We start from the raw sequence: 57,671 nt of genomic DNA, 5'->3' as shown, positions 1-57,671 counted from the left end.
CTTCTCTCCTGCGGCAATAAACAAAACTCCCAATGTTCCCGGTCCGCAGTGGCTGGATATTACACCTCCTGCATTAGTAACATATATATTTTTGAAATGATGAAGGTCTTTTAAATACTTCTTTACAATGTTTACAACTTCATCATCACATCCTGAATGGGTAATAAATACCCTGTCCTTTTTGGCATGAAGTAAGGCATTTTCCAAATCCTTTACATACTGAACAATTACCTTATCAATTTTTCCACGGTATTTTTTGTCAGCTAACATTTTTCCGTTTTCAACTACAATTCTTGGCTTTAACTTAAGAACTCCTCCAACTAACGTTGCTGTAGAAGAACAACGTCCTCCTCTGTGAAGATATTTAAGCGTATCTACCACAAAGCTTGCCCTTACATAAGGCTTATAGGCTTCAATCGTTTCCACAATATCCTGAGGACTTTTGTCTTTTTGTGCCATAACTGCTGCCTCAATAACTAAAAGACCAATTCCCGTGGAAAGGCTTTCTGAATTAATAACATACACATGATCACTGTAATCTAAATTATCTGCCGCCATTCTCATAACATTAGCTGATGTTGACATATCTTCCGATATGGCAAACATAATAATGTCATCACCCTGCTTCTGATATTTTTCAATTATATTCATGGCATCCTCAATAGAAGGTGCCGCTGTCTTTGGTGTAGTGTGGTTTTCATCAGACCATCTGTATATCTCCTCAGGAGTTATTTCAAGCTTGTCCTTATATTCCTTATCTCCCATGTGAATATACAATGGAAGAATATCTATATCATATTTTTTTATTAATTCATCTGATAAATCGCAGGTGCTGTCTGCTATAATTTTAATCATAATATTTCTCCCTATTCGTTTTCAACATCATTAATATCATACGGCGTAGTCTGGTATACGTAGTAGTTAATCCAGTTAGTCCACAACAACTGACCTGCTGAGCGCCAGTTTACCACCGGTTCCTTTGTGGGATCATCATCCGGAAAGTAATTTACCGGAAGCTGAGGGTTCATGCCTTTTTGAGTATCTCTCTCATATTCAAGCTTAAGAGTGTCTGCATCATATTCCGTATGACATAAAACATAAAACTGTCTGCTATCTTTCGATTTGACTATTGCTACCCCTGCCTCATCTGACTCTGCCATTAATTCCAGTGCCGGCTCCGCCAAAATCTGCTCTCTTGTAACTTCTGTTGCCCTGGAATGAGGTGCATAAAACTCATCATCAAAGCCTCTGAACAAAGGGGATTTCTTCTTTAAAATTTTATGCTTATAAATTCCTGAAAGCTTTGGAACACGGTCTCTTTTTCTTATGCCATAGTGATAATAAAGTCCTGCAAAAGCACCCCAGCATAAATAGAAAGTACAATGTACATGCTTTTTGGACCACTCCATAATTTCACATATTTCATCCCAGTATTCCACATCCTCATAATCCACAAAATCAAGAGGCGCTCCTGTTATTATTAATCCGTCAAAATACTTGTTTGAAACCTCGTCAAAAGTCTTATAAAATTCATCTAAGTGGCTTTTGTCTGTATGTTTTGAACGGTATGTTGCCGTCTGTAGAAATTCTACCTCTATCTGAAGAGGTGTATTAGATAATTTTCTTAAAATCTGTGTCTCAGTAACGATTTTGGTAGGCATCAGATTTAAAACAAGAACTTTAAGAGGTCTGATATCCTGAGTCATGGCTCTTGTTTCTGTCATTACAAATATATTCTCTTTCTCTAAAATATCCCTTGCCGGGAGACTCTGTTTTACTTTAATTGGCATATCTTAATCCCACCTTCCATTAATCATCGTAAAGAAGATTTTAACACATAACCCTTATTTCTTCAATTCATTTATCAGCACATCCATTACATGTTCCACACTCATATCCCTAACTATATTCCGTCCCCTGTCAGGAAATACCACAGTTTCCGTCCAAAGTCTTCCCTCCATAAAATATCCAAAGCATACCGTACCTACAGGCTTATCCTTTGTCCCCCCTGTAGGACCTGCTATTCCTGATATTCCTACGGCAATCTGTGCTCCATTTGCCTTAGCTGTGCCCTTAGCCATTTCTCCGGCGGTTTCTTCACTTACTGCACCGTATTTTTCAAGGGTTTCCGAAGAAACTCCGGCATATTTTATTTTTGCCTCATTTGCATAGGTTACAAAACTTGCATTTAAAACCTTTGATGCATCCGCTACATCCACAATTGCTGCTGCCATTTTTCCACCTGTACAGCTTTCCGCAAAAGATATTGTATATTTTTTATCTATTAACAACTTTACCAGTTCTTCTTTTTTGTCCATAATTCCTCCTTAATTGTAGCGCCCCCTCCCTCCGGTCAGCGGCATTTCGTCGGAAACATCTTTAGAAAATGAACTTCGTTCATTTTGTTTCCTCCTCTAATTATAACGCACTTTTTATGATTAAAACATCTTTTTCTACACAATATATATAACGTATATTTTGCAAAGTAGGGAGCTTATATGTTTTACGATATAAACAACAATTTAGAAAATTCTGAAATACTAACAGACAATTTTATGGCAGTTATTCCATTAGATTTGGCAACTCATTATGATATTATTAATAATTATGTTCCAAGAATACCCATGATTTTTTCCGATTTTCATTTTTCAAAAATTGAAATATTCTCAGATTTTTTATACGGATATATCAACATTCCTGATATTTTAATGGCTCCTCCCTGCCTTATACGGTTTATTTATACCCCAAGCTATATTATTTTCATTGACAAAAATAATTATCTTAAGGATATGGTTGATGATATTATAGCTGCAAACTGTGAAAAAATGATATCTCCGGGGGCCTGTCTTTTTTTTGTTCTTGATTTTGTTATGTCAAAGGATTTAGAAAAAATCAATTCCCTGCAACAAAATCTTATTCAGTTAGAGCTTAGCATTTTTAATGATAAAATGAACACCTTAATAAGAGATATTACAACCTATCGTAGTAAAACCCTGCGGTTACACCACTATTACATTCAAATTGAAGGTATATGCGGGTGCTTGGCTGATGATACAAAGGGACTGATTGATGAAGATTCCAAACAGCTTTTTTCTGTGTTAGAAAAAAAAGTGTCCCTGTTTAGTCACGAATCCGAACAAATCTGGGAATACACTTCCCAAATCCGGGATGTTTACCAGCAACAGCTTGATGTTCACCAGAATCTTATTATGAAGTTTCTCACTGTTGTAACTACTATCTTTATGCCTCTTACCCTTATTACAGGATGGTATGGCATGAATTTTGAGGCAATGCCTGAGCTTAAGTGGGCATACGGATACCCGGGTCTTTTTGCCTTTAGTACCTTGCTTGTTATAGTTCTCTGTGTTGTTTTTAAGAAAAAGAAATGGTGGTAGATTATGCTCTGCCACCAATTTTGCTTCCATATTTAACTATTACTTCCCTGTCATTTTCAGTTTCCTCAAAATACTTTTCAGGTATGGATACCGTATCCTTTTCAAATAAAAGCACTATAGTGGAACCGCCGTACAGAAACATTCCCTTTTCCGTTCCCTTAATTACACTGCCTGACTTTGAGTGATTTTTGATTTTGCCTATCATAAGGGCTCCAACTTCAATTTGAGCTACCCTTCCAAAATTTTTAGTTTTTATTATGGTATACTCCCTGCTGTTTTGCACAAAAACCGGATATCTGTTTACCGCTATAGGTCTTACGGTGTGAAGCTTTCCCCTGATATATTTGTTTTCAAGAATAACTCCGTCATCTATATTTCCATATCTGTGGTAATCATCCACACATAATCTTAGTATAAGACATATTCCGCCATTATAATCCGCTGCTGCCTTGCTACCCTGCAATAAGTCCTGAATACTGTATCTGCTTTTCTTAATATAAAACCGGGAATCACTGTCTATGTGATATGCCGAAAGTCTTCCGTCACATGGTGAAATAAGGGCATCCTCATCCTTACACACCGGTCTCTTCTCCGGCAATATTTTTCTTGTGAAAAATTCATTAAAGGATTTATACTTCGCCTTCTCATACTGGCTCATATCTATATTATTATTCTTTATAAATCCCTTAATGTGTATGGTGGATAATTTTGAATCCATATAAGCCCCGCCAATTTTTGAAATGGTGGGGCTTGTAATTACTTTAAGCACTGCTCTTCCCGGAACAGTATTATATAAAAATTTTAAAATTCCTGAACTTTCTTTTATATTATCCATAACTATCTATTTGCAAAAAACTTTAATAAAATAACTGCAATAAATTCAACAGCACCAATACCTACTAAAAAGTATATCATCATTGTTCCCGGTTTCTTTAATTTAAACTTAAGAACAAAAAGCACTGCAACTATAAGCAACAATATATAATAAACAAATGAAATGTTTACATGATTAAGATAAAGAATATGTCTTGCCAGTAAAAATGTAGGGAAAATAAGTGCTGTGGATGTAACAGGCAAGCCATAGTAATGCTTCTTGTCTCCTAATCCCTCTCCCTGGGTTTCCTCAACTGTTATGTTAAAATATGCCAGTCTTACCAGTGCTGCTAAAACAAATATGGCACTTACTGCAATAATAACCGCAAGGGGAACACATGCAAGTACACTTTTGTGATGGCTTAAAGCTTCTATATCAAACATATCTCTTTTATAGAGTGCCATTCCCACACAAACAGGCAACACACCAAATGCTACCAAATCTGATAATGAATCAATCTGTATTCCAAATTCCTTTTCCTTAGCTGTTCTGTTCTTCTTTGATCTTGCAACCCTGCCGTCAAATGTATCGCAAAGTCCGCAAAGTAATAAAAACATAACTCCTATATACGGATGTCCTGCCCCTGACAAAGATACAAGAATACCTGTAGTGGCAGATAATAGTGAACAATATGTAAGAACAACTGTATAATCCCAATAACCTAACATTTTTTCTTTTGCTTCATTCCTTTCAAACTATGTAGCACTGATGCCGCAAATGTAATTAATCCGCAGACAACTAAGCAGCAGTAAAATGAAATTCCCCTGCTAAGTAATTCAATGCTGACACTATCATTTATTATTTTACCAAATCCATCAATAAAAAGATAGTCCGCAGCTCCAACTGCTCCCGGAATAGGAACGCTGTTTGAGCCTAAAACTACAAATCCCTGAGCGATAAATGCATTGTAGATATTATGAGCACTTCCCCCTACAGCGATAAACACACACACAGATACCATTATAAGTGACAGTCTCTGCATGAAATTATATATAAGTGCAATCAAAATATTTTTTAATTTACCTTTTATGGCTGCTGCACATTCTTTGTACTGCATTTCCACCTCTATGAGATGCTCCTGCTTTTTCTCAATGTTGTGCATAAGATGTAATTTACTTAAAAGTCTCATAAAGAAATTTGCAGTTTTCATTATTATTTTCTCTTTGTAAACAAGTAAAATAAACACTGCAATAAGTACAAACTGAAACACAAATCCAAATACAATCATACACTTAGACACAAAGCTAAAATGCATAAACATATAAGGTCTTGTGATGAAGCACACCATACCTATAAGAATAATTGATGTTGTATATAAAGTCAAGTTTACAAGCAATACTATGGTAGTTACCGCACCGGGAATTTTATCATTCATCATAAAATAGGCTGATGCAGGCTGACCTCCTGTAGCAGAAGGTGTTATAGCCGAAAAATAAATATCTGATGTGGAATACACAAGAGCCTTTCTAAACTTTCTTTTGTAACCAAAAGCCTTACTTAACTCCCTAACTGCCAATGCTTCAAATACAATAAATCCCAGCATACACCCAAATGCAGCCACTATCCACTGTTTTTTAGCCTTAGACACATATTGAATAAATCCCTCAAGAGTAAGGGAATCGTTGCTTTTTACAATAACATATAGCGTAATACCTATTAATGCCAGTAAAACTACCGACCAGAGAATTTTTTTCTTTGTCTCCTTCATGCCACTCCTTTATTCACTATAGCTTTTATCAAGCTTCTTATATATATTTAACCTCTTTGCTAATGCCAATCCTATCTCTACAACTAAAATGGCACCTATTATGTCTACAAACACATGCTGTTTTACCATCACTGTTGATGCAAAAACAAGAAGTGCCAAAATAAGCATAATTACCTTGTAGACTTTTCCCACCTTTTTACATCTCATTGCCCCTCTAAAGCACACCCAGCTTTCAAGACAATGTATTGACGGAAAAAGATTATCGGGACTGTCTAAAGTATATATTAAGTTAGTCATCCATTCACTTAAGGTATTTACGTCAAATTCCGGTCTGATAAGTGTTGTAGGGAAAGCCACAAAAATCACTAAGCACATAAGCTTTGCAATCTGCTCTCCAAAAAGCACTTCATAACATACTTTTTTGTTTTCTCTTCCTATTGCAATAAATCCCACTACCCATATAACATAGCTTAACACGTATATCCATATCATAAATGTTGTAAAGGGGATCATGTCGTCAATAAAGCAGTTAATATTATAATGATGTAATTTAGTAGTAAAAATTCTTGTACCAAAGTACGTAATCATATTCACTACAAGAGACATTATAATGGGTATTACTGCATATGATGGTATTATTTTTTTTAATGTTTTCAAATCTTCACCTTTTAATTTCTTTTATATTTTTTGTTGCCGAAGGCAATTATAATTCATAAATCTTAAGAAACTATTAACATTCTTAATTTTTTTTCACTCTATGATATACTAATATAAAAAATAAATTTCTTCAATATATATTTTTTTGTTGAAAATCCCTAAGAAATCGTTTATTCTATTTATATCTTCCATGTGACTGGCGGATTAGTGGATTTACCACAGGGAGCATGGATTTAGTTTCGTCGACCGCCTGGGCAGCCTTCTGGTTTCCCAGACGGTTTTTATTTTATTTTTTATTTATGGAGGAAGAAAATAAATGGAAATGTTATCACTTGAAAAAGAATTAAAGGAAAATTCTTATCCGGGACGTGGAATCGTTATTGGAAAAACTCCTAATGGAAAGTTCGCAGTTACTGCATATTTCATTATGGGAAGAAGCGAAAACAGCAGAAACAGAGTTTTTGTAACAGATGGAGAAGGTATCAGAACTGAAGCTTTTGACCCTTCAAAATTAGTTGACCCAAGTCTTATTATCTACGCTCCTGTTCGTGTTCTTGGAAACAAGACTATTGTTACTAACGGAGACCAGACTGATACTATCTACGAACTTATGGACAAGCAGCAGACTTTTGAGCAGTCTCTTAGAACCCGTGAGTTTGAACCGGACGGTCCTAACTATACACCTAGAATTTCAGGTATTATGCATGTTGAAAACGGAACATATAACTACGCAATGTCTATATTAAAAAGCAACAACGGAAATCCTGATGCCTGTAACAGATATACATTTGCATACTCTAATCCTGTAAACGGCGAAGGTCATTTTATTCACACATATAAATGTGACGGAAATCCTCTTCCTTCTTTTGAGGGAGAACCTAAGTTAGTTCCTATGATGGATGATATGGATCAGTTTACTGAAATGTTATGGAACAGCTTAAATGAGGATAACAAGGTTTCATTGTTTGTAAGATATATCAATATTGAAGATGGAACTTATGAAACAAAGATTATTAACAAAAACAAATAAATTTATGTAACTCATTAACATTTTTTACTTTTTAAATAACAATTACAAAGAACAGAAAGGATTATTATGAAAGAATTAGAATTAAAATATGGATGTAACCCGAATCAGAAGCCTTCTAGAATTTTTATGGAAGAAGGCGAACTTCCTATTAAGGTTTTAAACGGGAAACCGGGATATATTAATTTCCTTGATGCCTTTAACGGATGGCAGTTAGTTAAGGAGCTTAAAAAGGCTACAGGTCTTCCTGCTGCTACTTCTTTTAAGCATGTTTCTCCTGCCGGTGCCGCAGTTGGTCTTCCTCTTAGTGATGTTGAAGCTAAGATTTACTGGGTAGACGACCTGGGTGACTTATCTCCTCTTGCTGCTGCATATGCAAGAGCAAGAGGTGCTGACAGAATGTCTTCATACGGCGATTTTATTGCCCTTTCAGATGTATGTGATGTTTCTACTGCCGCTCTTATAAAAAGAGAATTTTCAGACGGAATTATTGCTCCGGGATATGAACCTGAAGCTTTAGAATTATTAAAAGGCAAAAAACGTGGTGCCTATGCCATTATTGAAATTGACCCTGATTATGTTCCTAACCCAATTGAAAGAAAACAGGTATTTGGAATTACTTTTGAGCAGGGACGTAATGAATTAAACATTGATGATGATTTCTTTAGCAATGTTGTAACTGAAAATAAGGATATTCCTGAAAGTGCTAAAATTGACATGGCTATTTCAATGATTACTCTTAAATATACCCAGTCAAATTCAGTATGTTTCGTTAAAAACGGACAGGCTATTGGTGTAGGTGCAGGACAGCAGTCAAGAATCCACTGTGTAAGACTTGCAGGACAGAAGGCAGATAACTGGCTTCTCCGTCAGTGTCCAAAGGTTCTTAATCTTCCTTTTAAAGAGGATATGAAGCGTGCCGACAGAGATAATGCCATCGACCTTTACATTGGGGATGAATACATGGATATTTTAGCTGATGGTGAATGGCAGAGAGTGTTTACTGAAAAGCCCGATGTATTTACAAAAGAAGAGAAACAGGAATGGTTATCACAGGCTGAAGGAATTACATTAGGTTCCGATGCTTTCTTCCCATTTAGTGATAACATTGAAAGAGCTGCTAAAAGTGGTGTTAAATATGTAGCACAGCCTGGCGGTTCTATCCGTGACCAGGATGTTATTGATGCCTGCAATAAACATGGAATGGCTATGGCATTTACAGGAATTAGATTATTCCATCACTAAAATAAACATGTTAACTTTTTGTGTCCTCTATGGCTTTACTCATATTTTTCTGATAGAATGTTTGAGTATGAGTTTTTAATACGGAGGATATAATATATGAATATTTTATTTTTCCTTACTCCAAAGGAGAATGTTTCACATGTTGAAGAAGATGATACATTCAGACAGGCTCTTGAAAAAATGGAGCATCACGGATACACAGCCATTCCCCTTTTAGGTAAGGACGGAAAATACATAGGAACTATTACAGAAGGCGATTTGCTTTGGTGTTTAAAAAGCAATGACTTTCCTTCCCTTAAGCAAATGGAGGGAATCCCCATTACATCCATAAACCGACGAAGGGATAACAAAGCCATCCACATTTCAGTTTCTATGGAAGAATTATTTGATAAAATAACCAATCAGAACTTTGTGCCTGTGGTAGATGATAATAATGTGTTTATTGGAATTATAACCCGAAAAGATGTTATCCTCTATCTGGCAAATAAGTTAGATGAAAAAATTAATTAACCTAAAAAAACGTATATTCCTTTTCCAGGGATATACGTTTTTTATAAGTATTTAATTTTGATTTTAGCCTAATGCCACATCTAATGTCATCATAATTGTAAATCCCAAAGAAAACATTAAAGTTCCAATATTAGAATGTTTTCCTTCTGACATTTCAGGAATCAATTCTTCTACTACCACATATAACATGGCTCCTGCTGCAAAGCTTAGTAAGTATGGTAGCACCGGAACAATTATCCCCGCAGCCAAAATAGTTAAAACTGCTGCTACCGGTTCCACTGCCCCTGAAAGAACTCCATATATAAATGCCTTTGTCTTACTTTCGCCTTCTGCCTTTAACGGCATGGATATAATGGCACCTTCCGGGAAATTCTGTATTGCAATTCCAATTGCTAAAGCTAATGCCCCCATAGAAGATATTTCACTATTAGGCATAAGCATTGCCGCAAAAACTACTCCTACAGCCATCCCCTCCGGAATATTATGAAGTGTAACAGCAAGGACAAGCATTGTAGTTTTTTTTAGTTTCACATGAGGTCCTTCTGCTTCGTTACTGTTCATATGCAAGTGGGGAATCGTTTTATCTAATAAGAGTAAAAACAATATCCCTACCCAAAATCCAATTACAGCAGGGACAAAGGAAAGCTTTCCCATACTTTGCGACTGTTCTATAGCCGGGATAAGCAAACTCCATATTGATGCTGCCACCATTACTCCTGCCGCAAATCCTGTAAGTGCCTTCTGCACCTTTATATTTAAATTCCTTTTCATAAACAGTACACATGCTGCTCCAAGAGATGTTCCTGCAAAGGGAATTAAAACTCCTCTAATTACCTCTAATTCCATTACGTCTCCTTTTTCATTTTAATTTTTCAAAATTATTCCATACATTTTTCTATCTTATTTTAACATACTATTAAAGTCAATAATTTATGTTAAAAAAGGAGGAAACATGGATATTTCAGAAAAAGAACTGTCAGTTGTTCAGGATTTATTAAATGAAGAGGAACTTTTAGTTAAAAAGTTTCAGATGCTTGCAAATCACAGTAAGGATGAGACTATAAAACAGCAAATGTTAAGTATCGCCGACAAGCATCAGGGACATTTTAATGAAATTTATTCTTATTTGAAATAATTGGGGGATTTAAAAATGAACGAAATTTATACAGAAAAGGAAATTTTAGGGGATGCCCTTAATACTGAAAAAAATGCCACTAACCTTTATAATTTAGGTGCTAACGAATGCGTCCATGACAATCTTCGTGAAACTATGCTTAACCTTTTAAGCAAGGAACACGAAATTCAGGTAGATGTATTTAATCAGATGCACACTATGGGATTTTATCCTACACCTGCCGCAGAAAGCAAGAAAGTTCAGGAAGCAAAAACCAAATTTGAATGTGGATATAAAGCCATCTAATTTTTATTAAAAAAAACTATTGTCCTAGGGTACGTTTCCAAAGTCATACTTTGGCAAGTCCCCTTAGGATGCAATAGCCTTTTTCTAATTAAGCTTAAAACTCATATTTTCTAATTTCACAGTTTTTAATGCCAAATGCTGCAAACTCTTCATTTGTCATATCGTAAAAATACGAATTTACCACTCTTGATATTCCATTATGAGCAACCAACAGATATACCTTATCCGGCTGTTGCTTGATTTCATCTAACAAATTATATATTCTTTGTGCCAGGTGTAACATTGTTTCACCGCCATCAAAACTACATATAAAATTTGTCTTTGCCACTTTAAATTCTTCACCATTTCTGGCTGTTGATTCATATTTTCCAAAATTCTGTTCCGTCAGTCTCTTTTCTTCCCTCATAGGTATTCCCGTAATCCGGGAAATATGCTTTGCCGTATCTGCGGCACGGGATAATGGGGAATATAATATTTCATCAATATGTATTCCCTGTTGTAATATTTTTTCGCCCAGCTCCTTAGCCTGACTGTGTCCTAACTCTGTCAGACCTATATCCGTTGCTCCACAAATTTTGTTTTCAACATTCCAAAAGGTCTGTCCATGTCTTGTAAAATATAAATGTGCCATACTTTCACCCAAAAGATATTAAATCTTCTTCCCTTCATTTTAATTTTACGGACTTTATCCTATGAACTTTATTTGCTAATTTTAATTCTGTAGACTCTACTTAGTCACTTTAACCTTTTTAGCTTTTGTCCAATTGCTTACATAAGTCTTTTTACTAACTACTTTATACGCTCTTGCTCTAAGATACAAGGTCTTTTTGTTTTTAATTTTAGATGATTTAAGTACAAATTTGTATTTCTTTACTTTTTTAGATACTAAAACCTTCTTAAATTTCTTGTTTGTAGCAATCTGTATCTGATATCCCGTTACGGATTTTGCTTTCTTAAGACTTATTTTTATTTTGTAAGAAGCACGCTTTTTAGATGCACTTTTAACCTTAGTTACATTAACCTTTACAATTGGTTTAACCGTTGGCTTTACCGTAGGTTTTGTTGTTGGATTTTCACTTCCGCCATTTGAAGGTTTACCTGTGCTAAATGTTCCTGCCTTAGGGTATGAAGGAATTGTATATTCCTTACTGCTTACATTAACATAATTTTTAATATTGTTGGTATTAACCGTACCATAGATATGTGAATATATTGGCCATCCGGCTGCATTACTATAGGCACTCTTTGCAATTTCTATATTGTTAAATATAACATTTTGTGCTGTATCTAAATACAATGCAGCTCCTTTTCTGGAAGTGTTTCCATCAGCACCTGACTTGTATATCTTAGTATTGTTGAAAATAATATTGCTACAGTCCTGCCCTACACGTATGCCATCATGCTGTGCTTCATAAATTTTTGTATTGCTAAATGTAACGTTCTTAACACCACCTGTTATATCAATGGCTGCCATAGTTCCATTCCATGAGTCCTTTGAGCAACCGGATTTGATTATTATGTTATTGTCAAATTTTATTCCGTCTTTATTATTATTAAACTTATGACCTGGAAAAACAGTATTTAAATGTATACCACAGGACATAGTTGTATCACAAATATAGTTGTTATAAATCTTATGTCCGTTTCCACCATACACAGCAATTCCACCGGCTCTCCAGTTAAATTCTACGGTATTGTATGCGAATACATTTTTTTCTTCATCCTTTGAACAATAATCATTGTTCCACATTGCAAGACCGTCATCACCATTATTTCTTACTGAACAATTGTATACTGCAGCGTTGCTTGTTCCCTGACAGAAGTTAACACCATCAGCTAAATTGTTTCTTATTCTGCTATTTACGATTTTTAAACCATCTGAATAGTTTGTGTCTCTGTCATAATCACCAAGCCAGAAACCACACTCAAAATGTTCTTCCCAAATGTCATGAATAACTGAACCGCCTTCAAAAACATCTGCAAAACATTTGTAGTTAGCGCTTTCACTGTAACGTGAACGTAAATTTGAATTTAAGTACATATTACTTATTTCAACATTTTTGCATTTTCCCGTTACACCACCGCCACCTTGCTGGTCACTTGTAAACTGTATATTTGTATACCACATTCCAGCACCGGTTACTTTAATATTTTCCCCTAAAATCTTCATTTTTTTACTCATTTTGTATGTTCCCGCTGGAAAATATACATCTTTTTTCATATTTTTAGCAGCATATAAGCAATTATTTATGGCTGTTGCATCATCTGTATCATCATTTGGCTTTGCTCCATAATCCACTACGCTTAAGGAATTTGCCGGTTGTTTAATTTCACCTTGTACCTGTTCTACCTCAATGAAATCAACACCATATTCCATATTTCCTGCACCACTGTTTTGTATTTTTATCTTATCACCTTTTTTCAGTGATTTGTTTAATTTAAAATGAACTTCGTCGAAGGCAAATAATGGATACCCACCGTTATTAGTATCACTTGGATGTCCTTTTCCCGCAGCAAAATACTGCCACATATAATAAGATGTTAAGTTTACTTTCTCTGCCAATTTTCCATTTACGTATACATCAAGAGAACCTGTTTTTCCCTTTCCGTCACTTGAATCCGGCATTGTGAATCTCATTGTAACGCCATCTCCTGACGTTTCCATTGTCCATTCTACTGACGAACCACTTTTTGGAAGTCTTGCATAGGACTGATTTGATGCTTGTGTTGCAATGCTTGAATTAGAATAACTATCTGATTTTGCAATTACAGCACCTCCTGCCAGGCTGGCTTTTTCAGTATCATATCTTGTATATGGCATAGTTGCCCCTATTACACCATTTGCATTGGCAGACGGTAAATAAAAACTATCAGCCTTAGTGCTTTCTGCACCATATACCTTTTTATTATCATTTCCCATATATCCCGGTTGGATAGTCAACATAACTGCCATTCCCATAACGATTATTTGTTTTACTATCTTTCTCAAATTCATATCTCCTTCTTGCTTAGTAAAAACTTTTTTACGATAGAAAAATAACCTATAGCGTTTTCCCCACTATAGGTTATTTTCTTTTCATAGTCTAAATTAATATTTTAAAATTATTTTGTAATTTTTACTTTCTTAACTTTTGACCACTTCTTAGAAAGAACTTTCTTCTTTCCGTTAAGCTTGTAAGCTTTTGCTCTAACGTAAAGTTTCTTTTTATTCTTAATCTTTTTGCTCTTAAGTGTAAATGATACTTTCTTTACATATTTCTTTACAAGAACTTTCTTGAACTTCTTAGAAGTTGAAATCTGTACATAATATCCTTTTGCTTTCTTAACTTTCTTAAGGCTAATCTTAACCTTTGCTGAAGCTTTCTTCTTTGTAGCTTTCTTAACTGAAGCAGTACCAGGTCTTGATACCTTAACTGTAGGTTTCTTTGTAGGTGCAACTGTTGTTGGCTGTGGTGTAGGTACTCCACCATATAATACTGCATCTTTAATTGTTACATCAAATGCAGCATCTGTTGTTGAGTTACCATGCATATGAATACCATTATTGTACTTGCTCATATCTACACCTGAAGCTACAAGGTCAATAACAACTGTTGTATTGTTTCCAACTAACTGGATTGGGCTTCCGTCAGCTGTTACAAAGTGAACATCCTGTTCTGCATCGAACCAGAAAGGTCCCTGATTTGCGTTTGTTGCCTTTTCATTAAATTCAAATCTTAAGCTTGTAATATCACCTGTATATGTTAATTTAAGATATCTGAAATCCTTTGTAGCTAAATCTTTAAATGTAACAAATCCTAAGTATGCGTACTTGATACCATCTGTAGCGCCACTTGCAGCTTTGTCAATGTGTAATGTCTTGTTCATTCCACTTGCAACATCATCAAGCTTAATTCCTGTTGAAGGATCTGCTGCTGTTGTTGGCTGTGGTGTTGTTGGTGCTTCTGTAGGTCCTTCTGTTGGTGCCTCTGTTGGTGCAGGTGTTGTAACTTCTTCAGGAACCTTTGTGATGAATCTTGCATCTGTTATTGTTAATGCACCGTTTCCTTTTGTGTTATGGAAATGGAATGCATTAATTCCTGATGCTGATAAATCAACGCCTGTCTTTTCTAAGTCGATTACTACTGTCTGTGCTGTTTCTGTTGGTGCAGGAACTAATGTATCATCAGTTGTCTTAAATGTTCCCTGATCATTCTGTGAGAACCAATATGTTCCTAATGCCTTATCATCTTTCCCTAAAAGTTCCCAACGAGCTTCTTTCAATGCTGTTGCAGCTCCTGAATATGTAATCTGAAGATATTTGTAATCTGAGCTAACGTCTCCACAGTATACATATCCTTCATATGCATATCCTTCACCATCTGCTGAACCCCATGTTTTAATAAGTGGTGAACCTGTATCATTTAATACAATGTCAGCCTTTGTATCTTCTGCTGGTAATGATGTCATAAATCTTGCATCTGTTATTGATAATGTTCCGTTTCCTTTTGTGTTATGGAAATGGAATGCATTAACTCCTGATGCTGATAAATCAACACCTGTCTTTTCTAAGTCGATTACTACTGTCTGTGCTGTTTCTGTTGGTGCAGGAACTAATGTATCATCAGTTGTCTTAAATGTTCCCTGATCATTCTGTGAGAACCAATATGTTCCTAATGCCTTATCATCTTTTCCTAAAAGTTCCCAACGAGCTTCTTTCAATGCTGTTGCGTCTCCTGAATATGTAATCTGAAGATATTTGTAATCTGAGCTAACGTCTCCACAGTATACATATCCTTCATATGCATATCCTTCACCATCTGCTGAACCCCATGTCTTAATAAGTGGTGAACCTGTATCATTTAATACAATGTCAGCCTTTGTTTCGTCTGCAATTACATTTGTGTTATTTACAACACTGACACCTGCAAAACTGCTAAATACCATAGTTGCTGCACAAACATATGCTACGATTTTCTTGGTAAATAAACCTTTTCTCATATAATTACCCCTGTCCTTTCATAAATTTGTAAATTAATTGTTATTATATTTTATATCAGGTGTCAAAGGACCGTCCCTGACACCTGAATAAATTCATAAATATTAAATTAGTTTTCTTTAAATTTCTTTGATCTTGAAACTACGAAAGCTGCTGCTGCAACTACGATTCCACCTACACCTGCTGCGATTGGCCACATAGGTGAACCTGTTGAAGGTGCATTTGTTGAGTTCTGTGTTGGTGTAACATTTCCGTTTGCATCTGTTACCTGTTCATCTGTCTTACTCTTGCTGTCTCCAGGTTTGGTTGCTGTCTTTGAACCAGTTGTAGCTGGTGCAACTGATGACAATACACAATCCTTAAGTGTTACATCAAATGCTGCATCTGTTGTTGAGTTAGCATGCATATGAATACCATTGTTATACTTGCTCATATCAACACCTGATTTTTCAAGGTCAATAACGATTGTTGTGTTTTTACCAACCAAAGGAATATCACTTCCGTCTGCTGTTACAAAGTGTGTATCCTGCTCAGCATCAAACCAGAACGGTCCCTGATTTGTATTTGAAGTTTTTTCATTAAATTCAAATCTTAAAGTTGTAATATCACCTGTGTATGTAATCTTAAGATACTTAAAACTCTTATCAGCAAGATCCTTAAATGTTACAAATCCCTGATATGCATACATCAAATCATCTTTTGAACCCTTTGCTGCTTTGTCAATGTGTAATGTCTTATTCATTCCACTTGCTGCATCGTCAAGCTGGATCTCTGTTTCTGCTGCTGCTACAGGTGTAGCCTTAGTAATGCCTGCGAATCCACAGAACATCATAGTTGCTGCACAAACATATGCTACGATTTTCTTACTAATTAATCCTTTTCTCATATTGTTATCCCTATCCTTTCTTATATAATTGTTAACATTGTTTTATCTTATAACAGATGATTTTCTTTCATCTGAATAAAATCATTTAATTATTTCTTTTTTGATTTTGTAATACCAAATGCTACAGCTGCTACTACGACACCACCAACACCTGCTGCAATTGGCCATACAGGAACACCGGATGCACCCGGTTTAACTGAACCAACTGTACCTGTTGATGTATTTTTAGCATTGTCTGTTACAATTTCAACATTCTTGTTTTCATCTTCTTTTTTTGTTTCTTCACCATTGCTATCACCTGAGCCTGCCTCACCTTCAGGGCTTGTCATAAGACGGGCATCAATAATCTTAAATGAGCCTTTGCCCGGTGTATCATGAATATGGAAAGCTCTGATACCGGTCTTTAAATCAACTCCTGACTTTTCAAGGTCGATAACCGCTGTCTGTTCCTTGTCTGATGGAGCCGGAACTTCTTTGCCATCTGTTGTAACAAGAGTTCCTTCATCATTTTCTCTAAACCACTTTGGAGTAAGCTTGATTTCTTCTGCAGGGTCTGAATTAATTACAAACTCTAAACGAAGTTCATCAAATGCTGTCTTTTCACCGGTATATGTAATCTTTAAATACTTATATTCCGGACCAACTTCAAAACAATACGCATAACCCAGATAAATATAATCTCCTTTATCTCCCGGGTCAAATGTCTTAATGAATGGACTTCCTGAGTCCTCCAAAACAATATCCTCTGCCGCACTTACAAATGAACTCATGCTCAATGTCATTGCAACGGCACTAGCTAATGCTATAACTTTTTTCAATATTTTCTTCATTGTTAATGCCTCCACATTATTACATCATTTTATTTCGTTTAACGTTAAACTAATCTTATCATTATAGGTATTGTTTGTCAATGAATTTGAAAGGTTGAAATTGACCAAAAAACAGCTATATTTTTGTTACTTTTTTACAAAAAAACCTTTCAAGTGTTTCATTTTTTAGTATTATATGCTAGGTTTTTGTGTATTTTTTTTGCATTTTCACGTTGCAAAACACCTTTCATATGTCTATAATCATTTTAGGAGGAAAACATGACTAATAAGAAGAAAAGAATAATACGACGTTCGCTTGTTATTTTTTCCATTCTTTTGTTTGTGGGATGCGCTGCATTTCTTATATATTATCTTATTTTACAGCCTGCATACTCACGAAAGGTTACCGACAAATACCGAAGGATGTATTATGCTGCGGCTAATGATTCAAACAATTATGAGCAGACAACTGATAAGAAAGGTAAAAAGAAAGAAAAGTTAGATATTTCTCTGGACAAATCTCAAAAAGGCCTGAAAGATTCAAATGGTATATTATTGAAATTTTCAAAACTTTTAGAGTACAATAGTGATATTAAAGGATGGCTTACCATTCCCGGAACCAACATTGACTATCCTGTTATGCAGGCTTTCAGTGGTTCTGACTTTTATTTGACACGTGACTTTGAAGGTCATAAGGATAAAAACGGTTCCCTTTATGTTGACGGTCATTGTAATGTAAAGAAACCATCCAAGTCCATTCTTATTCACGGACATAATATGGATTCCACCGGGATGATGTTTCACCAGCTACTTAAGTATAAAGATATTAATTTTTATAAGGAACATCCGGTTATCACTTTTGACAGTATATATAAAGAAGCCAAATGGAAAATTATCGCATATGTAAGATTGTCCGGTGACATGAAGGTTAATCAGGGATTTACATATTTAAAGGGTAATTTCAAGAATAAACATGAATTTATGGATTTTGTCTATCAGTTAGAAATGCGCTCTTTATATCAGTGTCCTGTTAAGGTTAATGAAAATGACCACCTGCTACTTCTTTCTACCTGTTCCTATGAAATAGGAGATTACCGAACGGTAGTTGTTGCAAGGCGTGTCCGTAAAGGAGAATCAGCCAAAGTAGATACATCAACTGCGGTTATGCGTTCTGATGTTTTGTATCCGTCTGACTGGTATAACAAATATGAAGGGGAAGAACCTACGGTTATTTCTTTTGAAGATGAAATGTCTTTTGAAAAGCCGTCATGGTACGATGGCGAATATACCACTCCTTCAGCTATTGGAACCACATTTACCGAAAAAGGTAACATATATAAAGTATTGTCCAGAGATGAAGTTGAATTTGTCGGATGCGAGAACGGAAATGTAGAGGAATTAATTGTTCCTTCAGAAATTACAAATGAAAAGCGAACATACAAGGTTGTATCAATGGCAAAAAACTGCCTTGCTAATGCTTACAAATTAAAGACTGTACGAATTGGTGATAACATTACGGAAATTCCAGCCAGAACATTTACCAATTGTTCAAAACTTGAATGGATTGTATTTGGAAAATCACTGAAAAAGATAGGTACAAAAGCATTTTACAAGTGCGAAAAACTCCAAATTGTAAGATTTAAAGGCACACATTTGAAAGAAGTTGGAGAGAAAGCCTTTAAGGGCATTCACAGAAGAGCGGTCTTTAGAATACCTAAACAGATTTATAACAGATATATGCGCTTTATTAAGCAATCAATTCTTTCGGATGACAACAAAATCAAATTTAAAGATTATGAAGTTAAGGAAGAAGAAACTTCCAATTAATATTGATGCTACATTGGCGGTTGGTTTATTACCAGCCGCTTTTTGTATGTTTGAAATGCTTATTTTTATCCATAAAAAAACGCCCATACCACCTAAACGAATGAGAGAAATTCAAATGGTATGAGCATTTTTATGTGGCAAGTATTAACTTTAATACCAGTTAATCATTAGAATAGATTTCGAACTCTGCGAGCTGTCCACCCTTTGCACCTGTGTTCTTTGTAATTGTTACACGAACATACTGTGCCTTAACTTCATCAAACGGAATTGTTACTTCGTTTCCTGCCTTAGGATCAAATTCATATTCCTTTGATGCAACTATTTCTTTATAGTCTTTTCCATCTTCACTTACGCTAATTGAAAGCGTCTGCTTTCTTGCACCCCAGATTGTAGCCGGGTTAACTGCAAGTCTTACTGTATGAACATTGTAGACTTTCTTTAAATCAATTGTGATTTCGTCATCACCTTTTCCTGCACCTTCCCAATATGATGTTGTATCTCTATCACCATCATTTGCGTAAACAGGTGTGTAAACATCTGTGTATCCGTTTGCACTTGCTTTACCCTTTAAAGCAACGTTTTCACCTTTTACTTCTGCTGATTTATATTCAGGAACTGTGAACTGTTCATTTTCCTGTGCTTCCTTCTGATCCGGTGCTGTAACTACAGTTAGATTCTTTTTGTCCATTTTTGTAGAAGAATCAGCTGATTTAACTGCTATAGCCAATCCGACAAATACTACTAAAAGCACTGCCATTAATATTATTCCTTTTTTCTTCATGTGGCACCTCCTACTTTTCTATCTTGATATTTGATGTTGTATTAGCATCAATGCTTACACATTTTGAATCATTTGTAATGCTTTCACCCTTAATGTTCAATCCCTTAATTGTTACATCTGAAATGTTGTGTTCAGCATCATAACCTTTGAACTTAACCATTAAAGTCTTAGCACCATCTAATACCTTAAATCCATCAATAGTTACGTTAGAAATTGTTCCTCTTTCCTGTGTTGAAGACCAGTTATCATTCTTAACAATTGAGAAATCGATAAGATCTGTTGTTCCGTCTCCTCTTCCCATTTCTGCATCTTCTACTACAATGTTCTTATATTTAATATCTGATACAGCTGCATCATCGGCGTTATGAATTGATAATGCCGGCTTATGGAAGTTATGTAAAATTGTTATATCTTCAAATGAAACATTTGTAATTGTTGATTTTTCGTTCTGACCTTTGTTTGTTTCGTATCCAATTTCCATTGACTGTGCAAGGTCTGTCCAAACCTGAATGTTCTTGAAGCTGATGTTTGCTGAGTTTTCATCATAATTCTTTACAACTAAAGCATCATCCCATGCACGAACAAATGAGTTTGTGATTTTTGCACTCTTTGTTGACTGGATTGACATTCCGTCGCCATTTGGTCTTGCTGTAAGTATCTTAACATTGTTAATGTCAGCACCGATTGTGTTGTAAACCTGAAGGCACCATGCATTTGAGTTTAATGAAATGATACCATCAATTGTTACATCCTGGCAGTTATCAAACTTAAGTGGAACGCTGGCTGATCTGCCTTTCCATCCTTCAAGGTTTGAATTATCAATAATACCACGTCCGCAAACTGTAACATTCTTTGCAAAGTTTGCATTTGCAATACCATGAACTACGGCACCACCTGAAATGTATAATGTCTGGTTATCTGATAATACCATGTTTTCAATATTCCATTCACCAGGTCCGATGTAGAATACATCATCATCCTTTGCATCAGGAATATCTTCAGGATTTTCTAACTCATTAGCAAAAATATGTACTGCTCTCTGAGTGCTGTTGTTAAATTCTACAGTATATGTATCCGGTGTGTTTACACGGAATGTTACTGTATGATCCTTAGTATTGATTTCAGGCTTAATATCATATTTAAGTGGTCTTACTGTTACTGACTTAATATCAATATTTTCAGCCTTTACGGTAATTTCAACTGTACCTTCAAAATCAAAATATGTTATTGGAGTTCTTGATAATTTCGGCATATATGATCCAACCCATGCATGTGTGTTGTTTACGTTTGTATCATATACATAACAGTCATTTCCGTTTACAGTTACCTTAGTATCTGTACAATGCTTTAAAGACATATCTCTTTCTGCTTCTGATACAACCGACAAATCTTCTGCTGTTGCATCTTTTAATGACTTAGGTCCATCATAAAGAACTACTTTGCTGTTCTTTATTTCACTTTTTTGTGACATTTTATCAATTGCACCCGGAAGGCTTACACAGCCCCACACAATGCCAAGTGCTAACCAGTAAATTATCACGCAGCCTATTATAAATCCGGCTTTTCCACCAATAGGCTTGTCTGTTTTTGTTTCCGTGCTATTGTTTTCTTTTAGCATAATATTTCCTCCCAATTATCTACTGTTGCCAGTGTTCTTGAATGAAAGTCTGCTCCAAGTTCATCATGGAAAGGTCCTACACCAAGAGATTTCATGCCTCCTGCTTTTGCAGCATCAATTCCTGCTTTTGCATCTTCAACTACAAGGCAATTTTCCGGTGTAAGTTCCAACTTAGATGCAGCTACTAAAAATACTTCAGGATCAGGTTTTGACTTCGTTACATCAAGTCCGCAGCTTATTTTGTCAATAAGTGGTAATAAACCTGTCTTTTCAAGTATTAATGGTGCGTTTTTACTTGCAGAACCAACAGCTGTAAGTATACCTCTATCTCTAAGCATTTTCAATGTGTCAAACGCTCCAGGCAATACTGCGCTGTCATCTAATGACTGTAACATTTCCTTGTAATAGTCATTCTTTCTTTCTGCCATCTCAACTTTCTCTTCTTCGGAATATTCTTTGTCACCCTTTTCAAGTACAACCTCAAGAGATGCCATTCTGCTTACTCCTCTTTGTCTTACATTGTCCTCTCTGTTGAAATCTGTGATTCCAAGTTCATCTGCAAGTTTTTTCCATGCCTGATAATGTAATTCATCTGTAGAAACAAGCACTCCGTCTAAATCAAATATTACTCCCTGCATTTTTTCCTCCTTTTTATATCATTTTTTGGTTATAACTATAAAAAAAATGTATACTAAATTATAAATTTTTACTATTTTAAAATCCTTCTATTAATGCTAGAATTTACTTATGGTTTTACGTTAAACGTAAAATATCGTTATTTTATAGAAAGGACTTAGATAAACTATGGTTACAATAAAAGATATTGCCCAGGTTGTAGGGGTAAGCCCAACAACCGTATCAAATGTTATTAATGGCAAATCCGGTCGCGTTTCAGCCGACACTGTTGCCAGAATTAACACAGCTATTGAAGAACTTGGGTATGTCCCAAATATGTCTGCCCGTTCTCTTGTTTCAAGATCCTCAAAAGTTATCGGTTTCGTAAACCATATAGTAACTGATAAAGGCTCTAATTTTATGGAAGACCCATTCCTCTCAAAGTTTATTGGAATATTAGAACATGTTCTCCGTGAAAACGGATATTATCTCATGCTTCGCACCGTTGAAACTGCCGAACAGCTTCAGGCTTTTCTCCACACATGGGATATTGATGGTCTCTTCCTTGCAGGTATTTTTAAGGATGAATTCTTTGATGAAATCAGCACTTTAAAAATACCAATCGTTTTAGTTGATAGTTATGTACATCACAAAGGAATCTGTAATGTAGGTCTTGATGACTTTGGTGGAAGTAATTCATCCACTAAGTATCTCATTCAAAACGGTCATAAAAAGATTGCCTTTGCTTCACTTCACATAAAAGACGGTGGTGTTCTTATGGAACGTTTCCTTGGTTATAAGGCAGCCCTTACCGAAGCCGGTATTCCATTTGATGAATCACTGGTATTCGAATGTGGCATGGACTTAAAAGGAACCCGTGCAATTGCAAAAACCTTGGCATCTCATCCTGAGATAACAGGTGTTGTTACAACTGCCGATACCCTTGCCGGTAGCATTATTGCTAACCTCCATAAGCTTAAAATCAAAATTCCTGAACAGGTATCCGTCGTTGGTTTCGATGATTTAAGCATTTGCAACATCATCGAGCCACCACTTACATCCATCCATCAGGACATGGACCTTAAAGGTCGTATAGCAGTGGACTTCATGCTACAGCTTCTTGAACATAAGAAACCAAAACAATATGAAGTTTTACTTCACACATCTATCACGGAACGTAACAGTGTTAGGACTATCTCCTAATCGTTCAATAGCATTAGAGATTATAAAACCTCTAATGCTTTTTTATTAACTTAATTCTTTTTTTGTGACTCCTGCTTCGTTAATATCAATCTCATATAATCTATTATTGTAATTAACTCTGAAGCATAATCTGTTCCAGCTTTCCGGAAGATTTGGTTTTACAATGATTTCATCTCCATCAAAGCTTAAGCCTCCAAATCCCTGAAGTGCTACCATATAAGCACCTCCTGCGGCTGCCGGATGTGTTCCACCGATATAAACCAAACCGGCCCATTCTTTACCACCCTGCTTTATATCTGCTGAAGCTGACTTCATAAAGAAGTCATATGCCTTATCAGGTCTGTTGCACTTGCATGCTAACAATGCATACATACATGCGCTAAGAGAAGAACCATGTTCAGTTCTTGTCTCATAATATTCCAAATTCTTTAACATTGTATCTAAGTCAAATTCCTTTGAGAACATATTAAGCCATGTAACAACATCTGCCTGTTTGATTACCTGGGTATGGCTGGCTACACCATATGCACCGCCCCAATATTCTTTAGGGTCTAATAATCTGCTTCTTACTTCATCAATGCTTGCATCTTCTAAATCAAAATATCCGTCAAACTGTGGTATAACACCATTTTCGTTTGGCTGAGGGATAAATAAATTCTCTGCAGCATCAGTAAATTTATTTTTCAGGTCATCTAAATCATACTGACTTAAGATTTCCTGCTCTTCTTCTGATAATTCATCCTTTAAATTAATAACGTTTACAGCTTCTTCAAAGGTATATTTTGCCATTCTGTTTGTGTAACCATTATTATTTACTCTCTCATGATATTCATCAGGTCCGATTACATCATGTATCTCATAGTAGTCCCTGACAGCTCTCTTAAGTAAAAGGCTGTAGTAGAACAATGCACATTCAATAATTGTATGAGCACCACCTTCTGATAAAATAGATGTATCTCCTGTTGTCTTTAAGTATTTTCCAATACCGTAAACAACTGCTGATGAAATATGCACCTGCTTATCTTTGAAAAATGTTCTCATAGGACGCTTTGTAAATACATCTACAACATTGTAATCAGAACATGCGTCAAATCCGCCTTCCTGACTTTCCCATGCATAAAAGGCACCATCTAAGCCATAGCTCTTTGCCTTTTCCTTTGCACCGCTAAGAGAATCTATTCTGTATTTCATAAGACTCTTTGCAACCTTAGGCTCTGTCATAAGGAAAAAATCTAAAATAAACATTTCCGTATCCCAGAAAACAGCTCCCTTATATGTCTGTCCTGAAAGTCCTCTTGCAGCTATTGAAAGGCTGTCAGTGTGTCTTGGAGCTATACAATGTAAATGATAAAGTGAATAATTAAGAGCTTCCATTGCCTTATCATCACCTTCTACAATTACCTGTGAGTTTTCCCAAAGACTGTTCCATTTATCCTTGTGCTTCTCTATGGCATCTTCATAACCGTTTCTTAAAGCTACAGTCACTTCTTTTGATGCTTCCTCAACACAATTTTCGCAATCCTTACTTGTATATACTCCAAAGAAACGCTCTATAACATATTCTTTGTTAATATCTGTTACAAAATTAATGCTCTTAAGAACCTTCTTATCATGAACATTAATCTTCTTTTCGCAAGGGAAACTTGTCTTATCTCCACCACATACAGCTACTTTATATCCTTTTTCGTGAGTTGTTCCAATAATGCCGATAACATCATTTTCGATATATTCAAGTTTGTCATAATGTGGTCCGTTGATATCCCACACATCACCGTCTATACCATACACAACTTCTACATCAGCATGAAAATCAGCAGTAACCTTAAACTTCATTCCACCTAAATGTACATCACTCATGCTGACAAATCTTTCGCTGTCAAAGGTGATTTTTCCTCTTGCCGTATCCCATTCTGAATGTCTGGTGAAAATACCATTTCTGTAATCAAGTTCTGTGTAATGAACTTCCGGATTAACATCAGGTAATTTTAAAACTTCACCGTCAACAACGAGATATGTATAAAAACCATTTGGAGCGTTAAGAGGCTCCCTCCAGCCATCTCCCACCTTATCATAAATACCGGCAAGGTTGATGGCTGCGAGATTTTCCTTACCATATTCAGCAAGGGTTCCTCTTACTCCCATATATCCGTTACCTGTTAAAAACTTATTTCCCAGGTACGATATTTTTTCTTTGTCAAATCCTTCTTCTTTTAATTTCCAATCAATCATTTTATTCTACTTCACACTTATAGCCTTCGCTATTTATTTCAACATTTTTGCCATATACATTAAGTTCAACAACGCCGTCGCCCTTTGTCTTAATGTATACATTTTCCTTGTCTACCTTAATTTCAATTACAACACCCTTGTAGCTGATGTTAAATGAATATCCGCCCCAGTTCTTTGGAATTGATGGTGCAACGCTTAACTTTTCGCCGTCACTTCTAAGTCCACCGAAACCGTATACAATATTCATCCATGCTGCCGCAATACTTGTTGTATGGATTCCCTGATTTGTGTTTCTGTTGTAGTTGTCTAAATCTAATCTTGTTGCAAATCCAAAGAAATCATATGCCTCATCATCCTTCTTAAGCTGTGATGCCAAAATTGAATGTACTGAAGGTGATAATGAGCTTTCATGTATACAACATGGTTCATAATACTCATAGTTTGCCTTTAACTGTTCCTGTGAGAACTTTGAAATAAACAACAACATAAACATTAATACGTCAGGCTGTTTAATCATATCATTTCTGTAAATTCTATCATATGACCAGTTGTCATATAATGGGAAGTCACTAATTGGAATTGAATCAACATCTAAGTGTGGTAATTTAAAGAAACCATCATGCTGTTCAAACAATTTTGTTTTATCATCATAAAGCAAAATCATGTTATCCTTAATGTTCTTCCATGTATCCATTTCGCTTTCATCAAAAGCTACCTTCTCAGCAACCTTCTTGTAAGCATCCGGATCTTCTGACTTGATTTCATTTATTTTGTCAAGAGTGTATTCCAATGTGAATTTTGCCATATAGTTTGTGTATGAGTTGTTATGTACCATCATTTGGAATTCATCAGGTCCCATTACACAATAGTAACCATATTTCCCTTCTCTGTTGAAATCACCTCTTGTAGCAAGCATTCTTGAGATTTCTATGAGCATTTCAAGACCGTATTTCTTAAGGAAATCCTTGTCATCAAACATCTTTTCGTAGAACCATACACCGTAAGCTACTGCTGTAGATGCCTGAAGCTGTAAGCTTGCATGCTGCCATAAATTACAGCACTCTCTACCACTAATAGTAGCGATTGGATAGAATGCTCCCTTACAATCAAGAACTTCTGCTCTCTTTCTTGCTTCATCCAAAGTTTTATAACGGAAATAAAGTAAGTTTCTTGCTGCTTCCTGATTGTTGAATATAAAGAATGGCAAACAATATGTTTCTGTATCCCAGAAAGCATTACCATTATAAGCTTCACCTGTTAAGCCTTTTGCTCCAATATTAGTACCTTCCACTGCACCATGATATGTCTGATACATCTGGAAAATACAGAAACGGATACCCTGCTGGTTTTCAGGATCATTTGCTATAGTTATATCTGAGCTGTCCCATACTTTCTTCCACCAGTCAATATTTTCTTTTTCTAACTTGTCATACAATGTGCATGCAGTTTCTGTTTCAGATTTTACAGCCTCAACTTCTTTATCATATACAGCCAAATCTCCGTCATCTCTTAATGTGACATTATTTGTAACCTTAGTAAGAACATAATCCTTACCATCCTCAAGATTAGCTTTTAACTTAACTGCGACAATTTTCTCTTCGTTAACTTCTTCAAGGCTTTCATATTCTGCATTAACTTTGCAGCTTGAATATACCTTTAATTTGGTATTGATAGTAGTTCCGTCAATACCCATAAAAATATCTTCGCCCTTTTCTATTGTTCCAGGCTTGCAATCCCATAAATTCTTTCTTTCATTTCTATGTATCTGTGAGAAATCAAGACCTGATGTTATATATATTTCTCCACTAAATCCAATTGGTTTAATAGTAATTTTCTGTGTTGTTCTCTTAACCTGAGTCATTGAAACAAATCTTTCAAATTTAACTGCAAGTCTCTTTCCTGATTTTGTTTTCCAAACAAAGCTTCTTGTAAGAATGCCTGTCTTCATATCAATTTCCCTAACAAAATCTTCAAATTCTGATGTGGCTAAATCTAACTGTTCCCCATCAATTTCAATTCTTGTATATAACCAGTCTACTGAGTTTACCATAAATTCAGTAAAATCTGCTATTCCCTTATAATGACCATATTCAGGTTTTGTCATTTCATATATTCCGTTGAAATAACTTCCAATAAGTTTGCTTCCTGAATATCCTTCATCAAAATATCCTCTTGCTCCTAAGTATTCATTTCCAAGAGAAAATATAGATTCTGAAACTTCTCCGTAATCCGGATTGAATCCTTCTTCAATTACTTTCCATTCGTCTGCTTTAAAATATTTATCTGCTACTTTTGCCATAATTCCACTCCATTTTTTCTTTAAATACAGTTATAGTCTGCTAGTCGGCATAAAGGAGGAAATGCCGACAGCACACTATATATTCTAACCTTTGACAGCACCGCCAGCGGCACCATCTGTAATTTGCTTCTGGAACAACAAGAAGATAATTGTCGGAGGAATAATTGAGAAGAATATTGCTCTGATCATATCTATCTGTGTTGTATGAGCTGCTGAGTAAGCGTAAAGCTTAACCATAACCGTTTCATTTCCTGAACCGTTAAGTACTAAATATGGTAACAGGAAGTCTGACCATGCAGCTGTTACTGAGAAGATTATTATAACCATAATAATCGGTTTTGATAAAGGTAACACAATCTTATAGAAAATCTGGAATATATTACATCCGTCAATCTTTGCTGCCTCTATCAGTTCTTTTGGCAGTCCTTCAAAGAATTCCTTGAAAAGAACTACCCAAAAGGCATTTGCGCCATATGAAAGCCAAAGTGGAATAAATGTTCCTGTAAGGCCTAATCTGTTAATGTTTACGAATAAAGCTACGATACTTGTTGTTGTAGGAATAAGAAGACTCCACATTACAAGTCCGTTAATAACTTTATGTCCCTTTGGTTTAAGGATAGCAAGTGCATATGCTAACAATCCGTTAAAGAAGATTGCGCATAAAACACATCCAACTACCATGATAAGTGAGTTTTTGTAGTATACTGCAAAGTTTAACTTATCCCATGTATACTTAAATCCGCTAAAATCAAAAACTTTAGGGAACAATGTTGCCTCTGTAGTAAATTCTTTAATATCCTTAAAACCCGAAACCATTACCCAGAACGCCGGATAAATAGCTATTACTGAGAATATTAAACATACTAAAACTATAAGAAGGCAAATAATCTTAACTCTTTTTGACTTAACATCGAAGCCTCTGATAGCTCCGTCTGTTTTGTCCATATATTTCTTAAAAAACATTACCGCACCTCCTACTCATCTTTTGATTTTGTAAGTTTCATATATAATCCACTTAACAAAATAAGAACTACACAAATAATAACTGAAAGTGCTGCTGCCTTTGGATAATCGTACTTAGTAAATGCATACTTATATACTAAAAGCATAATGGACAAACTTGCATTGTTTGGTCCACCGTTGGTCAATACTAACGGCTCGTACAATATCTGGAACACTGATATTACCTGAAGAATCAACATTGTTCTTCCAAGATTTAATATGCAAGGAACTGTAATATGGAAAATTCTTCTCCAAATTCCTGCTCCGTCAATTGCTGCTGCTTCATAATATTCAGGATTGATTCCACTAATACCCGCCATGTAAATAAGTGCTGTAGAACCTGCTCCCTTCCATGTTAATGCAATTACGATAAGTGGAATAGTTAATGCCGCGTTGTTCAACCACACACTTGGTGCTATACCACACTTTCCTAACAATATATTCAGAACACCAGTAGGACCCGGTTTGAAGAAATAAACCCAAAGAAGTGATACAGCCATACCCGGAACCATGTTCGGGAAGTATACTGCAAATCTGAAAAAGCTCTTTCCTCTTATTGTCTCACTGATGAATATAGCCAAAATAATTGGTACTACAAATCCGATGACTAATGACCATCCGATGTACTTGAATGTATTAGCAAATGCAGCATTAAAACTTACATCATTAAATACATCAATATAGTTTTGTAACCCTACAAATTCCTGTATTTCTACTCCTCTCGCTGAATGTAGCGATAATCTTATACTTTCAATCAATGGTTCCCATACAAAGAATGTGAAAAGGACAAGTGTTGGAATCATAATGAGCCAACCCATTATATCTGATTTTCCAAATTTCTTTTTCGGAACCGCATAACCCTTATTACTTCTCTTTTTGCTCAATGAAAAACCCCTCCTAAAATAAGTTTATTACACTACGGGACGGGGTACGCCCTTCGTCTATTTTTAGTAAAGGCAGGTGAACAGTGTTGTTCACCTGCCCGTTAGTTTTTAAATAACACTATTAGTTTCTATATAACTTAGACAATTAGTTCTTCTTGAATTCGCTGTCTAATGTCTTCTGGTAGTTTGAATTAGCTGTGTCCATAAGTTTCTGGATGTCAGCATCTTTGTTTGTGATAACTGCCTGAAGAACGTTTGTAAGCTGTGCATACATTTCCTGTGCATCACCAGGTTCTTCTGTATGAAGGTTACCTTCTTTGTTAACTGCATCGAAGAACTGCTGGAACATTGCTGTATCAACGTTTGAGTATTCTTCTACAACTTTGTTGTTTGCATCAACATATTCCTTGTTTGTCCAGCATGGGAATGTCTGGATTACAGGAACACCATTCTGTTTACGGTTAGCTGCATCAGCTTCCATACCCTTAATTGTTGTGTCATTAGCTTCTGGAGCTTTACCCATAACTTCAAGGAAGTCAAATGCTGCACTAATCTGTTCTGGTGTAGCATCTTTAGAGAACATGTAAGGTGTACCACCTGTTAATGAATACTGATCTCCGTTTGGTCCTGCCGGCATAGCGCCTAATGCTAATTTTTTAACGTCAAGTCCGTTTGTCTGTGTTGGCTGAGCTACAGCATCGTTAGCTGCGATATACATAGCTGCTCCGCCTGTTCCTAACTGCTGGAAACCTGTTCCCCAATCTTCTGCTGTCGGGTCAGCTGTTAATACATCATATTTCCACTTAAGATCACTTACATACTGCATAGCCGCAACTGCTTCTTTTGAGTTAAGGTTTGATGTATATGTTCCATCACCGTTATCTGTTACTAACTTAGCACCAAAGTTCCAAGCGATGTTTGAGAAATGCCATCCACCTGAGTTGTCCTTTGCAAGTAAGCAAAGTCCTGCAGCGCCTGTCTTTTCCTTGATTTTCTTAGCTGTTTCTGCTAATTCATCAAATGTCTTAGGGAATTTTGGAACTCCGTTTTCATCTACTAAACCTGCTTTTTCAAAAAGTTCTACGTTGCACATAAGTCCTAAGCCGTAAGCATCTCTAGGAACACCGTAAACTTTTCCGTCTGAATCTGATAAAAGTCCCTTGATGTTATCGTTCATATCATCAAGCCATCCACGTTTCTTTAACTCATCTGTTACATCTGCGATAAGTCCCTGCTTAATTAACTTCTGTGGCTCTGTGAACCATGATTCGAAGATTGTTGGGCAGTTGCCTGACTGTGCTAATGATACGAATGTATCTGTAGCATATGTATAAGGTGCTGGGTCACAAGTTACGTTTGGATGTAACTTCTGCATTGTCTTCTGGTATCCTTCAAATGTAGGAATGTTTTCTGCTAAATCCTCACCTGGCCAAATACCTAATGTGATTTTAACCTTATCTGAACCATCTTTGTTAGTTTCAGATTCTGTTGATTTCTTTCCGCCACAGCCAGCTAACATTGTAACTGAAAGAGCTGCAACGAGTGCTAAACTTAATAATCTCTTTTTTCTCATTTCTGATCCTCCCATCTGATTAATTTAATTAGTTTAGTTTATCGTTCAACTACACATTTGCCTTGTGTAAGGCACCCTCTTAACAATTCCTCCTTTAGAACACTTTCTAACGAAATCGTTATATTAGTTTATGCGTTTAACGTTAAACTAATGATAACATTTATGGATTTATATGTCAATATTACCATTAGAAATAAAATACACAAATAAATGTGTTCTAAATTGCATAAAAACGTTTACAAAATTGTGCATTTTGTCCAAAAATCCTTTTTTATCTCTTTTCAACTATTTTTTATATTTTATGAGTATATACAAAATACACAATTTCTTATGTTAAAAAGGTACAAAAAAGGAAGAAAACACCTTAGATTATGAGATTTAACCCACTGTTTTCTTCCTTTTGTACACTTTTATCCCTCAAATGCCACCATAACTCCACCATATTCTGCATAATAGCTGCACAAACCACCTGCACTTATTTTTTCTATCGAGGCATTCCGATATATATTTTCTATTTTACTTCTTATATAATCTGATTTTTCATTGTTAAAACAATGACTTATTATAACTTTTCCACTGTTATATCCTTTATTTCCCATTTCCTTTATGAGATTATCATAAGCACTTAGCTTTCCCCTACATTTTTTTAAGACATCTATAGTGCCATGGTCACTGGCTCCGCACAGTATCTTTATTCCTAAAATTCCTGCCATGCTTCCCTGTATTCTGCTTACCCTGCCGTTTTTCATAAGATTATCAAGAGTTTCCAATACAAATAAAAGCTTTGTTTTATCCCTATAGACTTCTATCATTTCCACTGCTTTGTCAAATTCCACGTCACTGTCTAATATTTCCTTTAGCTTAATGGCAATCATTGCCAGACCCGGGCCTGCCGATTTTGAATCTATTACATGAATTTTCTTGTGAGGGTACTTTTCATTCGCCATCTTTTTGGCTACCATGGCACTGTTATAGCTTCCTGACAATTCACTTGTAAGGGCAATGGCAAAAATCTCATCTGCCATCATAAATCCATCGTACCATTCCTGAGGTGCCGGTGCAGCACTACTGGTTTTTCCGTGATATCCTTTCATATCCTTCATAAACTCTTCAATATCCAAATTTTCATCATCTATATATTCTTTTTCTCCTACTCTTAGGGTAAGAGGTATTCTCTTATAGTAAATATCCGATTCAGTGGAATTATCCAATACTCTTAAATCACACCCTGAATCAACAATTATGCCATACTTCATTTCTTATCTCCTTTGCTACATATGTAGTTTTTATTACTACTTGTTATTGTATAACTATTTATTATGTGATACAATTTACAAAAGCACATTAAGTGTAAACTTATTTTGATATGGAGTTTTTTATGAAGTATTTACCTTTTAGTAATTTTACAAAAAGAAATCTTTTTACAAGACAATGTATAGGTCAGGCAATAACGGAATTACTTAAATCAGGAGATTTTGAACATATTACAGTATCTGATATTGTAAAAAAAGCCGGAGTTTCCAGAATGACCTTTTATAAATATTATCATACCAAAAATGATGTTATAAAAGATTATATGCAGGAAATAATTGCCGGTTATCTTGAAACCACGGGTAATCATTTTACCATGAGTGAATTTCAGGACAAATCCCATATTAAAGATGCCATTTTGTTTTTTGATAAATATGCCGATTTTCTCCTTACTATGTCTGATGCAAGACAATATTATATAATAGTGGAAGCCTTAAATGATTTTATGCTTAAATATGTTTATCCTGAATACAACGGTTCCGTTTACGAACTATATTTTTATGCCGGTGCCCTTTTAAATACCTTTCTTAAATGGGAAGAATTGGGAAAATCCGAATCGGTGGATGAAATAGTAGACATTGTTATCTCACTTATCAAACGTAATAATCTATCTTTAACATAAAACTTTAAAGTCCCGGACAGTTTATTTATCTGCCCGGGATTTTTTTATTCCACTAATCTTCTTACGAATTTAAAATTTTTCATTTTCTTAACTAAAAGTGTCAGCCATCTAAACATTGATTCTGACGCAAAGGAGAACATGATAAACAGCAATATACAGCTGGCAGACATTCCACTTAACGCAAATAAGTCATTAAAGAATATTCCACATATCAGTAATGCAATAAGATTTCCTACAAGAACAATAGCTCTGTATTTGTTCATTGGTTCGCTTATCTTAAATAATACCATAAAGCCAATCATGCATAACAGCATTGTTGCCGCTGTTGCCACTTCTGCCGAAGACAGACCGAATACCTTTCCGCACCACACTATGGCACCTACAGCTATTAAATCCGTAAGTCCTGCCGGCAATGCTCTTAGGAAGACATTAATAATAAACTTTCCTTTGATTCGGCTTTTGTTAGGCTCCATGGCAAGGAAAAATGCCGGAATACCTATTGTAAATCCGCTAATTAATGATATCTGAGACGGTTCTAGAGGATAAGTCATCATAAATACCGCCGAGAATATTGACATAAGGAAGGAAAATATGTTTTTTACCAAAAACAGACTGGCTGAACGCTGTATGTTATTTACAACACGTCTTCCTTCTAAAACTACTGATGGCATACAGGAAAAATCCGACTCTAGCAATACCACCTGAGATGCCTGAGCTGCTGCCTCGCTACCTGACGCCATTGCCACACTACAATCTGCATCCTTCATTGCCAAAATATCATTTACGCCATCTCCCGTCATTGCCACGGTGTGTCCCTGACCTTGCAGTGCCTTAACTATTTTCTGTTTTTGCTTTGGTGTTACACGTCCAAATACAGTGTATTTTTGTACTGCCTTTTCTATATCCTCATCTGTTGCAAGAGATGTGGCATCCACATAATTTTCTGCTCCTGAAATTTTTGCCTGTCTTGCCACTTCAGAAACTGTAGCCGGATTGTCTCCTGAAATAACCTTAACGTTAACCCCCTGCTTTTCAAAATACCTGAATGTGTCAGGTGCCTTTTCACGGACTGCATTGGATAATGTTATAAAACCATAAGGAATAACCTTTTCAGTAAGAGGATTTCCGTCAGCCTTTCCTAAATATTTACCAAAGGCAAGAACTCTGTATCCTTTATTGGTATATTCCCCTATGCTGTCAGCATAAAATTCGTAATCCTCCCTAAGAACCATTTCAGGGGCACCTAATACATAACATTCATCAGAATAAGTCACACTACAATACTTAACCTTTGATGAAAATGATGTTTTGCTTACTGCGCTTCTTCCACTAACATCCTTAAAACGTTCCTTTATAGCTTCCATTGTTATATTATCAGAAGTCATGTTAGAGGCAAAATCACTAATTATGGTTTCAAGATTATCTGCCACTTCCTTAGGTATTTCTTCTGAATAAACAAGGTCATTAACTGTCATTTTATTTTCTGTAATGGTTCCTGTTTTATCAACACATAACACATCTACTCTTGCCAATGTTTCTATACTTTTCATGTCATGAAGAAGTACCCTTTGCTTGGCAAGTCGTATGGTGCTTACTGCCAGTGCCACAGTGGTTAAAAGATATAATCCCTCAGGAATCATACCTATAACAGCTGCTACCATAGACACTATGCTTTGGCTGAAACCTTCCTTATTAAACACAAATCCCTGAGCAAACAAAATGATTCCCACAGGAATAATTATAATGCCAACCCATTTTACCAGTTTGTTAATATCCCTAATCATTTCTGACTGCTCGCCACTACCCATTTTTTTAGCTTCAAGGGTAAGCTTTGAAATATAGGATTCTTCCCCTACTTTTTCCAGTCTTGCGTAGCACTCCCCTGACACAATAAAACTTCCTGACAGCAAATGCATTCCCGGTGTTTTGGTAAGTTCATCTGATTCTCCTGTAAGTAGGGATTCATTTACGGAAACCTCACCCTTTACCACAATGGCATCTGCCGGTATCTGTTCACCTCCATGGAAAACAACTATGTCATCTAAAACCAGCTCCTGAGAGCCAACCTCCATTTCCACTCCGTCTCTTATTACTGTAGTGGATGGGGCATTTAAAATATTCATTTTTTCAAGAACGTTTCTTGCCCTTATTTCCTGAAATATTCCAATCAACGTGTTTCCTATAACAACCGGCAAAAAGGTTAAGCTTCTAAATGAACCGGCTATACATACTAACACTGCCAAAAACACAAAAATCATATTAAAATATGTGAATGTATTTTCAATGATAATTTCTCTTGTGGTTTTTTCAACGGAATCAACAGCTGTATTTACAAGTCCACGGCCAATTCTTTCCTGAACCTGACTTTTGGTTAATCCCTTTTCACAATTTGTTTCATACATATTCATATTTGTCCTCGTTTACTTTTCTAAATCCCGTATTTTACAATTCAACGTTACCTATATTTTACAGTATAACCTGTAAATGTAAAATCTTTTTTAGTATTATGATTTTATTTGTAAACTTTTTATGAAATGTTACTGTTTTTTCTTAATGCCATGATGCAAATTTTAAAAGTATAAATTGCCTTTGTATTTGCACAAAAGTAATTTATACTTATTGGGTACTCACCCCTTGTTTATTACCCTGTAGTAAGTTCCTGCGGTAATTGTGTACACAATTCCATATACTATGAAAAATACAAGAGTAACCATTACCGTGCATACAATGTACAGCGGGGTGTTATTAAAGTTTAAACTTACCAGCATTTTTCTGATTATGTCAAAGGCAAAGCATATATGGATAACTGCCATAAATATAGGTAGAAAGAACACCATAAGTATCTGAGTTTTAATTACGGATTTAGTTTCCTTATCGTCCATTCCCACTTTTTTCATTATTTCAAAACGCCTTCTGTCCTGATATCCTTCTGACAACTGCTTATAGTATATTATCATTACCGTGGTAATTAAAAACATGGTTCCAATAAATACACCTATAAAGAAAAGGCTTCCGTACAAGCCGAAGAAATTTTGTCTGCTTGTATATATACTTCCCACTTCATCTGTGTGAGCTATCCCTGTATCATTTATTACATCCCTTAACCCCTGACAGTATTCTTCCTTATCCTTAAAATCTCCTGCTAAATTAAACTCATAGTTATATTTTATACTACATACAAAATCATCCTTTGTGCTTTCATTAATAACATCCCTGATTTCTTTCATTGCATCTATATCCTTAACTACAATGTAGAGAGTGTCATATACCTGTAACTCCTTTTCATCTACAGGGAGTTTTTCTAATTTTTTCTTTATTGTGTATTCCTTGTTGCATATGCTTAATTTTTGAGAATTGATTCTACCTGCATCTGATGAATACACTATAACCTCATTTGAATTTAAGGTGATATTCTCACTGTTTGCCCTATTATAATCCTCTAATAATTTCACCTTAAAATTCACCATATTATTGGTACTTATATTTTCCATTGAATATCTGCCATTTTGAAGTGCTCCTATATCATCTATGGAATAATATTTATCCTCATCCTGTATTTTCACATTATATTCATCGGCACGACTTTGGCATGCATCCTGAACCTTTTGGTAATCATAGTGATTTTCCTTCTGTTCTTCAGAACTGTCACTGTCTTCTAAATACAGATAATTAGTCATAACATCCTTTGGAAAGCGTCCCCTTAAAACATCTTCCATTCCTACATATAAGGAAACCGTTGTGGATAAAACCACCAGCACGCAGGTACTTAATATACATATGGTTGCTAAACCTGCGGCATTTTGTTTCATACGGTACATCATACCTGACACTGTAATAAAATGTTTCTTATCATAATAGAATTTTTTATTCTTTTTTAATATTTTAAGAAAGGCAATGCTTACGCTCATAAACAGCAAATAGGTTCCTATAATTACACAAAGAGCTGCCATAAAGAACCTTCCCATGGCATCCATTGGGCTTTTAGCTGTAAGAGCAAGGTAATAGCCTAATGCCAGGGTTACCAGCCCTAATATAGCTAAAAGCCATTTTGCCTTAGGTTCCCTTTCTCCGGCATTTTCATTTCTAATAAGCTCTACAGGCTTTAATCTATGAACTCTTACGCTGTTTAAAAATATAACTATGGCAAATATTAAGTCAAAAACTATTATGGTAAACAATACAGGCTTAGGATATACCCCAAAGGCAAAATCCGTTTTTAAATTTAATATTTTCAGCAAAACCATAAACATTAATTTGGATAATGCAATGCCTGCTAATATTCCTGTGGTAATACATCCTAATGCCACAATAACTATTTCCCAGAAAACTATTTTGGTAATATGCTTTTTCTCCATTCCCAATACACTATATAGTCCAAATTCCCTGCTTCTTCTTTTCATTAAAAATCCGTTAGTATAAATAAGAACAAACACTGAAAATATTCCGCAAATCGACACACCTAAATTTAATATAATTCTCATTTGCTCTGCACCTGAAAACATATTTTCATTTACCTGCTCATATATGCTGTATAGCATATAGAACATGGCAATAATGGCTGAGGTTGAAATTGAAAAAGGTAGAAATGTGCTTTTGTTGTTTTTTACATTTCTAAGGGCAAGCCTAAAATACAATTTTTTATTCATGTAAATCACCACCTGCCAATAACACTGTTAAAGTGTCGGAAATCTTTTTGTACATTTCATCCTTTGTCATGGCTCCACGATATATCTGATGGAATATTTCTCCATCTTTTATAAACAAAACCCTGCCGGCATTTGATGCAGCCCTTACGCTGTGAGTTACCATTAATATTGTCTGTCCGTCGGAATTTAACTTATCAAATACATCTAATAAATCTCCTGTGGATTTTGAATCCAGTGCTCCTGTAGGTTCATCTGCCAAAAGGATGTCCGGTTTTGTAATAATTGCCCTTGCCACCGCCGTTCTCTGTTTTTGTCCTCCTGAAACTTCGTAAGGGTATTTGTGAAGTATATGACTTATTCCCAACTTTCCTGCAATTACATCCAGCTCCTGTTTCATATCCTTATATTCTTTTCCTGCAAGTACCAGTGGCAGGTAAATATTATCTTCAATGGAAAAAGTATCTAAAAGATTAAAATCCTGAAATACAAATCCTAAATGCTCTCTCCTGAATTTTGCCAGCATATCATCTTTGATTACTGTGGTGTTTTTGCCATTAAGAAATATATCTCCTGATGTAGGTCTGTCTACTGCTGCAAGAATGTTAAGCAATGTAGTTTTTCCGGAGCCTGATTCTCCCATTATTGCAACGTATTCTCCCTGTTCCACTGAAAAGTTTATATCATGCAAAGCCTCTACCTTGTTTCCTCCAAATCTTGTTGTATATATCTTTTTTAAATTATTTACTTCTAATACCTCCATGGTACTAACCTCCTATAAATTGTAACGCCCCCTCCCTTCGGTCAGCGGCAAGTCGTCGGAAACATTCCTGAAAATGAACTTCGTTCATTTGTTTCCTCCTCTAAATTGTAGTGCCCCCTCCCTCCGGTCAGCGGCAAATCGTCGGAAACATCCCTAAAAATGAACTTCGTTCATTTGTTTCCTCCTATTTTTAAAAATCTGCAAATCTTTATGTTACAAGTATACAATAAGTAATTGGGATTTTCCTTAATTTCACCTTACAATCCTGCCTTTAACCTTACATTTTTGTAATATACAAAAGGTGGAGCCTAATATTTGTCATATTAAAGCTCCACCCGAAATAAAAGAAGTATTATATTGTGATGTAACCGGGGAAATTGGGTAATAATAAAGTAATTTGGTTACATCATGTTATGAAGTCACTATTTCACAAGAATGTTTTTATAATTAAATGTTTTTTCTATGTATGAAGAATCTGATACCTTTAAAATATTGTTATAAAGGTAAGAATGTGCTGCCTCATTTGGCATTAACTCCTTCTGATACAAGGAATCCGCTATGTCATACACCTTCAAAGATTCTACATCTCCGTATACATATTCTCCACTCTTTAACTGTGCATATGGTCTTACCATTATGCCTGCCTGATAAAATGCCTTTGTTTTAACAAATTCCATTGTCATGGCATAAAGTGATGTGTCACCACTTTTAGAAAGTAATCCCGCATTGGTTGCTGCATAGTCGTAAACTGCCTGATTTCCACTTCCCACAACCATTTCATTTTCTGTTGCCTTATCTGAAAGTCCATATATAAGACCTGCTTTTACCACTTCATTGTCACTGTCTGATACATTATATAAAACTCTGTATCCTTCAGCTGTAGTACTTATCTGGTAGCCCTTAACTGATGTCTGAACTTTTGTGTCCGGCTTTGTTGTAGGAACCTGTGTAGGTGCTTCCGTAGGTTTTTCTGTCGGTGTCTGTGTTGGTACTTCTGTAGGCTTTTCTGTTGGTGCCTCTGTTTCAGGTTCAGTTGGAATTTCTGACGAACCTCCGTTTTTGTCAGTAAGATATGCTCTGTTAAGTCTGGTTATTTCATTATTTACCTCACTTAACATGGAATATCCGTTTACCTTAAAATTCTTAACTCCTGAAAAGCAACATTTTAACATACCTGTAAACTCTACAGACTCTCCCGGTGAAAGTGCACTGGTGGATGTAAGGGTTACTGTTGTAAAGTCACCTTTATCTTCCGTGGTAGCCGTTGCCCCCCATGCACTGGTAAATTTACTGGATTTCGGTAAATCAAAACTTAAAGTATAACCTGCCGGAAATGCCACAGATTCATTATTTGTAAGTTTTATTGTGTATGTGTAGTTTGGATGATCGTATTTTCCACCAAAATCCACACTAAAATTTAATGTATCATTAGTATAATCCACATCTGATGATACCTTTGATGCCCCCTTTGCCTTAAACTGGTCATGGAACATGGATGTAAGAGTATCACCTATTACATATTTCTGCTGCTGTTCGTCATAATCATAATCTCCGTGCATAACCCATATGAGAACACCGCCTAAATTGTTGTTGTTTACATAATTTATTCTTTCCTGTACTGATTCTGTGTCTTCAAATGTAAGGAATGTGTTATTTTGTGCATTCCAGATATGAGGAACCTTTCCTACGTCATCCCAGTAACGCTTATAGTTTGAATTGGATTTCATAAGATTCATTACATGCCAGAGGGGATTAGCACCTGCTGCCACTTCTTTTCCATTTTCATCTAAATCGCACCATAAGTTAAGATTATCAACGCTGTTAGTAAGAGGTGTACCTGACGAACCGTGTAATCCGTTGGTTCCTCCGGAAACATTTGTCCAACCTCTTGTATAATAAGGAACACCCATTAAAATCTTTTCAGACTGAACTTTTCCTCTGTAAAACCGGTAAGCCCAGTCAAATCCCAATGTTTTAACGTCCACCTGGGCTGTTTCCGTATCTGCCGGATCAGCGTAAAGATTTGCCTGATTTTCTACATAATTGTTCCATCCACCATGGAAGTCATAGGACATAACTGATACAAAATCCAAGTAATCTAAAAAGGCTGAATTTGTCTGCCCTCCAAGAACCCATGATGATGCTGCTACCGCAGATGTAAGCCAATAATATGTTCCGTCTTCCTTTGATGCCTTAGCTAAATCTTCACTAAGTATTTTTATAAACTGGGCGTATCTGTCTGCAATTCCCGATCTTATAGATTCAGTAAAGTCCGTATAATTTCCTGACTGTGGGGTTTCTGACGGGAACTCAAAGTCAATATCAATGCCGTCAAAACCGTACTTTCTAATAAATGAAACTGCCGAAGCACTGAATTTTCTCATGGACGCTTCATTTTGTGTGGCATACCAAAGACCTTCTGATGCTCCCCAGCCACCTGTTGAAATAAGAACGGTTACATCAGGATGCATTTTCTTTAATGTGTGCATTATGTTAAATTGTCCGTAGTATCCAAGGGAGTCATCCATCTTAATTACCTGTCCGTCATGTTTAAAGGTTGTGCCTTCAAACTTACTTTCAATGTCATGTTCCGGATCTCCTACCTCCAGCTCACATGTATCTTTATTAACAATACCAAAAGCATACTGAATATGAGTAAGCTTATCCCACTGTAAATCTGCTATATTGAAATATTCATGTGCCTGGGATGTAATTGCGTAGCTTGGAAAATAACCCACAACCTTTTTGTTGTAATAATTAGACGGAAGTGTAACTCCATTTACGTTTGTTCCAATTTGTGGGTCTAATGTGACTGTTGCTTTTCCCGGTTTAAGACTTCCTAAATCACCTGTATCTCCCCCTGATGTTGACCCGGAAACCAGCTCCCAAGGACCTCCGTTTGAAGGTGTGTCCCCCTTAGTCCACCATTTACATTTGTAAATTGCTCCGTTGTATTCCACTTCATCTCCCCCTGTGTAAATTGTTTCGCTGTTCCATGCAGCCGCTCCATAAACCACGCTAGACTGCATACTGCTAAATCCACCTGTAAATGACAGCACAGTCACTGCCATTACAAGGGCCATAAATTTAGCAAGCATTCTCTTTGCTTTCCTTGTCATTATGACTTTTCCCTCCTTTAAAATTTGCCTTTTCGTCCATTCTAGCAAGGGTTTTAGCCATATGTCAAACCTATTTAAAAAGTAGCCAATTATGTTAAATATTACCAATTATATACAATTTTTTGTTCTAAAATTTTATGAAAACCCGAGTTCCAACACCTATTTGAGAATCAATTTCTATCTTATGATTCAGCCGGTCAAGAATCTGTTTTGTAAGATACAAACCAAGACCTGTAGCCTTTTTGTCCTTTCTTCCGTTGTAACCTGTATATCCCCTGTCAAAAATTCTTGGCAAATCCTCTTTTGCAATGCCAATGCCTGAGTCCTTAATTAAAAGTTCATCATTATCAAAGGATATACATATTTCCCCTTTTGAAGTATACTTAAGGGCATTTGATATAAGCTGTTTAAGGACAAATACCATCCACTTTTCATCTGTTACAACCTTCCTGCTTTCATCCACCTGTATTTTCACTGAAATTCCTTTAGAAATAAAGATTCTGGCAAAGTATTTCACTGCCTGATTAACCATATCTTTTACACTATAATCTGCCAAAACATAGTCATTTCCGCCACCTTCAAGTCGCAGATATTGAAGCATCATATCCTGATATTGTTCAATTTCAAACAACCGGTTAAGGATTTCAATCCGGATTTCTTCATCAGTATCGTTAGCTAATAACTGCAATGCGGTAATGGGAGTTTTTATCTGATGTGACCACAATGTAACATATTCCATTGTTTCTTTTTTTGAATTTAGAATATTATTTATTTCTTCGTTTTTTTCATTAGTCAGTAATTTAAGAAGCTCTGTGTACATTTTCTCAATCTGATTTGAGGTTTTAGGCAAATTATCCAATGTTACATCAATACTATTTTCTGCCATGGTAAGACTTCGGCACTTTTTATAATAACAAACAAAATCAACCACAAGGCAAATACCCAAAGCCATGCACCCTAATGCCGTGGGGTACCATACATACTTAAACTCTATTCCACATAAAGCAAACACGCCGGAAAATATGGCAATCCAGAATAAAATAGCAATAAATATTAACTTTCTGTCCTTTAAATATTTCATCAACATACCATGTAACCTAACCCTTTTTTTGTCTTTACAAAATCATCTAATCCTATATCCTTTAGTTTTTTTCTGATTCTGTTTATATTCACTGTTAATGTATTATCATCTATAAAATTTTCACTGTCCCACAAATGCATCATAATGGTGTCACGACTTACAACGCTTCCTGAATTTTCCATAAGAAGCGCCAATATTTGAAATTCATTTTTTGAAAGTTCAGTTTTTTCTCCGTTATAAAGACAGGTGCCGTCCATAAGATTAAGTATTACCCCATTGTTTTCTATGGTATTAAGCTGACCTGCATAAGAGTAGCTTCTTCTGATAAGAGCCGATATTTTGGCAGTAAGTACCGTAAGGTCAAAGGGTTTTGATATGAAATCGTCTCCGCCCATATTCATTGCCATAACTATATTCATACTGTCATCGGCAGAAGATATAAAAATAATGGGAATTTTGAACATTTTCCGTATTTCCCCGCACCAGTAAAATCCATTAAAATATGGCAGGGTTATGTCTAACAAAATTAAATCCGGCTGAAAATCAGATACTTCTTTTAATACATTTCCAAAATCCTTCGCTATGTAAACATTATATGCCCATTTTTCCAAATGACTTTTTATTTTTTCTGCTATGGTATTGTCATCTTCCACTATCATTATATTGTATTTATTTTCCGTCATATAACTGCTCTCCATTAAAATCATACTTATTATAATACCCCCGGCAAAACTGTATTCCACCGGGGGTATTTCCTAATCAAGTTTACTTGTACAATGTGGGCATCTGTCTGCGTCAATGTGTATTTCCGACTTACAATGTGGACAGATTTTCGTAGTTGCTTCCTGTGGCACCTCATTATGAGTTCTTAACTTGTTCATTGCCTTAACAAGCAAAAATACCACAAATGCCATAATTATGAAATTCAAAAGTCCTGTAATAAATGTTCCATAATTAAGAGTGGCTGCCCCTGCTTTCTGTGCCTGTGCCAACGTATCATATTCTTTTCCGTCAAGGGATAAAAACAGATTGCTGAAATCAATTTTTCCCGTAAAGATACTGATAACAGGCATTATTATGTTGTCAACTAAAGACGTCACTAATGAATTAAAAGCTCCACCGATGATTACACCTACAGCAAGGTCAATCATGTTGCCTTTTAACGCAAACTCTTTAAACTCTTTTAACATAGATTATCTCCTTGTCATTTGTATTTTTTCTACTGTTTATATTATCACAGTTATTTCAAATATATAACCCCCAATTCCGTAAAAGAATCAGGGGTTATATATTTGTTTTTATTTTACCGGAACTATTGTATTTCCCCAGTCATAATCTACTGTTTTGTATTCCGGCGATACTTTCTTTAAAATGTTATTGTACAGATAATCATGTGCTGCTGCATTTGTGGAACATGCTTTCTGATACAAATAATCTGCTACATTATACACAGAATAATCATGTACATCACCATAAACATATTCCCCGGTTTTTTCAGGGCATTTTCTGTCATCTCACACTCTATAAAATCAATAATATAATATTCTGCTTCATTACCTGAGTCTTTTTGAAGTCTTATTTTTTCTCCTTTGTTAAGGGTTTCATTAAAAAATATCCGGCTTTTATAATGTAAATTCAACATAATCCCCATTATTTTTTAATTTCACACCCTGTCTGCCACTTGCCTCTGACTGAATATCAGTACGGTAAGTCCGACTTTTCGCTAAAACTTCTGCATTAGTTGAAGCTGCCTCTGCATTTCCATAAACGTAGGCATTAACTTCCGACCACTCAGAGGTTGCCAGAAAATAAACCGTTGTGGATTCTGCTCCTTTAGCCGTGCTTATGTTTTCCGTACATATTATTGACATAAACATACAAACCGACATAATACATGCCATTATCTTTTTTATCATCATGGATACCAATCCCACCATAATTTTTATATGGCAAAAACAAATTAAAAAGGTTGAAAGAATGATTTGTTTTTTCCCTTCCTTTTCACATTTCTTTCAACCTTTATTAAATCGTCTATATTGATATCTTTATTTTATCATTTTTAAGTTTGCACTTATACTCTCCGTTTTTTATAAAACTCACATTTTTTTATTTTTTTAACTTTACTCCATTTTCCCGGATAAAGCTTTTTATTAACAACCTTTATTGCTCTTGCCTTTATGTAATACTTCTTATTCTTCTTTAATCCTTTAATCACCTTCTTTACGGACTTTATCACAACTTTCTTAGTTGTCTTCTTTGTAAATCTCTTTGAGGTTGAAACTTTAATCTCGTATTTTGACGCTCCTTTTATTTTCTTTAATTTAAGACTTATCTTTTTGTTGTTTTTACTTCTTAAGGCTCTTACCACCTTTGTCTTTCCGGGCTTTGTTACTTTATATGATGTATTTTTAGTTGTAGTCACTGTCTGCTGATTTTTTGTAGTAACTTCCGTAATATTTTCTTTAGTTTCCTCCTGCTGTTTTTTAGTAGTAACTTCCGTAATATTTTCTTTAGTTTCCTCCTGCTGTTTTTTAGTAGTTTCAGTAGGTTTCACTGTTGGTGCCACAGTTGGCTTCTCCGTAGTTGTCTGACTGTTTACATAGTCAGGATCAGGTATTGTTGCTGTTGTAACAAAAGATACATTTTCAACTTTTACCTTAAGGGAACTTCCTGCATCAATAACATCCCCGTCATTGGCAATTCCCATACCAAACTTAAGACTTACTGTCCCATCAAAATCCTTAGGAATATTAACATCTGTTTCATAATAATATGGTTCATTTGCTTTTAAGGTAATGTAGCCTCCTGCTAAAGCATCCTCTGCATCATCTGCCACCTTTACAAATATTCTTTTATCTTTATCCGAGGTAATTGTACACTTATATTTATATGTATTTCCCGGATAATATTTAAGATTCATTAATTTTCCCTGTATTCCCCATATGCTGTCCTTATCACCGGTTCTTCCCACTGATGTGGCATTAATTGTAAATCCATCAGCTATTGTTCCGTTAGATGTAAGGGTTCCTGATGCGCCTGTCCATCCACTTCCAAAAAAATCTGACCATGAGCCGGTATATTTTGCTACAGAATCTTCCGTAACTGTAACATATGGGCCATCGTATTCCGTGGTAGGTGCCTCTTCCTTTTGCCATACCTTTACCCAATCCACATACATCACTGCTGTTTTGTAATCCTCAGGTGGTGTCTGCTTTCCTGTATACAGTGTACCTGTTCCACCAATAGCAAGGTTTAAAAGAAAATACTGATACTGCTGAAAACAATAGCTGTTACTACTGTTGAATTTTTCAGTATGATAGCTTACCCCATCCACAGTCCATTCAATATGTTTTTCGTCCCAGATAATACCGTAAGTATGCCAGTTAGTAATACCATTATTTACATTGTCACTAAAATAGTAATCCCCTCCCTGATATCTGTGGTCATAGTTTCCGCCAAATCCGTTGGGATTCCAGTGAATACATCCCCCAACATAATTTCTGTCATTGGCATGTTCCATAATGTCAAGTTCTCCATTATCAGGCCATTTACCTTTTTCACCCATCATCCAAAATGCCGGCCATACTCCTGACTGGTTCCCATTTTCCACCTTTATTCTTGCTTCCATCTTTCCATATTTAAAATTCTTTTTTCCCCTTGAAATAATACGTCCTGATGTGTATTTAAAATTCTTATAATTTTCCTTCTTTGCAGTTATCTTCAAATAACCATCTGACACGGAAATATTCTCCGGTCTGTCTGTGTAATATTCCGCTTCTCCATTTCCCCATCCCCAGTTTCCGTTTCCTATTTCATATGTCCATGTATTTGTATCAAGACTTGTTCCGTTAAATTCATCACTCCATACTTCTTTCCAGTCTCCTACCGCAGCCTTGACTTCTGATTGGTCATTATTATAGAAAGTAATTCCTGACAATAGCAGACTTGTAGCTAATATATAAGCTGTAATCTTTTTTGTTATCCTCATAATTTTCGTTCCTTTCGTACATTAGTAAGTGGCAATATTTGCCTTTAACATTTGCATAATTTATATACTTTAATATAAACAAATAAAATCGTTTTTATCAAGTTATTTGTACAAATTTCATAAAATTTATTTGTATTTTCTTTTTTATTCCAATAATTCTAATAAAAAAATCCTTTTTTTACTTTCATTATTTCCAATAGCATTTTTTAGATATAATTAGTATATACAAATTGTTTTTCTTTTAGTGTATACTAGCTTGTGACGTATAAGCAGTTTATACTTTAAATATTATTAAGTTAATTGAAAGGATTAGAAGAATGAATTACGAAAGTCTGGGGGGTAAAATTAAAGAACTAAGAATCAGCATGGATTTAACACAGGCTCAGGTAGCTGAGGCTTTAAATGTGACTCCCGGTTACATTAGCAATGTTGAAAACAACAGAACAGCAATGTCACTTAGAATACTTATTTACTATGCTAAGTTAATGAACATTACTCTTGATTCACTGGTTGGTCGTGTAGAACCTGAATACGAAAATACCGCTCTTGACAACGAACTTATAGGACTTATTAAACATATGAGCGATGAAAACAAACTTAAACTTATTAACACTATAAAGATTTGGAAGTAATATTAACAGTTACTACTTACTGTTTTATGGTACTAAAAAGCTGTAGCATATGGAGTTATTATCCGCACACTACAGCTTTTTTAATTACCGTGTTTATTCAAATTTCTATTTCCACGGTTTTACAACTATGTCATTCCAATTGTAGTCTATTTCTTTATAATTAGAATTTACAACTTTCAATATCTTGTCATACAAATAACTGTGACCTGAGAAAGTATTCATCTTTCTTCCCTGATACAATGTATCTGCAATAGAGTAAATTGTGTATGTCTTTACATCACTATACACATATTTACCATTCTTAAGCTGTGCATAAGCTCTTACCATCATTTTATCACTGAAGTATTTTTCTGTATTTACAAACTGCATTGTCATTGTATAGCTCTGTCCACCTTCAAAGGTACTGTATGAAATCGGACATTTACCTGCTTCTGTTGACTGATATGACTTAACTGAACTATTGCTACTGTTTACTACCATATCTGCTGCTGTTGCGTAATCTGACAAACCATATACCAAACCTGAGCTTACAACTTCGTCATTAGGGTCTGCCACTGAATATACTACTCTGTGACCTTCTACAGTTGTACTAATCTGATATCCGTTAATTTCAATTGTAAAATCATCTTCCGGAGCCTGTGTTGGTGCTTCCGTTGGTTTCTCAGTAGGTGCCTCTGTCGGCTTTTCCGTAACAGGTACTGTTGTTTCTTCTGCCTTTTTGCTTACTGTTAAATCAGCTACATTACATGCTCCACTGTCTGCAACTATTGACAACTTATAGGTTCCCTTAGCAGGAAGTGTAATATCAGCTGTGTGATTTACAAATGTTGTCCATGAGCTGCTTGCTGTAATAGGAACTGTTGCCACTACTGTATCATTTAACTTAACAATAATGTTCTTTGCATTATACTGTGCATCCCCTGCTGCTAACGGAAGATTAATAGTATATGTTCCCTTCTGTGCTGCCTTAATATAGTAATCTAAGTATGAATTATTAACAAGATTTCCGGCATACTTAACATTTCCTTCTGTGTTAATTGTAATTCCTGATGTTTTATCACCATAGGAATCAATGCTGATGGTTCCCGGAATATCTGTAACTGTTGCTGTTGTTCCGCCTTTTCCAACTACTGCCGTGGCTGAATTATAAATAGCATTCATAAGGCTTAAGTTTGAGTTAGTTGTATCCTGACTGATTTCCCAAATCATAATACCGCCGGCATTTTCTGCTGCGAATTTTGCCTTCTGGGACATTGTATTAATACCGTTATAATAAACTGTTGTTCCATTAATAACAGCTGAATCATTGTATGCATTAGCTGAGTTGGCATTAACTATATCTGCATATGAGGCCCAGTTAGGTCTCTCATAGAAAGGTACACCAAGAACTACCTTTGATGCATCCATTCCCCTTGTTCCATGCCAGTAATTGTATGAATTTACAATAAGGCTGTATGGTGAATGTCCTGAGCCTGCATCTCCATCGTATGCCATAACGTTTATCCAGTCTACCATCTGAAGAACTTCATCGGTCTGGTATGTGCCACCTGTAGCCTGAACTGCTGATGTAAGAACTTTACCTCTTGATGTAAGTCCTGTTCTTAAATATCTCATAAATGATGTAAACTGACTTGCTGAACTTGCTGTAGGATATTCCCAGTCAATATCAACACCGTCAAATCCGTACTGGTCAACAATTGCAAGAATTGCATTAGCAAGAGACTGACGTTTTGCATCTGTATTTGTTGCATTTTCAAATACCCTCGCACACTCTCTTCCGTCTGAATATGACCATCCGCCTACTGCCACATTTACCTTAACATCATTAGCATGAGCTACAGATATAAGACTGTTAATAACACTGGCAGAACCGGATACTGAATCAATGGTTCCATTATCATTTGGCAACGCAAATGAATAGTTTACGTGGGTAAGTTTATCCCACTGTACTTTTGATGTAAAATCACCATACCAGTTAGGATAATAAGCTACTGCCTTAAAGTTCTTACCATATTTTCCACTTGTAGTAGGAATATCTACGCTTGCTTCTTCCTCTGTTGGTGTCTCTGTAGGCTTCTGTGTCGGTGCCTGTGTAGGTGCTTCTGTTGAAGGCTGTGTAGTTTCCTGCTGTCCACCATTTACCTTAGGAAGGGCTGCTGAATTTTTTGCTTCAAATGTCAGCTTTTCCCATGTTCCCACAGATGTACCTATAGCATGTAATATTCCTGCATTTGTATCATTAATATCTGCCTGAACATAATAATTATTTACATATGTTCTAAGGGAATATGTTCCATCATTGTTTTGTTCTACATAGAATTTTTCCCATGTTCCAATGTTGTTGCTTCTTGGAAGAATAGGATTTTCAGTATCTGTATCATCAAACACGGCACATAAATATTTATTATTTGCCCTTGACTGGAATGATACTGTTCCGTCTGAGTTATATACTACTCTGAACTGCTCCCACTCTCCCGCAGATGTTCTGTCTGATATAAGTGCTGTCGTACCGTAATTTTCAGCACATACATATTTTCCGTTAATATTTGTCTTAATTGAAAAATAACTGTCATCTGTAAGAGCTGTATCTGCCATAACTACTGTTCCAGGCAATGCAACCTTCATTACATTGTATACTAAACCGTTAGAGCCTTTATCACCTGTTCCTAAGGATGCTGCTCCCCACTTGGTTCTGATGGTTGCTTCTGAGTCATTCCAAATATCTACCTTATCTGTAGTCTTTTCTTTGTAAATGCCCCATGAACCTGAATTGGTGGTTTTGTATGACCAGGATGTATAATGCCATCCTTCTTTATTAAACTTGTCAAGTTCGTATGTCCATCCATCCTGTAAATCAAAACATGTAAACTCACCTATATATGTAGGTACCCCGTAGTTTGCATTATTTACGCTGTTTACAAGATTATCAACTGCATTTTTCTGTCCTGATAAATCACTTTGATAATCCCATGGATAATGATGGTATTCGTACATTACGTTAGTCCATCCATATGTACTTGGATTTGGGAGATTTGATGTTCCCCAACATGATTCCATAATAATTATATGATCCGGGTCAACGGAGCGTATTGCATTGTACATCTGATTGTAAAATGCCCAATGCTTTGAATTAGTTGTGCCTGCTTTTTCACCAGGCTCATTTAATGTGTCGTATGCAGCAACAGCCGGATTGCCTGCATATCTTGCAGCTACTACCTTCCAAAGTTCCAATGTCTGATTTTTCAATGTGTCATTTGAGAAAAATGTAACATCAGATACATTATCAATCACTTCCCCTGAGTGATCCTGTCCGTTCTGTGAACCAAAAGCACCATGTAAATCAAGTATTACATAAATGCCTCTCTTTGATGCCTGCTCTACAAACCAGTCAAGTCTGCTAAAGGCATTGTCTTTAAGTACCCAGGAATTTCCGCTTTGTCTGTAGAGATTCATATAAGTAAATGGTACTCTTATAACGCTCATTCCAAGGTTTTTACAATTATCAAAATCTGCTTCTGTCCAATAGTTTGACTCGTATAAATCCAACAGATTATACATTGTACTTTCTCCGAATCTGTTCTTTAACGTAGCCATTGTAGTTTTGTAATCCCCTGCGTTAGTTGCATTCATCCAGCTTTCCTGAACGAAAACTCCTCCTGCGTTAGTTCCCCTTAAATAAACGTTACTTCCTTTGCCGTAATTATTTTTGATGTAAGTACCGTTACATTTAAGAAAATCATTCTTTGTAAAACCTGTATCGGCAGCCTTAACTTCCTTTACAGTATTTCCTACAAATGAAATACCGCAAATAAGTCCAAGACTTAGGCACACAGCCATTGTCATTGCCAATACTCTCCTCCCCATCTTCTTAAAATATGTCATGTTTCCCTCCATTTTTTTATTTACATGAAATAAAATTTGTATACTAAAATTATATAGACTATCCTATTAAATTTCCATAAGATAAAAATGTTTTTACGTCTTCTCCGTCATTTTCGTAAATTTAGTTTTATTTTCACATTTCAATTTGTCTACTTTGTACAAAAAAGTTGCATTTATTTGTTTTCATCAACCAATTAAGTGCAAAAATGGGACAAAAACATACAAAAATGTTTTTGTCCCGTAATAATAAGTAACAAACTACCTGTCTGACATTAATTTTTTTATTGCTCTTTTCAGTCCGTCAACGGACAGAGGGTACATATCCACTATTTCTTTTATCATATTTTCCGACTTCATCCAGTACATTTTCGACAAATCTCCGTGAAAGGACGGATTAAGCCATACACAGTGAGGATATTTCTTTTTAAACAGCTGCATCCACTCATGACCTGACAATCCGTTATTAGGCCCGCTGTAGTTGCCGTTTTTGTCTAAATATTCCTCCTCAGCCATTCCTGCATCTCCTACTATTATGACTTTGTATTCCTTGTCATAATTTTTAAATGCCCAGGTTGTATCTATCCAGTCTCCTGAAACACACTCAGGAGTTTTGTACAACTTTGCATAAATGCAGTTATGGAAATAAAAGGTTTTAACATCCTTAAAATGATTAGCCTTGTGAACTGCCTGAAAAAGCTCATTGCACATTTCGCTGTAAGGATACATGGAACCACCGCTGTCAAAAAGCAGCATCAGCTTAACAGTATTCTTCCTTGGCTGCTCAAACTCCAACTTTAAATACCCGCCTCTGTTACAGGTAGAATCAATGGTGCCATCTATATCCAGCTCTGTCTTTGGCAAATCAAGCTTTCGTGAATACTGCCTAAGCTCCCTAAGTGCCACCTGAAACTGTCTCATAGTAAGCTTCTTGTCACGTCTGAAATCCTTGTAACGGCGTTCACCCATAACGGCAAATGCCGTTTTCATTCCTGCCTTGTCTCCTAGCTGAATACCTCCGGAATTTCTTCCGTTCTTTCCGAAAAAAGAACCACCGCCGGTACCAATCCAATACTTTCCTCCGTTATGTTCCGTATGCTGTTCTGCCAGTCTTTCACGAAACATTCTGTGAACCTCTTTAGCTTCCTTTTTGGTTCTTGTATCCTGAAACAATTCCGGATTAGTCATTTTAGCCTCTAAGTCACTGCCATTATGAAGCCACTGGTTAATTTTATCCATATTAATTTTGTCTTCTTTTATATTTTTAAAATATTCCAGAAAAGCAGCATCTAACTTATCATAATCCCCTTCGTTTTTAACAAAAATAGTTCTACAAAGATAATAAAAATCCGTAAAACTGGAATTGGCCAGCCCCTTATCAAGGGCTTCCATCAGGGTAAGCCATTCCGTGGTTGATATATCAAGGCCATTACTTTTCATTGTATAGAAAAAAGAAGTAAACATAAATTCTCCTTTAAATGCTTAGTCTTTTAACAGTTTCTAAATCCTCATCTTTTTTAACAAGTACACCTAAAAACGGAAGTTTTTTGTCTATATCCTCAGGATTTACACCGCCTATTGCAAGGGCTCTTAACCAGTCAATAAATTCAGATGTACTAGGTTTCTTCCTTATATCCCTGATATCCCTTATACGATAAAATGTATCTAATGCCTGCTGAAGAAGGTTTTCTTCAAGGTTTTCAAAATGGGCATCAACTATCTGTTTCATGAGCTTTTTATCAGGAAAGCTAATGTAATGGAATATACAACGTCTTAAAAATGCGTCAGGTAGTTCCTTTTCTGCATTTGAAGTAATAATAACTATAGGTCTTATTTTTGCCTTTACGGTTTCCTTTGTTTCGTTAATGTAAAATTCCATTTTATCTAATTCCCAAAGCAAATCGTTAGGAAATTCCAAATCAGCCTTGTCTATTTCGTCAATAAGCAAAACCACCTGCCTGTCTTTCTTAAATGCCTCCCCTAATTTTCCAAGTTTAATGTATCTTCCTATATCATCTACACCTTCTACCCCAAACTGACTGTCGTACAATCTCTGGATAGTATCATAAATATAAAGACCATCCTGTGCCTTGGTTGTAGATTTAATATTCCATATAAGAAGCTCCTTGTCCAAAGATTTTGCCACGGCTTCTGCTAACATGGTTTTACCTGTTCCCGGCTCTCCCTTTATGAGAAGAGGTTTCTGAAGCTGCATTGCCACTTCAACAGATGCCATCAAATCATCTGATGCCACATAAGTATCTGTTCCCGTAAATTTTGTTTCTTTTGACATATTATTTTCCTTTCAGTTTTTAATGTGGTTTACATAATTTTAACATTCACATTATTATTAATTTTTACTAAATTCCATAAATTCAAGCCCCTCATTTCTGTCTAAAGCCATTTTTATTGACCACTCATTAGTAAATAAAATAAGAGGATTGCCCTTCATGTCTTTTACCTTCTTTGTATCACTAGGACACTTTAAACTGTTAAGGTCAGTGCTTTGATCCTTAACCCATCGAATATAATTATAAGGAAGTGAATCCAATCTTACGTCACAGCCGTACTCATTTTCCATTCTGTATTTCAGCACGTCAAACTGAAGAACACCTACAACTCCTACAATTATTTCTGACATTTCCAAATTGTAGTCCTGGAAAATCTGAATTGCACCTTCCTGGGCTATCTGGGTTACACCCTTCATAAACTGCTTACGTTTCATGGAATCTAATGCCACTAATCTGCAAAAATGCTCCGGTGCAAATGTAGGGATGCCTTCATATGCGAACTTTCTTCCCGGTGAACAAATGGTATCTCCAATGGAGAAAATTCCCGGGTCGAAAACACCCATAACATCACCTGCATAGGCTTCATCTATTACTTTTCTGTCCTGGGCCATAATTTGCTGCGGACGGGATAATCTCATTTTTTTGCCACTTTGCACATGATATACATCCTTTGTGGCATCAAACTTTCCTGAACACACTCTCATAAAGGCAATTCTGTCATGATGTGCCTTGTTCATATTTGCCTGAATTTTGAAAACAAATCCTGAAAAAGGTTCTTCCACCGGGTCAATTAATCCTTCATTTGACATTCTAGGCAATGGAGATTCCGTCATTTTGAGAAAATGCTCTAAGAATGTTTCCACACCGAAAGTTGTAAGGGCTGAACCGAAAAATACCGGTGACAATTCTCCCTTATCTACAAGTTCCTGATCAAAAGGTTCGCTGGCTCCGTCAAGAAGCTCCGTATCCTCCATTAACTGGTCATACAAATCATCCCCTATTTCCGCCTTTAATGCCTCATCCTCTACGCTGTATGTAGTTTCTGCAGCACTTTTTGAGCCACCAACTGAAACTGCCTGAAACATTGACACATTCTTGGTGTTTCTGTCGTAAACTCCCTTAAATCTCTTACCTGAACCAATAGGCCAGTTAATAGGGCATGTTTTAATTCCCAACACATTTTCAATTTCTTCTAATAATTCATAAGGGTCTCTTGCCTCTAAATCCATTTTATTTATAAATGTAAAAATAGGAATGTGGCGCATTACACATACTTTAAAAAGCTTGATGGTCTGTGCCTCAACACCCTTTGACGCATCAATTACCATTACTGCTGAATCTGCTGCCATTAATGTACGATATGTGTCTTCTGAGAAATCCTGATGTCCCGGTGTGTCTAATATGTTAATGCAGTATCCCTCATAATCAAATTGAAGGGCTGATGATGTTACAGAGATACCTCTTTCCTTTTCTATATCCATCCAGTCTGAAACCGCATACTTTGAATTTGCCTTTCCCTTAACGGAACCTGCTGTATTTATGGCTCCTCCGTATAAAAGAAATTTCTCTGTAAGAGTTGTTTTTCCTGCATCCGGATGGGATATTATGGCAAAGGTTCTTCTGTTTTCTATCTGTTGCTTTATGTTTATATCCATTGTTAATCTCCATTCTTAGATTAATTTTTCCCTAATTAGGTGCCCTTTTCTGAATTCCGCTGTTTTTATGGAAAAAGCACCTCTAAAAGTATAACGTATATTTTATTTTCTGCCAACACTTATGTTAATATTTATGGTACTATAAAATAAACAGATATTTCTATAATTAAAAACAATGAAAGGGATTATTATATGAAAAAATATTTAATTCAGGTACCTGTATTTGTAGGATTATGTATCCTTGTTCTTTTTGCTTTTAACCATTTAAAACATGAGCCTGTAACTGAGGTTGACCAGAAAGCTGACAATAGGATAACTGAAAAAGTGACCACTACTAATACTACTGTTTCTGAAACTACATCTTTAGAAGAAACCACATCCTCTGACACAACTATTACCCTTAGCTTTATTGGGGACTGTCTTTGTGCCACAGATGAAAATGCTTATTACGAAAATACTTTTAACGATGTGGCTGACGTAAAACCTGCTTTTTATTTTTTTGAAAAAGTAAGCTCTTATTTTCTTTCAGACGATTTCACCATTGGAGACTGCGAAAACGTGTTTTCTGACTCAAAGAATTTAAAGGTTAGCGACAAAGGTCAATATGCCGACCCAAAAGTTGAAGCTTATTGGTTTAAAAGTAAGGCAAAAAATGCCAATATTTTAAGGGAAGGTGGAATTGATTTTGTTTCTATTTCCAATAATCACATAAATGACTATGGTGCAAAGGGACATGAAGATACCTGCAATGCCCTTGATACAGCCAATGTTAAATGGGGTGAGGAAGGGAAAATTGTCTACTACAAAAAAGATGGTTTTAAAATCGGAATAATATGTGCCAGCATGTATGGAACTTATGCTATTCCTTCCATTAAAGAGGCAGTAGATAATGCATCTAAAAAAAGTGATTACCAGATTTTGTATTTTCATGGTGGAACAGAAGCCATCCATAAACCGGAGCAATGGAAAATAGATGCCTGCCGCGAACTTGTGGATTATGGTGTTGATTTGATTATGGGAGACCATCCTCATGTACTTCAGCCTATGGAGAAATATAACAACAAAACCATTATTTATTCCCTTGGGAACTTTATTTTTGGTGGCAACCGCCACCCTGAAAACCGCACAATAATATATCAGCATACTTTAACTGTCAGAGGCGGAAAGCTGACTAATGAAGCCGGTAAAATAATTCCATGTTACGTGTATACCGGAGATACCAACAATTGGCAGCCTGATATAATAAAGAATAAAACCGAAAAAAGAAAAGTTTTGCAGTTTATGAGTGGCAAAAGGGAGCTACCTTATTAGCCCGGTTTTTCCCCCGGCAATAAAAATCCCAATATTAAAGCGAGAATCAAAAATAAAAATATAGCCATACATATTCTGTAGCATATTTCACGCCTTTTACTTCTAAAAGTTTTTCTTGGCAATCTGCTTGCTATATCTGCAATATTGGTTAAATATATATACGGTATAATTACCGTTGCCTCAGCCACAATAGTTACCAGGATACTTCTAGGTATGTTCATACCCTTGTAGTCTAAAGCTACTGTAGCATAAATATATATTAACCAGACATACACAATGGTAGAAATAATCATTGGTACAATTTTTCTGCGCCTAAATCCCGGAATGGTATCCAGCAGATATTTAAACGTAATAGGTGGCAATTCCTTTTGAGGTGTATTTTTTGTTGAATTTTTCCCGGTCTTTTGACCTTTTTCCGGTTTCTTTAATAATTTCTTTTCAGGTTTGGATGAAGTTTCCGTTTTTTTTAATAAATCCACCTCAGGTTTGGATAAGGTTTCCGTTTTCTTTGGCGAAGTATCCAAAGTCTTTGGCATAATTTTGTCAGATTCATTGTGGCTTTCATCCATTTCCGCTACCTTAGATAATTCCACCATCAACTCATTTACATCACTAAATCTGTTTTTAGGGTCTATTTCCATACATTTATTTACTATTTCTTCAAGATATTCGTTGAAAAGTAATCCCTGATTTTCAAAAAATTCCTTTAACACAACCCCGACTGAATATATGTCACTTCTATTGCTTGTCTGGGAAAATCCATATTGTTCAGGTGCTGCATATCCCACAGTGCCCAGCAATTCCGTGTCCTTGCTCTTCTCATGGTTTTCTTTTCT

At 35.8% G+C, this 57,671-nt stretch carries 48 protein-coding genes and 1 riboswitch (2 of these 49 cut by a window edge); of the genes, 11 read left to right on the top strand and 37 right to left on the bottom strand.

The window, feature by feature from the left end; all coding sequences use genetic code 11:
* The 3 genes in view from DWW68_RS10025 to DWW68_RS10015 are tightly spaced (at most 54 nt apart) and all read right to left on the bottom strand, a layout consistent with a single transcriptional unit that may run on beyond the window.
* Positions 1-855: the 5' portion of a DegV family protein gene (locus tag DWW68_RS10025; RefSeq protein WP_118589653.1), read on the bottom strand. 150 nt of this gene lie to the left of the window's left edge; only the first 855 of its 1,005 coding nucleotides appear in the window; its start codon is at positions 853-855; its stop codon lies off the left edge, out of view.
* An 11-nt stretch (positions 856-866) separates the two neighbouring features.
* Positions 867-1,790, bottom strand: a complete 924-nt coding sequence (metA, locus tag DWW68_RS10020; protein ID WP_118589654.1) for a homoserine O-succinyltransferase — start codon at positions 1,788-1,790, stop codon at positions 867-869.
* A 54-nt stretch (positions 1,791-1,844) separates the two neighbouring features.
* On the bottom strand, positions 1,845-2,318 hold the full coding sequence (locus tag DWW68_RS10015) for a CinA family protein (protein WP_118589655.1): 474 nt from the start codon (positions 2,316-2,318) through the stop codon (positions 1,845-1,847).
* Between the two features lie 180 nt (positions 2,319-2,498).
* Here DWW68_RS10015 and DWW68_RS10010 point away from each other — a divergent pair, with 180 nt between their 5' ends.
* Positions 2,499-3,395: a CorA family divalent cation transporter gene (locus DWW68_RS10010; RefSeq protein WP_118589656.1), complete on the top strand. Its 897-nt coding sequence runs from the start codon at positions 2,499-2,501 to the stop codon at positions 3,393-3,395.
* A 1-nt stretch (position 3,396) separates the two neighbouring features.
* Here the strand turns inward: DWW68_RS10010 and DWW68_RS10005 are convergent, their stop codons facing one another.
* The 4 genes from DWW68_RS10005 to DWW68_RS09990 are packed head-to-tail and all read right to left on the bottom strand — an operon-like array spanning position 3,397 to position 6,634.
* Entirely contained in the window at positions 3,397-4,230 is an 834-nt protein-coding gene (locus tag DWW68_RS10005; protein WP_118589657.1) for a phosphatidylserine decarboxylase, read from the bottom strand.
* Between the two features lie 2 nt (positions 4,231-4,232).
* Complete coding sequence (locus tag DWW68_RS10000; RefSeq protein WP_118589658.1) at positions 4,233-4,937, bottom strand: CDP-alcohol phosphatidyltransferase family protein; 705 nt, start codon at positions 4,935-4,937, stop codon at positions 4,233-4,235.
* Positions 4,931-5,977 (bottom strand): lysylphosphatidylglycerol synthase transmembrane domain-containing protein, encoded by a 1,047-nt coding sequence (locus DWW68_RS09995; protein ID WP_021952833.1) that lies wholly within the window; start codon positions 5,975-5,977, stop codon positions 4,931-4,933. The genes DWW68_RS10000 and DWW68_RS09995 overlap by 7 nt, the downstream gene beginning before the upstream one ends.
* 9 nt (positions 5,978-5,986) lie before the next feature.
* Positions 5,987-6,634 carry a phosphatase PAP2 family protein gene (locus DWW68_RS09990; RefSeq protein WP_118589659.1) on the bottom strand — a complete coding sequence of 216 codons (648 nt, stop codon included), beginning with the start codon at positions 6,632-6,634 and terminating at the stop codon, positions 5,987-5,989.
* A 182-nt stretch (positions 6,635-6,816) separates the two neighbouring features.
* Positions 6,817-6,897, top strand: a riboswitch (ZMP/ZTP riboswitch).
* A 53-nt stretch (positions 6,898-6,950) separates the two neighbouring features.
* Between DWW68_RS09990 and DWW68_RS09985 the strand changes: the two genes are divergently transcribed.
* From DWW68_RS09985 to DWW68_RS09975, 3 genes are all read left to right on the top strand, one after another.
* On the top strand, positions 6,951-7,664 hold the full coding sequence (locus DWW68_RS09985; protein ID WP_118589660.1) for an IMP cyclohydrolase: 714 nt from the start codon (positions 6,951-6,953) through the stop codon (positions 7,662-7,664).
* 66 nt (positions 7,665-7,730) lie between these two features.
* The gene (locus DWW68_RS09980; protein ID WP_021952830.1) at positions 7,731-8,906 is read left to right on the top strand and encodes a phosphoribosylaminoimidazolecarboxamide formyltransferase; all 1,176 of its coding nucleotides are present in this window, start codon (positions 7,731-7,733) and stop codon (positions 8,904-8,906) included.
* 96 nt (positions 8,907-9,002) lie between these two features.
* Positions 9,003-9,416, top strand: coding sequence for a CBS domain-containing protein (locus tag DWW68_RS09975; RefSeq protein ID WP_021952829.1), 414 nt, complete (start codon positions 9,003-9,005; stop codon positions 9,414-9,416).
* A gap of 63 nt (positions 9,417-9,479) precedes the next feature.
* Here the strand turns inward: DWW68_RS09975 and DWW68_RS09970 are convergent, their stop codons facing one another.
* The gene (locus DWW68_RS09970) at positions 9,480-10,262 is read right to left on the bottom strand and encodes a ZIP family metal transporter (RefSeq protein WP_118589661.1); all 783 of its coding nucleotides are present in this window, start codon (positions 10,260-10,262) and stop codon (positions 9,480-9,482) included.
* A gap of 106 nt (positions 10,263-10,368) precedes the next feature.
* Between DWW68_RS09970 and DWW68_RS09965 the strand changes: the two genes are divergently transcribed.
* Positions 10,369-10,551 carry a hypothetical protein gene (locus DWW68_RS09965; RefSeq protein WP_021952827.1) on the top strand — a complete coding sequence of 61 codons (183 nt, stop codon included), beginning with the start codon at positions 10,369-10,371 and terminating at the stop codon, positions 10,549-10,551.
* 15 nt (positions 10,552-10,566) lie between these two features.
* The gene (locus DWW68_RS09960) at positions 10,567-10,836 is read left to right on the top strand and encodes a spore coat protein (RefSeq protein WP_021952826.1); all 270 of its coding nucleotides are present in this window, start codon (positions 10,567-10,569) and stop codon (positions 10,834-10,836) included.
* Positions 10,837-10,930: 94 nt separating this feature from the next.
* On the opposite strand, the gene DWW68_RS09955 is transcribed toward DWW68_RS09960, so the two are convergent.
* From DWW68_RS09955 to DWW68_RS09935, 5 genes are all read right to left on the bottom strand, one after another.
* A complete protein-coding gene (locus tag DWW68_RS09955; protein WP_021952825.1) occupies positions 10,931-11,467 on the bottom strand; it encodes a histidine phosphatase family protein in 537 nt (178 codons plus the stop codon).
* Between the two features lie 96 nt (positions 11,468-11,563).
* Positions 11,564-13,825: a glycosyl hydrolase family 28-related protein gene (locus DWW68_RS09950; protein ID WP_158576875.1), complete on the bottom strand. Its 2,262-nt coding sequence runs from the start codon at positions 13,823-13,825 to the stop codon at positions 11,564-11,566.
* Positions 13,826-13,938: 113 nt separating this feature from the next.
* Entirely contained in the window at positions 13,939-15,816 is a 1,878-nt protein-coding gene (locus DWW68_RS09945) for a hypothetical protein (protein WP_118594991.1), read from the bottom strand.
* A 107-nt stretch (positions 15,817-15,923) separates the two neighbouring features.
* Positions 15,924-16,700, bottom strand: coding sequence for a hypothetical protein (locus DWW68_RS09940; RefSeq protein WP_118589664.1), 777 nt, complete (start codon positions 16,698-16,700; stop codon positions 15,924-15,926).
* An 89-nt stretch (positions 16,701-16,789) separates the two neighbouring features.
* Positions 16,790-17,530, bottom strand: a complete 741-nt coding sequence (locus DWW68_RS09935; RefSeq protein ID WP_118589665.1) for a hypothetical protein — start codon at positions 17,528-17,530, stop codon at positions 16,790-16,792.
* Between the two features lie 258 nt (positions 17,531-17,788).
* Here DWW68_RS09935 and DWW68_RS09930 point away from each other — a divergent pair, with 258 nt between their 5' ends.
* On the top strand, positions 17,789-19,336 hold the full coding sequence (locus tag DWW68_RS09930) for a leucine-rich repeat protein (RefSeq protein ID WP_118589666.1): 1,548 nt from the start codon (positions 17,789-17,791) through the stop codon (positions 19,334-19,336).
* A 160-nt stretch (positions 19,337-19,496) separates the two neighbouring features.
* Here DWW68_RS09930 and DWW68_RS09925 read toward each other — a convergent pair whose 3' ends face one another.
* Genes DWW68_RS09925 through pgmB form a run of 3 tightly spaced genes read right to left on the bottom strand, consistent with a single transcriptional unit; the run spans position 19,497 to position 22,373 of the window.
* Entirely contained in the window at positions 19,497-20,117 is a 621-nt protein-coding gene (locus DWW68_RS09925) for a discoidin domain-containing protein (protein ID WP_118589667.1), read from the bottom strand.
* Positions 20,118-20,127: 10 nt separating this feature from the next.
* On the bottom strand, positions 20,128-21,735 hold the full coding sequence (locus DWW68_RS09920; protein ID WP_118589668.1) for a glycosyl hydrolase family 28 protein: 1,608 nt from the start codon (positions 21,733-21,735) through the stop codon (positions 20,128-20,130).
* On the bottom strand, positions 21,729-22,373 hold the full coding sequence (gene pgmB, locus DWW68_RS09915; protein ID WP_118589669.1) for a beta-phosphoglucomutase: 645 nt from the start codon (positions 22,371-22,373) through the stop codon (positions 21,729-21,731). The genes DWW68_RS09920 and pgmB overlap by 7 nt, the downstream gene beginning before the upstream one ends.
* A 166-nt stretch (positions 22,374-22,539) precedes the next feature.
* On the opposite strand from pgmB, the gene DWW68_RS09910 reads away from it, so the two are divergent.
* Positions 22,540-23,553 carry a LacI family DNA-binding transcriptional regulator gene (locus tag DWW68_RS09910; RefSeq protein WP_118589670.1) on the top strand — a complete coding sequence of 338 codons (1,014 nt, stop codon included), beginning with the start codon at positions 22,540-22,542 and terminating at the stop codon, positions 23,551-23,553.
* Between the two features lie 45 nt (positions 23,554-23,598).
* Here DWW68_RS09910 and DWW68_RS09905 read toward each other — a convergent pair whose 3' ends face one another.
* From DWW68_RS09905 to DWW68_RS09880, 6 genes are all read right to left on the bottom strand, one after another.
* Positions 23,599-25,782 (bottom strand): glycosyl hydrolase family 65 protein, encoded by a 2,184-nt coding sequence (locus DWW68_RS09905; RefSeq protein WP_118589671.1) that lies wholly within the window; start codon positions 25,780-25,782, stop codon positions 23,599-23,601.
* Position 25,783: 1 nt separating this feature from the next.
* Positions 25,784-28,081, bottom strand: coding sequence for a glycosyl hydrolase family 65 protein (locus DWW68_RS09900; protein WP_118589672.1), 2,298 nt, complete (start codon positions 28,079-28,081; stop codon positions 25,784-25,786).
* A gap of 84 nt (positions 28,082-28,165) precedes the next feature.
* On the bottom strand, positions 28,166-29,044 hold the full coding sequence (locus DWW68_RS09895; RefSeq protein ID WP_021952813.1) for a carbohydrate ABC transporter permease: 879 nt from the start codon (positions 29,042-29,044) through the stop codon (positions 28,166-28,168).
* A gap of 11 nt (positions 29,045-29,055) precedes the next feature.
* Positions 29,056-29,967, bottom strand: coding sequence for a sugar ABC transporter permease (locus DWW68_RS09890; RefSeq protein ID WP_021952812.1), 912 nt, complete (start codon positions 29,965-29,967; stop codon positions 29,056-29,058).
* A gap of 145 nt (positions 29,968-30,112) precedes the next feature.
* Positions 30,113-31,540, bottom strand: coding sequence for an extracellular solute-binding protein (locus tag DWW68_RS09885; RefSeq protein ID WP_021952513.1), 1,428 nt, complete (start codon positions 31,538-31,540; stop codon positions 30,113-30,115).
* Between the two features lie 410 nt (positions 31,541-31,950).
* The gene (locus tag DWW68_RS09880) at positions 31,951-32,796 is read right to left on the bottom strand and encodes a DegV family protein (protein ID WP_021952514.1); all 846 of its coding nucleotides are present in this window, start codon (positions 32,794-32,796) and stop codon (positions 31,951-31,953) included.
* Between the two features lie 122 nt (positions 32,797-32,918).
* On the opposite strand from DWW68_RS09880, the gene DWW68_RS09875 reads away from it, so the two are divergent.
* Complete coding sequence (locus DWW68_RS09875; RefSeq protein ID WP_158576873.1) at positions 32,919-33,473, top strand: TetR/AcrR family transcriptional regulator; 555 nt, start codon at positions 32,919-32,921, stop codon at positions 33,471-33,473.
* 44 nt (positions 33,474-33,517) lie between these two features.
* Here DWW68_RS09875 and DWW68_RS09870 read toward each other — a convergent pair whose 3' ends face one another.
* From DWW68_RS09870 to DWW68_RS09825, 10 genes are all read right to left on the bottom strand, one after another.
* Positions 33,518-35,881: a cation-translocating P-type ATPase gene (locus DWW68_RS09870; RefSeq protein WP_118589674.1), complete on the bottom strand. Its 2,364-nt coding sequence runs from the start codon at positions 35,879-35,881 to the stop codon at positions 33,518-33,520.
* A 219-nt stretch (positions 35,882-36,100) separates the two neighbouring features.
* Positions 36,101-38,119, bottom strand: coding sequence for an ABC transporter permease (locus DWW68_RS09865; RefSeq protein ID WP_118589675.1), 2,019 nt, complete (start codon positions 38,117-38,119; stop codon positions 36,101-36,103).
* The gene (locus tag DWW68_RS09860; RefSeq protein ID WP_118589676.1) at positions 38,112-38,879 is read right to left on the bottom strand and encodes an ABC transporter ATP-binding protein; all 768 of its coding nucleotides are present in this window, start codon (positions 38,877-38,879) and stop codon (positions 38,112-38,114) included. The genes DWW68_RS09865 and DWW68_RS09860 overlap by 8 nt, the downstream gene beginning before the upstream one ends.
* A 422-nt stretch (positions 38,880-39,301) precedes the next feature.
* Entirely contained in the window at positions 39,302-41,998 is a 2,697-nt protein-coding gene (locus DWW68_RS09855) for a glycosyl hydrolase family 18 protein (RefSeq protein ID WP_118589677.1), read from the bottom strand.
* Positions 41,999-42,125: 127 nt separating this feature from the next.
* Positions 42,126-43,085, bottom strand: coding sequence for a sensor histidine kinase (locus tag DWW68_RS09850; RefSeq protein WP_118589678.1), 960 nt, complete (start codon positions 43,083-43,085; stop codon positions 42,126-42,128).
* Entirely contained in the window at positions 43,079-43,762 is a 684-nt protein-coding gene (locus tag DWW68_RS09845; protein WP_021952521.1) for a response regulator transcription factor, read from the bottom strand. Before DWW68_RS09845 ends, DWW68_RS09850 begins: the two co-directional genes overlap by 7 nt.
* A 72-nt stretch (positions 43,763-43,834) precedes the next feature.
* The gene (gene mscL, locus DWW68_RS09840) at positions 43,835-44,269 is read right to left on the bottom strand and encodes a large conductance mechanosensitive channel protein MscL (protein ID WP_021952522.1); all 435 of its coding nucleotides are present in this window, start codon (positions 44,267-44,269) and stop codon (positions 43,835-43,837) included.
* Positions 44,270-44,377: 108 nt separating this feature from the next.
* The gene (locus DWW68_RS13845; RefSeq protein ID WP_279220119.1) at positions 44,378-44,509 is read right to left on the bottom strand and encodes a hypothetical protein; all 132 of its coding nucleotides are present in this window, start codon (positions 44,507-44,509) and stop codon (positions 44,378-44,380) included.
* A 192-nt stretch (positions 44,510-44,701) separates the two neighbouring features.
* Entirely contained in the window at positions 44,702-44,998 is a 297-nt protein-coding gene (locus tag DWW68_RS09830; protein WP_118589680.1) for a hypothetical protein, read from the bottom strand.
* Positions 44,999-45,150: 152 nt separating this feature from the next.
* On the bottom strand, positions 45,151-47,067 hold the full coding sequence (locus tag DWW68_RS09825; protein WP_118589681.1) for a glycoside hydrolase family 16 protein: 1,917 nt from the start codon (positions 47,065-47,067) through the stop codon (positions 45,151-45,153).
* A 317-nt stretch (positions 47,068-47,384) separates the two neighbouring features.
* On the opposite strand from DWW68_RS09825, the gene DWW68_RS09820 reads away from it, so the two are divergent.
* Positions 47,385-47,699: a helix-turn-helix transcriptional regulator gene (locus DWW68_RS09820; RefSeq protein ID WP_021952525.1), complete on the top strand. Its 315-nt coding sequence runs from the start codon at positions 47,385-47,387 to the stop codon at positions 47,697-47,699.
* Positions 47,700-47,804: 105 nt separating this feature from the next.
* Here DWW68_RS09820 and DWW68_RS09815 read toward each other — a convergent pair whose 3' ends face one another.
* The 4 genes from DWW68_RS09815 to DWW68_RS09800 form a co-directional block, all read right to left on the bottom strand.
* Positions 47,805-51,581 (bottom strand): glycosyl hydrolase family 18 protein, encoded by a 3,777-nt coding sequence (locus DWW68_RS09815; protein WP_158576871.1) that lies wholly within the window; start codon positions 51,579-51,581, stop codon positions 47,805-47,807.
* Positions 51,582-51,839: 258 nt separating this feature from the next.
* The gene (locus DWW68_RS09810) at positions 51,840-53,042 is read right to left on the bottom strand and encodes a VWA domain-containing protein (protein WP_021952527.1); all 1,203 of its coding nucleotides are present in this window, start codon (positions 53,040-53,042) and stop codon (positions 51,840-51,842) included.
* Positions 53,043-53,052: 10 nt separating this feature from the next.
* Positions 53,053-53,871 carry a MoxR family ATPase gene (locus tag DWW68_RS09805; RefSeq protein WP_118589683.1) on the bottom strand — a complete coding sequence of 273 codons (819 nt, stop codon included), beginning with the start codon at positions 53,869-53,871 and terminating at the stop codon, positions 53,053-53,055.
* Between the two features lie 57 nt (positions 53,872-53,928).
* Positions 53,929-55,524 (bottom strand): peptide chain release factor 3, encoded by a 1,596-nt coding sequence (locus DWW68_RS09800; RefSeq protein WP_118589684.1) that lies wholly within the window; start codon positions 55,522-55,524, stop codon positions 53,929-53,931.
* A gap of 192 nt (positions 55,525-55,716) precedes the next feature.
* Here DWW68_RS09800 and DWW68_RS09795 point away from each other — a divergent pair, with 192 nt between their 5' ends.
* The gene (locus tag DWW68_RS09795; RefSeq protein WP_118589685.1) at positions 55,717-56,835 is read left to right on the top strand and encodes a CapA family protein; all 1,119 of its coding nucleotides are present in this window, start codon (positions 55,717-55,719) and stop codon (positions 56,833-56,835) included.
* On the opposite strand, the gene DWW68_RS09790 is transcribed toward DWW68_RS09795, so the two are convergent.
* Positions 56,832-57,671, bottom strand: partial view of a serine/threonine-protein kinase gene (locus tag DWW68_RS09790; protein ID WP_021952531.1) — the 3' portion only. It continues 438 nt past the right edge of the window; only the last 840 of its 1,278 coding nucleotides appear in the window; its start codon lies off the right edge, out of view; its stop codon occupies positions 56,832-56,834. The genes DWW68_RS09795 and DWW68_RS09790 overlap by 4 nt on opposite strands.

Origin of the sequence: Eubacterium sp. AF16-48 (assembly GCF_003479405.1) — a bacterium.
GTDB classification, from domain to species: Bacteria; Bacillota; Clostridia; order Lachnospirales; family Lachnospiraceae; genus Eubacterium_G; species Eubacterium_G segne.
The sequence above is the reverse complement of the archived record's forward strand: the minus strand, read 5'-3'. Positions and strand labels throughout refer to the sequence as shown.

What these genes read in the sequence shown, in the direction of transcription:
- DWW68_RS09920 (WP_118589668.1), bottom strand. Translation starts at nt 21,735, where the DNA reads ATGCTAAAAGAAAACAATAGCACGGAAACAAAAACAGACAAGCCTATT.
- DWW68_RS09995 (WP_021952833.1), bottom strand. Translation starts at nt 5,977, where the DNA reads ATGAAGGAGACAAAGAAAAAAATTCTCTGGTCGGTAGTTTTACTGGCA.
- DWW68_RS09965 (WP_021952827.1), top strand. Translation starts at nt 10,369, where the DNA reads ATGGATATTTCAGAAAAAGAACTGTCAGTTGTTCAGGATTTATTAAAT.
- DWW68_RS09985 (WP_118589660.1), top strand. Translation starts at nt 6,951, where the DNA reads ATGGAAATGTTATCACTTGAAAAAGAATTAAAGGAAAATTCTTATCCG.
- DWW68_RS09925 (WP_118589667.1), bottom strand. Translation starts at nt 20,117, where the DNA reads ATGAAGAAAAAAGGAATAATATTAATGGCAGTGCTTTTAGTAGTATTT.
- DWW68_RS09820 (WP_021952525.1), top strand. Translation starts at nt 47,385, where the DNA reads ATGAATTACGAAAGTCTGGGGGGTAAAATTAAAGAACTAAGAATCAGC.
- mscL (WP_021952522.1), bottom strand. Translation starts at nt 44,269, where the DNA reads ATGTTAAAAGAGTTTAAAGAGTTTGCGTTAAAAGGCAACATGATTGAC.
- DWW68_RS09875 (WP_158576873.1), top strand. Translation starts at nt 32,919, where the DNA reads ATGAAGTATTTACCTTTTAGTAATTTTACAAAAAGAAATCTTTTTACA.
- DWW68_RS09910 (WP_118589670.1), top strand. Translation starts at nt 22,540, where the DNA reads ATGGTTACAATAAAAGATATTGCCCAGGTTGTAGGGGTAAGCCCAACA.
- metA (WP_118589654.1), bottom strand. Translation starts at nt 1,790, where the DNA reads ATGCCAATTAAAGTAAAACAGAGTCTCCCGGCAAGGGATATTTTAGAG.
- DWW68_RS10000 (WP_118589658.1), bottom strand. Translation starts at nt 4,937, where the DNA reads ATGTTAGGTTATTGGGATTATACAGTTGTTCTTACATATTGTTCACTA.
- DWW68_RS09860 (WP_118589676.1), bottom strand. Translation starts at nt 38,879, where the DNA reads ATGGAGGTATTAGAAGTAAATAATTTAAAAAAGATATATACAACAAGA.
- DWW68_RS09795 (WP_118589685.1), top strand. Translation starts at nt 55,717, where the DNA reads ATGAAAAAATATTTAATTCAGGTACCTGTATTTGTAGGATTATGTATC.
- DWW68_RS09905 (WP_118589671.1), bottom strand. Translation starts at nt 25,782, where the DNA reads ATGATTGATTGGAAATTAAAAGAAGAAGGATTTGACAAAGAAAAAATA.
- DWW68_RS09845 (WP_021952521.1), bottom strand. Translation starts at nt 43,762, where the DNA reads ATGACGGAAAATAAATACAATATAATGATAGTGGAAGATGACAATACC.
- DWW68_RS09880 (WP_021952514.1), bottom strand. Translation starts at nt 32,796, where the DNA reads ATGAAGTATGGCATAATTGTTGATTCAGGGTGTGATTTAAGAGTATTG.
- DWW68_RS09850 (WP_118589678.1), bottom strand. Translation starts at nt 43,085, where the DNA reads ATGTTGATGAAATATTTAAAGGACAGAAAGTTAATATTTATTGCTATT.
- DWW68_RS09870 (WP_118589674.1), bottom strand. Translation starts at nt 35,881, where the DNA reads ATGAATATGTATGAAACAAATTGTGAAAAGGGATTAACCAAAAGTCAG.
- DWW68_RS09935 (WP_118589665.1), bottom strand. Translation starts at nt 17,530, where the DNA reads ATGAAGAAAATATTGAAAAAAGTTATAGCATTAGCTAGTGCCGTTGCA.
- DWW68_RS09885 (WP_021952513.1), bottom strand. Translation starts at nt 31,540, where the DNA reads ATGAGAAAAAAGAGATTATTAAGTTTAGCACTCGTTGCAGCTCTTTCA.
- DWW68_RS09830 (WP_118589680.1), bottom strand. Translation starts at nt 44,998, where the DNA reads ATGATGATAAAAAAGATAATGGCATGTATTATGTCGGTTTGTATGTTT.
- DWW68_RS09855 (WP_118589677.1), bottom strand. Translation starts at nt 41,998, where the DNA reads ATGACAAGGAAAGCAAAGAGAATGCTTGCTAAATTTATGGCCCTTGTA.
- DWW68_RS09825 (WP_118589681.1), bottom strand. Translation starts at nt 47,067, where the DNA reads ATGAGGATAACAAAAAAGATTACAGCTTATATATTAGCTACAAGTCTG.
- DWW68_RS09940 (WP_118589664.1), bottom strand. Translation starts at nt 16,700, where the DNA reads ATGAGAAAAGGATTAATTAGTAAGAAAATCGTAGCATATGTTTGTGCA.
- DWW68_RS09865 (WP_118589675.1), bottom strand. Translation starts at nt 38,119, where the DNA reads ATGAATAAAAAATTGTATTTTAGGCTTGCCCTTAGAAATGTAAAAAAC.
- DWW68_RS09800 (WP_118589684.1), bottom strand. Translation starts at nt 55,524, where the DNA reads ATGGATATAAACATAAAGCAACAGATAGAAAACAGAAGAACCTTTGCC.
- DWW68_RS09895 (WP_021952813.1), bottom strand. Translation starts at nt 29,044, where the DNA reads ATGTTTTTTAAGAAATATATGGACAAAACAGACGGAGCTATCAGAGGC.
- DWW68_RS09970 (WP_118589661.1), bottom strand. Translation starts at nt 10,262, where the DNA reads ATGGAATTAGAGGTAATTAGAGGAGTTTTAATTCCCTTTGCAGGAACA.
- DWW68_RS09930 (WP_118589666.1), top strand. Translation starts at nt 17,789, where the DNA reads ATGACTAATAAGAAGAAAAGAATAATACGACGTTCGCTTGTTATTTTT.
- DWW68_RS10015 (WP_118589655.1), bottom strand. Translation starts at nt 2,318, where the DNA reads ATGGACAAAAAAGAAGAACTGGTAAAGTTGTTAATAGATAAAAAATAT.
- DWW68_RS09810 (WP_021952527.1), bottom strand. Translation starts at nt 53,042, where the DNA reads ATGTTTACTTCTTTTTTCTATACAATGAAAAGTAATGGCCTTGATATA.
- DWW68_RS10005 (WP_118589657.1), bottom strand. Translation starts at nt 4,230, where the DNA reads ATGGATAATATAAAAGAAAGTTCAGGAATTTTAAAATTTTTATATAAT.
- DWW68_RS09980 (WP_021952830.1), top strand. Translation starts at nt 7,731, where the DNA reads ATGAAAGAATTAGAATTAAAATATGGATGTAACCCGAATCAGAAGCCT.
- pgmB (WP_118589669.1), bottom strand. Translation starts at nt 22,373, where the DNA reads ATGCAGGGAGTAATATTTGATTTAGACGGAGTGCTTGTTTCTACAGAT.
- DWW68_RS09805 (WP_118589683.1), bottom strand. Translation starts at nt 53,871, where the DNA reads ATGTCAAAAGAAACAAAATTTACGGGAACAGATACTTATGTGGCATCA.
- DWW68_RS09945 (WP_118594991.1), bottom strand. Translation starts at nt 15,816, where the DNA reads ATGAGAAAAGGTTTATTTACCAAGAAAATCGTAGCATATGTTTGTGCA.
- DWW68_RS09960 (WP_021952826.1), top strand. Translation starts at nt 10,567, where the DNA reads ATGAACGAAATTTATACAGAAAAGGAAATTTTAGGGGATGCCCTTAAT.
- DWW68_RS10010 (WP_118589656.1), top strand. Translation starts at nt 2,499, where the DNA reads ATGTTTTACGATATAAACAACAATTTAGAAAATTCTGAAATACTAACA.
- DWW68_RS09975 (WP_021952829.1), top strand. Translation starts at nt 9,003, where the DNA reads ATGAATATTTTATTTTTCCTTACTCCAAAGGAGAATGTTTCACATGTT.
- DWW68_RS09815 (WP_158576871.1), bottom strand. Translation starts at nt 51,581, where the DNA reads ATGACATATTTTAAGAAGATGGGGAGGAGAGTATTGGCAATGACAATG.
- DWW68_RS09955 (WP_021952825.1), bottom strand. Translation starts at nt 11,467, where the DNA reads ATGGCACATTTATATTTTACAAGACATGGACAGACCTTTTGGAATGTT.
- DWW68_RS09900 (WP_118589672.1), bottom strand. Translation starts at nt 28,081, where the DNA reads ATGGCAAAAGTAGCAGATAAATATTTTAAAGCAGACGAATGGAAAGTA.